A 48,400-nucleotide genomic window follows, 5' to 3' on the forward strand; every position below is an offset into this window, starting at 1 on the left:
TGATCTGCGGCCGGCAAACTGGACCATTTTTGGCTAGAGTTTCGCTGCGTAAATCCCCTCGGCTGGGAGGAGCGACGGACCATGAAGGCCTCGAAATTTTCGGACGCCCAGAAGGCGTTCATCCTGAAACAGGGCAACGACGGGGTTGCGGTGGCGGAGATCTGCCGTAAGGCCGGGATCAGCCAGGCGACCTACTTCAATTGGAAGAAGAAGTATGACGGGCTGCTGCCGACCGAGATGCGCCGGCTGAAGCAGCTCGAGGAGGAGAACGGCAAGCTGAAGAAGCTGGTCGCGGACCTGTCGCTCGACAAGGAGATGCTGCAGGACGTGATCCGCCGAAAGCTATGAAGCCTGGTCGGAAGCGCATGCTGGTCGACGCGGTTCGCAGCGAATGGCAGGTCTCGATCTGCAGGACCTGTGACGCTCTCGAATTTGACCGCTCGACCTACCACTACAAGTCCCGTCGCTCCGGCCAGGCTGCCCTTGAACAGAAGATCAAGGAGATCTGCCATGTGCGTATCCGCTACGGTTATCGTCGTGCTCACGTTCTGCTGCGTCGTGAAGGCTGGCGCCATGGCCAGAACAAGACGCGGCGGATCTATCGCGAATTGGGCCTGCAATTACGCAACAAAACGCCCAAGCGCCGGGTCAAGGCCAAGTTGCGCGACGACCGCAAGCCGGCAACGCGGTCGAACGAGACCTGGGCGATGGATTTTGTCCACGATCAGTTGGCGACGGGGCATAAGCTGCGCGTGCTCACGATCGTCGATATCTTCTCCCGCTTCTCACCGGCGCTGCANGGGCCGGACTCTAACTCCTTCTGGAGGAAATACGCAGTGGCAGGTCAAACCAAATCAACTGGATGACCCCAGTTGCATTATTGCGGATTGTAGACAGCAGATTCGAGCTTCCGAACTGGCTGGTTAGCGTGGATATTTTGGATGCTAAAGGATTGTCTGATTTACAACTACCCCATTTGGTCCGAGCTCAACCAAAAAATCTGGAGGCGGTAGTAGATGCTTTTCGTGGTCGCAGCCGTCCCCACTGCTAGCTCATGTCCAGTCCTTTCGACGCGCGACAAACCACAAGATTCCTTCTATCCCATGACTCAAGTTCGTCCACCGGATATAAGACGGCTTTGCCGATCTTGACATATGCGGGTCGCGATTCGCATCGCGCGCCAGTTCCGCAGCGTGCCCACGGTGACCTCGCCACGGTATCGTGCAGACACTTCCTCGGGAGTAAGGAATTTGGCGTCCGCCATTCGTCTTCTCCATCACTCTACCGCATGAGACGTCACTGTAGAGATGGCTGCGATGTTGACATCCAGAATGAGGGAAGAAAACGACAATCTCGACGACCCCGTGGCTCGCCTCAAACGCGGTCGGCTTGGAGCGTCGACAGTCGCAGGATGGCGTGAAGGTGCGTAGCAAAAATACTTGCGCCTCGCGGTCGTAGGTACACGAGGTTTCGATGGCTGCGGGCCGCGTGCGCAAGGAAAACTATCAAGTGATACACCGAGCCGGTCGCTCAAAGATGGCTGGTTTCAGGATCTTGCTCGGAGACAAACCACCACCGGGCAGCATGTCCGTTGCAGAAAGAAGCGTCCTCGTGCTTGAGGATCAGGAACGAGTCGATCGCATTTGAGATCAGTTCCTCAAAAACAAGATACCGGTTCGAGCTAATCTTCGTATTTTGATGCTGCCGATATCGAGCGTCGTTTGGTTTCATCGCTGACGTGGTGATCTCTGAAGGTTGTTCGGACGATGTGCGGGACATCAAGTCAAGCTGCCGTATGGAAATGTTGGAATACCCGCAAACCGGGACTAGTTTTCCGTTCGCCTCGTTTTCGGTGCACTAAACTTTTCGAGCAGATCCATCGGGTTACGCGACCTGTTGATCTGATGACATTCTGAACGCCGGGAGAAGACCCTTGAGGGAAAGCCTTCCCCTGCGCTCGAGCCTGTGGTCTCGGCCGACCCCTTCTGCGGGGAGAACCCCGCAACGCCCCGATCAGAGTGAGAGGGCGGACGGGCTTCGCCGTGACGGGTTGAAGAACGGAGGAGAAACCTCCGGCGCCTGTCGTGGAGATGACCCATGACCCAAGTCGAAGTTCTGAACGCCGCCCGCGACCACGTTGGCGGCTACAAGGTGGACGTGACCCGCGGCGAGCGCGTCGGCCGCGTATCGTCGGAGTGGTTCTCGAGGCCGGCGGACGAGCGCTATCTGTCCCTGTCGGACCTCTATGCCGCCGTGCGCGGACGGACAGAACGTAGCCGAACCCGAATTGTCGAAAGCGCGGCGATCCGGATTGAAGCCAGCCGCGACGATGCCGAGCGGCTGGCGCTGCTGATGCCCGGTTCCGACGCGCCGATCGCGCCGACTCACTGGAGCTTCGGCCAACTTGCCAGTCTGGTCGGAGCGCCGGCGGCATACCTCCGTCAGCTTCCAGCGCCGCTCGCCGGCATCAACCTGCAGTTCGGCTTCAGCTCTCATCGAGCCGAGCAGGTCAAGACGCTCGAGATAGAGGATGGTCGCGTCGAGCTTCGCGCCGCTACGGGTCCCGAATATGGGCGCATATTTGACCACGAACTCGTGGCGGCTGTTCAGCGCATCGCCGGCAATGGTACGGGCGACACGCGCTGGAAGATCCCTGGCTTAGGTCATTTTGCAACTGTATTCTTGAGCGCCGCCCCCTCCTGCGCAGGGAGGGCCTGATCATGGCGATTCAAGATCGGGCCGACGTGTACACCCGCGTCACGGCGGAGATCATCGCGGCAATCGAGCAAGGTGCAGGCGAGTGGCACGCGCCGTGGTTTCACAATGGCACGAGCGCCGCACGGCCAACCAACATATCATCCGGCAAGCGCTACCGCGGCATAAATACGGTGGCGCTTTGGGTTGCGGCCATGGCCGCCGGCTACGGCGATGGTCTATGGGGAACCTACAGGCAATGGCAGGCCGCAGGCGCGCAGGTCCGCAAGGGTGAGCGTTCGACCATCGTCGTTCTGTGGAAGCAGATCGCTTCCTCCGAGCCCGCTGATGACGATGACGACGATGATGAAGGTGGCCGCCGCCGGATTTTCGCTCGGGCATTTTCGGTGTTCAATGCCGCTCAGGTAGACGGATACGAGCGTCCGCCGGCGGACACACTGCCGGAGAACGAGCGTCTCGCGCATGCGAAGGCGTTCATCACCAACCTCGACATCAAGACCGAGTTCGGCGGATCGGATGCTTACTATCTTCCGTCTTCGGACACGGTGTTCATGCCGGACTTCGTTTCTTTCCGCGATGCCGCGTCGTTCTATGGGGTGTGGTTGCACGAGACCGGCCACGCCTCGGGGGCGAAGCACCGGCTTGACCGCGATCTCTCGGGCCGGTTCGGTTCGGCCGCCTATGCCGCCGAGGAATGCTGCGTCGAGATTCTCAGCGGGTTTATCCTTGCCGATCTCGGGATCGCTCACCATCCGCGCCCCGATCATGCGGCTTATATTGCCTCGTGGATCGAAGTGCTTAGGGCCGATCCTCGCGCAATCTTCACGGCCGCGAGCAAGGCGCAACAAGCGGCTGATTGGATGCACGCGCAGCAATCCGGTCGGCATGAACAGGCCGCTTGATTAGCGGTTGCGGGTGTTAGGCTTCGTCCCAAGCAGATGCACGGGAGACCGCAACGCCCGCAGTTCCGCATCAAGCTTCGCTGCCCGTTTTTCGGCGCGCGCAGTTGCCAGTTTGACTTTATGCACGCGCCTGAGCAACCTCGCATTCTCGGTTGCCAGCCCGCGAGCCTGCTCTCTGAACTCCGTTGCGACGGCGCGCCAATCGGTTGCCGGCGCTTCTTTCGATGCCACCGTAGCGTCGACCGGATGCGAAGCGGCCTGCAGCAACTCCGCAACGACATCACGATGATTGACGTAGATTGCATTGCGCCCGACGCCCGCTTCACGGCAAGGGCGGCGACCGACAGCTTCAGGCCTCCCTCCTGCGCCAACAACCGCGCCAGCGCCGCGCGCAGGCGCTGGCCGGTGGCATCACGGCGCTTCTGCTGGGGCGTGATGCACCGTTTTATCACCGGACACTATCGCTCTCCCCATCCAGTCCCCGGAGGATTCGGTCACATTCGACGATGCGATCTTGAGCGAGTTTTCGGCTTTTATCGTCGAGGGCAGGATGTTCAAGCAACTGAGCATTGCGCACCATCCGATCTTCCCAGACGGCTCTGTGGCGCTCGCTCACGGCGAAGTTGGCGCAGCGGGCGCATACGCTCTGCGTGCGAAGGACTGCATTCGGTCCATGATCATCACCCTGGCAGGCAGAATGCTCGCGACGATAGAGGCAATAACCCCAGTCGCACACTCCGAGCACCATCCCGCTGTCTTTCAGGATGAAGTCTATATATTCTCCGAGGTTGCTATCCTGTGTGCGGCCCCGGAACGGCGACCGTGACGCGATCATGCGCCCGGCATGGCCCGACAGATTTGATGCCGCCAGAAGGTCCTCCAGGGCTGCCCGCGTTTCCTTCAGGATTTCGTCGTTGATCAATTCGGCGAGCTCGAAGTCTGTGCCCACATAAGCGGTATCGGTCATCACTCGGCTCACATGTCCGAGATGCTCCTGGAGGGCATGAAGGCCTGTCCTGTCACGCTTGCCGATGAAGCGTGCGAACGTCTTCCGTCCTTGATGCGCGTTCAGGTGCCAAGGTCTTCCTTGATGAAGAGGAAGGTCGAGCATTGTTCGGAAGCTGCTGTTCAGCCGGACGCCGAAGGCCCGACAATGCGGGATGCCGATCGGCTGTCGCAGCAGCGTTGGATCTCGCGTCAGCATCTACAAATTGCTTGTCCCAAGCTTCTTGCGGATGGGTGCCGACAACCGCTCCAGAACGTCGATGACGAGGACCACCGGTTCGGGTGCGATCCAGCGATGGGGCTTGCCGCCGTCGCCCGTTGCCATCTTGTAAATCCGTCCATGCAGATAGGTGATCTCCTGGCCATCCGGACCAACATGTTGCTCTATGCATCCTGCCTCGAGCCCGAGGATTTCCGAGACGCGCGCGCCGACGAGCCAGGCGATCACGACGAAGCAGGCATCGTAGATGCGCTCGATCAAGGCGTGGATGTCTTTCAACTGCACGACCGGGGTATGCCAGGGACTGTCTTCGTCCGGCAAGGTCGAGAAGGTGAAGTCGTCGAGCATCCGGTGAGCCTGTCCTTCCCGCAGGCGTAGGCCTGCCGCCAAGCCGATAGGCATAGGCAACTGCCGCCAGATCGCGGAGCGTGATCACGTCGTCAGCTGGTGTGCCGATGAGGCGCAAGGCGCCGCCGATCAGCGCCGTTGCAACTGGGTCGGGTGTATGGGGGAAGCCCCGACTCTGCCGATCGAGGCGCGGAAGACGAGGGCCGTGTTCATCCAAGAGCCACTGAAGATCATCGGGGACGCCGTCGATTAGCTTCTCCCGTTGGGCATGGAGGCGCGCCAGGGTCGACAAATACCCAGCCCGAGTGCCCAGCGACAGGGCTTCGCCTTTTCGTCCCGGGCGTTCCCTCAGCGTGATCATGAAGCGGGCTGCAGCTTCGGCATCAAGCTGATTGAAGCTGTCATAACCTTCACCGACCATCCAGCAGACCAGAACGCGCATCTGGTTGAAGATCGAGATCAGGGAGCCGGGTCCGAGCCTGCGCTTGCCCGCCGGTGGATCGGTCCTGAGCGACCACAGGAAGCATTTGACGGCCTCACGCAGCGGCGTCCCTGTCGGGTCGGTAAACCGGCTCCCATCGGGAAGCTCGAACGACCAATCGATCGTCCGGCTACTGTCGGTTACGCCTGGCCGGGTGAGATCGAACCGCCATGTGTCATCATTCCAGGTCGAGGTCGAGGAGATTGCCTGAGGCAATGCGGGAGTACTTCTTTTGCTCGGTGCAGGCAGCGCCATCGTTTCACTCCAGCGCCGGTAAGACGGGCAACGAGGCCATCAGGGCGCGCGCTTCGCCGTGGAGCTCGACAGGGAAGTCCGGCAGAATATTCTCGACGAGAAGATCATGGCTGGACTTGTAGATCAGCGTCCACCGCTGCGGGTCGCGACGCGAGCGCGCCTTTTCCAGTTGTTCGATCGCCAGTAGAATGCGCGCCAGATGGATTGCATCGATCGGCACCACCAGGCCCGGACAGGCAGCCGCCGAAGTGCGGACAGAGCTTTTCGCCACCTGCGGTCGGATCGGTACAGCGATGGCCGAACGACTCCGCGGCATGTGCCGTCCCTGACGAACATTGCCCGGATTCGCCACGGGGTTCGACGATCCAGGCCACCATCATTGCCTGTAACGTGGCGATGGTCTCGTGCTGGAGCGCTCGGCTTTGATCTCCCCTGATATAGCGATCGGTCTGTCCCGGGCTGCCATGATTGAGCACGGCCTGCGCCGCCCGCACGTCCCCGCCCGATGCCCTATAGTGCTCGATGGCGACGCTGCCTCGGAACATCCTGGTGTGGAAGCGCGGCAAGGCGATGCGCGACTGATCGGGATTGTCGGCATTCCACGCGTCGATACGACGGTTCACCCGCTCGATGAATCGAGCCATGGCGGTTTCAAGGGTCGTACGCTGGATGACGCCAACGTCCCGGCCTGGCCTGCGCATCAGGAACAGTCGATCCTTTTCGCTCGCAGGTGCGCGCGCCGCCAGTGACGCGGTCATTTTAAGCACCTTGTCGATGAGATTGGGTGCCGCATAGCGCCGCCGGCGATCGAAGGACCGGCGCTGCGCCCGTTTGAACAGATGTCCGGCGCGGCCCTTCCGCCAATCGATCATCGTCCGATGTTCGATCAGCGGATGAGGCTCGATGCAATCGCGGTCGATGAGCCGAAGCGCCTCGGCGTTTCCCGCCGTCTGGATCGCAATGGCGATGAAGAAGGAAGCCAGGCAGTCTGGCGTTACGTGAAGATGGCGTTCGAACCAGTCGTGTCCACCATGAAGATATAACCTTCGACCGAGCCGGTCCGGCAAGGCACGACGCGATGGCATCACGCCGTGCCCGAGGCGATGTAATTCCCGCAGGATCGCTTCAAAGCCATCCGGATCGTCGCTTTTTGCCGGAGCCGCAAGCAGTCGCTGTCCTTCCTCGAAGAGTGCCCAGGCATCGTCGATCTCTTCATAGCAGGACCGCAGGATAGCCTTGAGCTGCGAGCCGGACAGCCGGCCGCCTTCCTTCAGCGCATGCCTGCCGGGAAACGGATTGAAGGGGAAGGATGGGCGGATCGGCAACAGATCCGGCCGCCGTCTCGCCATCCACTCGGTCAGAAGCTTGACCGGCTGATAGCGATTGTGACGCAGGCCCGGAGCACAGGGTTTACCGGTCCGGGAAGGCAAGGCGTCCAGCCATAAGATGTATCGGCCGAACAATTCGGTCGTTAAATCAGTAGGGGAATGAACACTGTGGCCATCGGCTAGGAACCGGGCGAAGAACTTCAGTGCGTTCCAGCATTGGTGACGCATGCCAGGTGACGACGCCGCATGATGCCCCCGGAACGCCTCGGCATAGGGAGCATCAAGTTCGGCTGGAAGATTGAGTTGCCCGAGGTCGAACCGCTGCGCCAGTTCGCCCCACGCATCCCGGAACAGCACGACCGGCCCACCTTCAATCGAGACCGTGGGCTGGACCTCATCCGATAGCCGGCGGTCGATGCGACGGCGGTCAGTACGCATCGTCGATCACGCGTCCGTAGAGATACTCGATCGTTTCGGCGATCTCATCTCCATGCAATTCGACACAGCGCAGATAGATCGCTGTCGTCTCGATCGAGGCGTGGCCAAGCAGGACCTGAAGGACCTTGAGGGGATTGATGTCGGGATTGCGTTGCGCTTCCGCCTGTAGCCGCACCAGCATGACCGTCGCGAAGGTGTGCCGCAGCCAGTGGGCCGAACCATCCAATCCCGCTGCGGCAAAGCCACGTGCGAATGCGGCCGACAGCCGGGCTTTGGTGACGGGCAGGCCACGCTTGTTGAGGAAGAGAGTGTTCGACGGCACGTAGTCCGGGTTTCGCCGTCGCAACCGCGTTATCTGCGCCGCACGGCCTTCTCCGATATACCAGTTGGTGCGGTCGATGAGCTTCAGCGGCGGATAGACCGTGCGCCTTCGGCTGCCCCGAGTGCGCCCGCAACTCACCCTGCTCAATCAGATAGGCGAAGGCAGGTTCGATAATCTGCATCTGATTGGAAAGGAGAAGCGGAAACTCGGCCGGGATTGGAGGATAGCCAGGCGCAGCACGAACGATCATGGCCATGGCACGCGCCTCCAAAGCGGTCCGGATCAGCGTTGCGCCGGGAAATCCGCTCCGGGCTTCGGCTACGCCTCCGCCCTGCGCGGATCTCCCGGCGCAACGCTGAAGGCACGCTGACGCTCACTCAAAGGCGTCTGCGCTACCGTCTCATACAAGACTATCAGGACAGTTCGGTGACGCGATCTATCCTGGCGTGCTCGACTGGTCGACTGGCGTCTACAATCCGAACGTCGATATCACCCGGGATACGACGACGCTCTACGCGTCCGATCGCGATGTCTTCCTGTTCCTGGTCGACGATCTCAATCCGATCGAGGCCGGCCGGCTGCGCGACGGTTCGCCCGACCTCTACTTCCGTGGCTTCTACTGCTGGAATTCCGAGGTGGGCGCGAAGACGCTCGGCATGACGAGCTTCTATCTCCGCGCCGTCTGCCAGAACCGGAATCTTTGGGGCGTCGAGGATTTCGAGGAGATCACCATCCGCCACTCCAAATACGCGGCCTCACGCTTTGCGCAGGAGGCAGCGCCGGCGCTGGCCGGCTTTGCCAATTCCTCACCGATGCCCTTCGTCAACGGCATCAAGGCGGCCCGGGAGAAGGTCGTCGCTCGCACCGACGAGGACCGCAACGAATTCCTGCGCAAGCGCGGGTTCTCCAATCCGAGACAGCGAGGATCATCGAACGGGTGTTGTCTGAGGAAGGGCGCAAGCCCGAAAGCGTGTTCGATTTCGTGCAAGGCATCATAGCGGTTGCGCGCGGCAAGACCCATCAGGACGCACGACTCGATCTGGAGGCCCGCGCGAAGAAGCCGCTCGACCGCGCAGCCTGATACCTGGAAAACCGGATATGCGGAACGGCTTGTCTCCGGCTTCGTGCCTTTGGCGCGGCCCTTGAGAGGAAGAGGGCCGCGTTGCGCCTCGTGACGGGTTGGAGGACCAAAGAGAGTCTTTGGGCCGCCCGTCGCGGAGTATCACCCATGGCTAACGCCATTCAGAAGATCACCCTGTCGTCTTCGCGCGACATTCCCTTCAACAAGCTGGTGCTCAGCCAGTCGAACGTCCGGCGCGTGAAGGCCGGCATCTCCATCGAGGAGCTGGCCGAGGACATCGCCCGGCGTACCCTGCTCCAAAGCCTCAATGTCCGGCCGGTCCTCGACGCGGAGGGCGCCGAGACCGGCATGTTCGAGATCCCGGCCGGCGGACGGCGCTACCGTGCGCTGGAGCTGCTCGTGAAGCAGAAGCGCCCGGCCAAGACCGCGTCGGTGCCCTGCGTAGTACGCGATCCAGCAACCGCCATTCTCGCCGAGGACGACTCGCTTGCCGAGAATATTCAGCGCGCGCCGCTACATCCGCTCGACCAATTCCGGGCATTCCTGGCCTTGCGCGAGAAGGGGCAGTCCGAGGAGGACATCGCCGCTGCCTTCTTCACGTCGGTTAATGTCGTGAAGCAGCGGCTGCGCCTCGCCGCGGTGTCGCCAGCGCTGCTCGAAATCTATGCCGACGATGGCATGTCGCTCGAGCAGTTGATGGCTTTCACCGTCGGCGCAGATCATGGGCGCCAAGAGCAGGTCTGGCAGGCCATCTCCGCCTCCAATGCGGCGGACCACTACACGGCACTAAATGGACACGATATGCTCAGGATGGACGGCTTGGTGCGAGCTTCACACGAAGAGTTGGCTTGAACTCCAGGCCGCGCTGGCCAAACTGAACATTTCACATTTCGATCACATTTCGATCATTCTCATCATCGGCGATGGCGACCGTCCACGTGCGTGCGAGGCGTGAAACGCCCGTTGGAGCGAAGGGCGTCAATGGCCGTCAGGCTTGCAAGGCTCCGACGTGGTCTGACACTACGTGATCTGGTAGCTGCTCAAGCCGCCTCGTCGGTGGTTGAGTAAGGCGATGATGGACGAAGTAGACAGAACCGAAACTGAACGACGACGTTGTGGTCACCTCGTGCAGATTAGGAGGATGCAGAACCGCCTGCTCAAGGCGATCTCCATCTGACCGAACGTCCTCAGGCTATCTGCAGGGGTAGGATGTTTACGCGTGGAGACGCACTGAATGACCGAGCGGGATATGCACTCATCCTTGGCCGGCTGCCGACGGCTTGGCAACTCCATCATCAGGCCGGGCATTCCGCACCAATGCGTACTCATCGGAGAGCGGGTCCGCCGTGCAGGCCGAAGTGCAGGTCCCTGCTGAGCGGCTATGCGTCTTGGATTCCCCAGCCGATCAGTCAGTGCCTCTGTGTCGATATTTGTTAGGATAAAGTCGAGAAGCAAAAATGTCTGGCGATGCGTTACCTCGCATGGCGAATGTCACGGTCATCAAGACCTTTGATATTGATTATGGATTGTTCGCGTTTGCGATGGTCGCGCTGACGATTCTGTACATCAGCGCGCGTCTGTATCAGCAGGCTTTTGGTTTCTCCATGGGGCTCGATGCGAACTCGCCGGAATTTGACCGATACTGGATGACGCTCTTCAGAATCGAGTTGCCGGTTCTATACGGCGCGGGCGTGCTCTGCTGGTCGTATCTCTTCCTGACGCGTGATAGGAGCATTGAGACCGTCACGCCCGAGACCGAGTTGCGCAGGTACTTCTATCTGACCATGTGGCTCGTCGTGTACAGCTTCTGCATCTTCTGGACGGGCAGCTTCTTCGCCGATGGAGATGGCGTCTGGCATCAGACGACCCTGAGGGACACGCCGCTCACCCCCAGTCACATCATTCTGTTCTATGCGACCATCCCGATCTATCTCTTCTTTGGGGTCGGCAGCTTTGTCTACGCGATGACCCGGATCCCGGCCTTCTGCAGGGGGGTCTCGCTTATGCATGCGATTGCTGTAGTGGGGCCTTTCCTCATATTGCCGAATCTCGGTTTCAACGAATGGGGACATGCTTACTGGCTGACTGAGGAAATCTTCTCGCATCCGCTGCATTGGGGTTTCGTCGTTCTTGGATGGTGTGCACTCGCGTTGGCGGGCGTTTTGATGCAGATCGTCGAACGGTTCAGAGAGCTCATACCACTCGTGTTCAAGCAGGATGCTGCGGGAAGCCCGACGGACGCGAACCCGTTTCGCGACGCGTCGGAAAAGGCGGTCCGGAAGCGCAGCGACAACGATACAAGCCAACGAGCGTTTCTGGACGGCGACCTATCTCCGGGAAGAGTAAGTGAACCCCAGCGGCGAGGGAAGAGTGACCTCAACGGCCGACATCGATGCAGCGGCGAGTCCGAGAGAGAATACCCGCTTCAAGGATAAGAAGGGTGAGACGGTCATTTCTGTCTCTGGTCTAACGCCCAGTGCAGCCAGATACTCTCGCCTGTTCGACGTCCTCGTCGTGGCGGCTGTGGTGACTATCTTTGCGGGAGCAATCCATCTGCATGTTATGCTCACGGTCGGCGATTGGGACATGTATGTCGACTGGAAAGACCGGCAGTATTGGCCCCTGGTCATGCCTGTCGCCATGATCATGTTTCCTGCTGCCCTGCAGGCGATCTTCTGGGTCAACTTTCGTTTGCCGATCGGTGCGACGGTTGGCGCAACGGCGTTGCTCATTGCCACCTGGATCGGTCGTTACGCGAATTGGTGGTTATGGACAGGTTTTCCCTTCACGGAAGGCGTGCCGTCACAGGCGCTCGCGGGGGCATTGTTGATGGATATGACTTTAATCGTCCTTCGCAATAGCCTGTTCACATCCATCATCGGCGGCTTTGCGTTCGGTTTCGTATTTTGGCCATCGAACTATTCCGCATTGGCTCCGTTCTATCTCCCTGTCGAGCACCAGGGAGTGGTCGCATCGTTAGCCGACATGATCGGTTATACATTTCCGCGTTCGAACATGCCAGAGTATCTGCGTATCATTGAGCGCGGCACCCTCCGCACTTTCGGTAGCTCGGTGAGTTGGGTATCGGCGGCATTCGCGGGCTTCATCTGCATATTCATGCACCAGCTTTGGTGGCGGCTTGGACTTTTTGCGTCCCAGGCAACGTTCCTCAAGAACAGCGATGTCGTCAAATCCTTCATGGGTATAAAAAGCAGCGTCGCGTCCTAAGAGCCTGACTCAAAAAGCGTAGACGCTTTCAGGGTCTGGCCAGACGGCGAGTTAGGAGCCTCAGATGGGCGACGTGGGGCTTTCTCGATCCCCAGCTCCGCCGGTTTCCATCACGCTGTCATCTACCCTCACACCTTAGAGCCTGACTCAAAAAGCGTAGACGCTTTCAGGGTCTGGCCAGACGGCGAGTTAGGAGCCTCAGATGGGCGACGTGCAGCCAGGCGAGCTCGGTGGCGGCAGAGCCTTCGAAGTCTTTGGACAGGCGCCGGCATCTGCCGAGCCATGCAAAGGTTCGCTCGACGACCCAGCGCCTTGGCAGGAGCTGGAAGCCTTTGACCCCATGCGGTCGCTCGACGATCTCGATCGTCCACGGCCCGCAGTCTGAGAGTGCGTTGACGAGCTGTTTGCCGCGGTAGATCCGGTCGGCAAAGACATGCTCAAGCCTTGGGAAGCGGCCTCGCAAGTCCTCCAACAGGGGAACGGCACCGTGGACATCCTGAATGTTGGCGGGATGAACATATGCAGCCAGCAAGAGACCGTTGGTGTCGGTCACGATATGGCGCTTGCGCCCATGGAGGCGCTTGCCGGCGTCGAACCCGCGTGCCCCGCCGGCCTCCGTGGTCGAGACGGTCTGGCTATCGATGACGGCAGCTGTCGGTTTGGGCTTTCGTCCCAGTTTCCGGCGCGCCTTCCGAACCAAGGCTTCGACGATCTCCTGCCATCTACCTGTGTCGCGCCAGGCGTAAAAATAGCCCTGCACCGTCGAATATGGCGGGAACTCCTTCGGCAAGGCTCGCCATTGGCAGCCGCTCGACAGAATATAGAAGATCGCCCGCACGATCTCGCGCAGATCAACCTCCCGCGGCCGGCCCAATCGTCGTCGCGGCGGCATCCTCCGGGCGATCAACGCCCACTCTGCATCGGTCAGATCACTTGTGTAACGCAGTCCACTGCGCTGATACTTGAGACGAGCGGCTTTGGTCCACGGCATGGTGTCCTCCCTCGAATCTTTGCAAATCCGAAGGAATCACAGCCCCGCTAAAGCCGCTCACCTTTTTCGGTCAGGCTCTTAGGGTGACCAAAAATCGCGGCAGCTCAGGCCGCGAGCTTAGGCCGATAGAACTCACCGGTCGTCATCATTGCCCAGATGATCCGAGCCCACTTGTTGGCGACAGCGACGGCAACAACCATGGGCCGACGCCGTTCAAGCAGAGCTTCGATCCAGCCACCTCCGACCGAAGGACATGAGCACGGGGACTGTAGGCATGCTGCTGAAGCTTATCAAATTCGCTGCCGTTTGCGTCGCATTCATCGCCGGCGTGTCTCATGCGGCGGCTCATGGCGAACGCGCTCAGGAGCCATACCTGAGGACCAGAACAGTGCAGTTCTACGATGTTCATTTCTCCAAAACTGACGTGAAGGTGAACGAACGTTTCGAACTGACGGGAAAATTCAGGTTGATGCAGGACTGGCCGGATGCAGTGACCCCGCCGGACATCGTTTTCGTATCAAGCATATCGCCGGGGCCGACCATTGCCAGGATCGAAACATACCTCAACGGGCAGCCAGCGAGGCAGTCTTTCGCGCGGCTGGAACTTGGCCGAGACTATGAGTTTCGAATGGTTCTTGGGGGCGCACACCGGGCAGTAGCCACATTCATCCCTCGATCTCAATCAAGGGCTCTGGTCCGTTGGTCGGACCGGGGCAATGGGTAAACATCTCGGGTGAGGCGCATTCGTTCGCATTTCCGATCAAGACGATGACCGGTCTGCAGATCGAGGACTTGCAGACGTTCGGGCTGGCTCATGCGGTCGGATGGCATTTGGCTTGGCTGGCTGTGGCTGCGGCTTGGTTGTCGTTCTGGCTGGCTCGACCGCTAATTCTGCCTCGATGGCTTGTCCTGCAGAAGGGGCGGGAGGATTTGTTGATTTCGTTGAGAGACACTGGCGCTGGGATCATTGTGTCGGCGATTGTTCTTGTCATGGTCTTCGGTGGCTATGTCCGGGCGAGCGCGGAATATCCATACAATGTGCCCCTCCAGAGCGGCTTGAACAGGGTCGCCCCGCTTCCGGCAAGCCCTGCTTACGCAGAAATCAAGGTCATATCGGCGACCTATGACGTGCCAGGCCGTTCGATGAGGTTGGCGACCCAGATAACCAACAAAGGATCAGAACCTCTCTCGATTGGCGAACTTACGACGGCAAACATTCGTTTCCTCAATCAGAGCCTCCCAGTGGTAATGGCCAATGTCGATCCGTCCTACCCAAGAGACCTCATCGCACGCACGGGCCTTAAGCTCAGCAGTGATACGCCGATCAATCCCGGTGAAACGAGAGAGGTGCGCGTTGAGGCAACGGACGCCGTGTGGGAATTGGAGCGACTTGTCAGCTTCCTCACCGACGTGGACTCCAAGTTCGGCGGGTTATTGCTCCTCTATGCCCCCAATGGGGAACGCGTCATAGCAGAGATGGGCGGACCAATCGTGCCCGTATTCACCGAACTCAAGTAGGGTTTGGGTGTGTGAATGTTGCGAAGACGTCAGGCGCGAACGGCTGCGAGCCGAAGAGGGGCGTTCCGGACCGCGCGGGTGATGGCACTAGTCGCTCACATTATTCCTGCCGCCGTCCGCGAAGGTCATGCGCACGGAGCGGTGTCCATGGAGGCTGACCAATGTAAGCTGAAAGTGGACGGCTATTTCATGCATTTTACTGGCTATCAGCCGCAGAGCTCGAGAGCCGAATTTTGTGAGGACATACCGGAGGTCGGGCGAACAATCATTGTTCTCGATTTCGTCGACCAGTCCCTTCGAGACATCCCGGTCAGCGTGAATCTGGCTCGACATGATGGCGCCCGAACGGGGGACACGATGAACACGCCATCCAGCATCCTCTACATTCCACCGAAGAAGTATCCGAACGGAACGATCAAGATCGACGTCAATTTCGAGCAAGCCGGCAGATATATCGGGATGGTGGCGATCGAGAATGGCGAGCGAAACGTGGCGAAATTTCCGTTCGACGTGGGACGAGGCTGGAGTCTGATACGCCTTTTGGCCTGGTGTCTGGTCCTCGTATCAGCCGCCATCGGGACGTTTCTATGGGCCTGGCGACGAAACGCGATAGCACAAAATCTACCTGCGGCGAGCGAGAAGTGAAGGCGAGTAGTTCAATGAAAAGGTTCGTGATTGTGCTGATGGCTGCGCTGATCGGAACGCCGAGTGCAGTCCTCCCTCATGCGCATCTCATGCGCTCGACGCCGCAAGATGGCAGTCGAGTTTCAGCGCCGATCAAGGCAATCGTCCTCTCCTTCACCGAAGCGCTTGAGCCGCTGCTCATCAATGTCACCCTCTTTCGCGATGATAAAGCCGTGTCAGGGCTTTCGCAGCCCTTGCTAGCCGACAATGGACGAACCGTGACTATTTCGCTGCCGCATCTTTCTGCCGGGCTCTATACCGTCAGTTGGAACGTTGTCTCCATTGATGGGCATCGCACGGAAGGCAAGTTTAAGTTCGTCTACTGGGGACCTTGATGGAAACGGTCCTCTCACTTGCGCGAGGGACTGCTTTTGCCTCCACGGCAGCTTTCGGCGGGGTTTGCTCGGGTCTGGCGCTGTGGCGCGATGGACTTGAAAGCCGCACCCAGTCGCTTTTCACGACGATCGCTTCCACCGCAGCATTCGCAGGATTCGCCCTTGGTGTCCTGTTCTTAACGGTTCGGACCATTGCGCTTCTTGGTAAGCCGCCCTCGGCTATCAACTTCAGCGACGTGCTCTTCATCATTCTTGGCACCCGGTTCGGGAGAGCTCAGCTTGCAGCGCTTGGATGTGTGCTCGTTGGTGCCGCGAGCTTGCGACTTCTGCACAAGCCAGGTCTTGCCGCGATTGTCAGCGTATTGTCGCTGCTGATGGGATTGTTCTCGAGTCACTCGGCGGCTGGCGGGACTATTGCAGACCTCGTGATCAATATAGCTCACGTTGTTGCAGCAGCGCTCTGGTTCGGAGGACTGTCAGCCCTCGTTGTCGCAATGGCTCACCAGTCAGCGGCGAGGCCTGAAGGGCCGTCGAGGCGGCTCAGCGGCTTTTCGAACATTGCGCTGCCACTGATGTCGCTCGTGGTCGCGACCGGCGTAACTCTAGCGATTGAAAACGTCGGGACTTGGCCGGGCTTGGTGGCGACTGAGTATGGCTGGCTCCTAATGGGGAAGCTCGCGTGTGTCGGCATGGCCCTGATCTGTGCGGCGTTTGTCCGGCTGAAGCTCTTGCCGTTGCTAAGGTCCGAGAAATCAGTTCCGCCGCTCGCGATGGTCTTGAAGACCGAGCTAGCCTTCGCATGTCTGGTCATACTACTTGCAGGGTGCCTGTCTCAGGCGATTCCATCGAGACATGTCGAGATAATCTGGCCGCTTTCGTTTCGTCTGGATCCAGCGGTTGCGTGGCGGACGGTTCCGGGAAGTCGCCTTCTGGCCATTGGCGGCTGCGTTGCCTTGTCTGTGGGGAGTATGGCCGCCTTTGTGCTCGGCCGCGCGGGAATGTGGCGATGGGCGACGATTGTTGCTGCCGCTGGAGTTGGCGTCGGAGGTGCTTTCGCGCTGCCTGCGTTGTCAGTCCCGGCCTATCCGTCGACCTACGCGTCGGTTCCAGTGCCGTATGACGCGGAAGCGATCGGCCAGGGATACGATGTATTCCGCGCAAATTGCGTAGCGTGCCACGGCCAAAGGGGCAGAGGCGATGGCCCGCTGGCAAATGATTTGAAGCCGCCTCCTGCCGATCTCACCGCGCCGCACACGACCGATCATACGATGGGAGACATGTACTGGTGGGTGAGCTATGGCTTCCCATCCTCGGCGATGCCGGGATTTGCCGACCGTCTCTCGGACATGGACCGTTGGCGGGTAGTCGAGTATGTGATGGCTCTATCACTTGGCTATGAAGCAAGAGTTCTGGGCCCCGAAATCGCGGCGGGGCAGCCGTGGCTGCACGCGATCGACTTTCCGACGTGCAGCGGCGTTGCTCCGACAGAGAACTCGAAAGGGGGGGGGGCGATGGGTCCGCAAAGCTTGTGTCGATCTTCCGGGATGGCGCTCGAATGCAGCACCTGGATCAGTTGATGCAACATGAGCGCGACATTGCGCGAGCAGGTGGAGTGATCGTCGCGGTGCTGCCGTCTCCTTCCGAAAAGATCGCGTCTGCCGGCGTTCTGAGAAATGTCTGTGTCGTGTTCGACGTGGATCATCGTATTGCCGCTGCATGGAATCTCTATCGGCGCACGATGAGTAACCCTGGCTTCCATGACGACGATTTGCCGCCATCGATCATCGAGTTTCTCATCGATAGATTCGGGTTCGTGCGCGCGCGCTGGCGTTCGGATGAGACGGAGGGGTTGGCCTCGCCCTCCCAATTGGTCGAAGCCATGACGCAACTCCGAGCCGAACCAGAGATAAACAAGAGAGGCGTTCATGATCATTAGTGTGCAGGTAGATTATCACTTCGCATGCCGTCTGGCTCGCTTTTTGCTTCGGTGACTGAAGATCGCGGTAAGCATGACACTCACTCGGGACACCCCGTCGTTCACTTGTGACGGGAGCGGTCTGCGGCCGGCAAGATCTCAGGGCATGACAGGCCATGACAAAGGACCCGACAATCAACCTCCGCGCAGTCTGTGGTCCTGTTGGCATTTGGGTGGCAGCAAGGCATTCGAACCATCAGCTGATGCGCACCACATCCGACGGGGCCGGCTGGCGTCATACGGTGGATTGCAGGGCGACCAATCTCGGCGGTCTTCAGGGAGCCCAATCTGTCTACAAATCAGAACCGCAGATGGACTTGCGCTGATGATTCGTGCGCCAGCGTGCTGTCTCCCCGACCGTGCTTACAGACGTCTCGTGGTTACTCCATCCGCAAGCGTCCATCGGCGATCCCTAAACGGTCATATGGTCTGACGACCGAGGCTTTGAGGCGAGTGACAATGGTCGGATACAGCGATCACCTCTGCTCAGTGATCTGTCGGTCCGCAAGCAGGCGGAGAATGCCCAATTCGCAGAGAGCAGCTCCTGCATCGATAACCGGCCCCTCGGCTGTTTTGGTGGGCCCGGACGGCGCCCGTTGCATAGGAAGACTTCTCATTTCGAACGTCAGAAGAACGAAGTCGTAAGATGGTGACGAAAGAGGACCCTCAACTCCGTTGCCGAAATGTCCCATGCAGCGACCCGAAAGATCCAAAAAGGACAATTGCGACACACGTTCCTGATCGCCTTCTCCGAACATGGGGTGGCAAGCGCAAACGCGAACAGAGGAGGCCCATGATGCGTTGGAAACCTGCGACGTTGATGGCAAGTGCAACGGCGTTGCTTCCGTTGATCCGTGTTGTTGCCATCCTGGCTTTGGTCAGCAGTGCCGCCGCCAGTCATGAGTTGGAGAGCGGAGCACTCCTGATCCCACATCCTTGGGTCGCGGCCAAGGATATGACCCACGCCGCAACGACAGCCTACGTGGTTGAAATCCAGAACAGAGGCGCGAAGCCAGATCGGTTGCTCGGGGCATCACTTTCCGGCAAGAAAGGAATCTTGCAGAAAGCCGTTGCAGGCGCTCGGCCAGCGAGGTTTGCCGCGCAAGATCAGGGCTTCCCAATCGAGCCCGGTGGTTTCGTTCGTCTTCAGCCCAATGGGGCGCGGATCCTGTTTGAGGGACTACACGGCGCACTTACAGAAGGAAAGATGGTCAAAGGGACGCTGGAATTCGAGAAGGCCGGTACGATAGCGATCGACTTCATGATAGAGCCGGCGAGTCTGGCTGAAGAAGATGATAGGCCAATCCATCACCATCACGACTAAGGCGCCAGGAAAGGGGGGGAGCACCGCCGACAGCAAACGAGACAGGATGAGACTCCGCCGATTTGGTTGGCAATCGCGTCATCACACCTTGATCCTCGAGGTAGGCGATGAACAGCTTGGCGCACTCGACTCGACCGCGTCCTTGTTGAGGTCGCCGCGGAAGCGCGGCCGATGTCCCGCTTCGATCAAGGCGACCGAGGCCGCGTGCGCCTCACGGATCGCAGGAAGCGTGTAACCTTCCCCGCGCGCCCAGTGCGTCCAACTTGCAAGCAGCCGCATCCTCTCGACGATGGTAAGTGGCGTATATCGGCGCCCACGGAGCCATTGAGCAAAGTCGGCCGCGTGGTCTGCGGCCATTCCCGCCTTCAATCGGTCCCAGACCGCGTTCTTACGGACATAAACACCTGTTGGCATGTCGCCCCCTTCTGCATGTGGATGGTCGAGGTGGTTGCTGTTCTGAACCTCAGTCAGCGGTTGTGCCGGGCGCATTCGTGTCATGCGTGTCCGACTGGAGCCGGTCGGTTCTCCGGGCGTGCCGTTTGGCCCGCGTCCATACCGGCCTTTTTCTGGCGGATCACGCGCCACAATACGCTCGCTGCGCTTGCCGACCTTTACCCGCAATGGCTTGTTCGCGATCTTCTTCCCCCTGCCGCTAAGCGGCGGCATTCCTCGCGAGGCAACAAGATCGCTCAGCCCGCCATCCTCCGCTGACGCTGGGGGCCAAGAGGCTGCGGGTCAGTCGTTGCGGCGCTCAGAGATCGCCATCAAGGCGGCGATGGTCGCGGGCTTGAACACAGCACAGGAGATCCACCATGTCCCAGATCGGTTCGTTCACCCGCACCAACGATGGCACCTATACCGGCACCATCAAGACGCTCGCGATCGATGCCAAGGCGCGCCTCGTTGCTAGTATGTTTATGAACAACTACTGAATGGCGGCGGGCAACATGGTAAGTTCATCCTGTCCTACAGCCACGATCTTATCAACCGAAAACCCGTTGAATCGCGCCATATCCGTATAGGCGCCCACATTCTGGAATTCAATCCAATCGCCTTCGCTCAAATCGCGTGGCAGTGAATACGAGAATCCAAGCCTGTCCATGCTGTCGCAAGTTGGGCCAAAGATGATGAAGTCCTGCCACTCCTCAGTCTGGATCGGCTGTCCCCCACGCCAAGCGCGGGCGGGGAGCAGAAAACATTGTCGGGCAGGTGAGAGCCCGCTGTAGATGCCCGCGCCGCAGTAGAGCGCCTCACCTTTTCTTAAGATCACGCGGCAAAACAAAGAGATGCTATCGTGAACCAGTGCTCGTCCGGGCTCACACAACAGTTCAACACGCTTTAGTGCATCCGTTCCGCGCACCAGTTTCGTGATCTCGGAGAGCATGCGCAAGGGAGAGTGATAGGGGAAGTTCAGATAATGGCCGGGAAAGCCGCCACCGATATCGAGCGCTGTGGGGGCCGGAGAAACAGCTTCTATAATGTCGACGGCCGCCCGAATGCCATGCAGATGGGATCGACAACGATCGTTTGGGAGCCTGGGTGAAAGGACAACCCCGTGGTCCAGCGCGATTGCGCGTTGACGAGATCCAGCAGACGGCTCGCTTCGGCGGGCGAGGCACCAAACTTGCCGTTTAAGTCTATGATGGCGCACGTCGCGCTACACTTGAACCGGACGTAGATTCGTATTTCCGGATCATGCAACGGCAAGGCTTCGAGGAGCTTCCGCAGCTCGGCTTCGCAATCGATGACATAGTCGCGAACTCCCAGATCGCGAAACGTCCGTTCGATATCGCGACGAGATTTCACGGGATTCATGAACCATGAACGGGCCCCGGGAATAGTGGAATGGACAAGGTGGGCTTCGGCCAGCGACGCTACGTCGAATCCAGCCACTCCGGCGCGAGAGACCGCGTGAAGAATTTTGGGCAACGGATTCGCCTTCACCGCATACAGCACGCGTCCCGAGAAATGCTCAGTAAATTCGCGCGTGACGGATGCAAGACGCCCCTCATTGAGCGTATAGAAGGCGTCAACTTCCGCCCTTTCCAATGACCTTACCAAGCTCATATTGGACCATTCCTCTCGCGCCAGACGCGGAGTAGCCAGCGCCGTTGTTGCCTGCAGCGAGAGCAATGACCATGCCAGCGTTCCTCGCGCATTAAACCGCCTGGTTACGCTTTGAAACAGTTCGCCATGCGCCACGGCGCGCGATGTCTTGGATCTTACAGCTTTTGTACACGGCTGTGAAAAACCAGACAAAGATCGCAGGGCCGACGCATCCGGATCGTGCATCACGGCCTTAATCTCTGGTTGAAATTCGCTCTGGCCTAAGACAAGGACCAGGCTATAAACCGGGGCGGCGGCCGTCAGTTTGAAGGCCAACTAGACCAGGGTCGGACTCAATCCACCCACCAAGTGAGGGCGGCTGCCGGTGGGGAGAGCCGAATGGATACCCACAAGAATGTGCCACTGACGCCGAAAGGTCGAGAGGCAATGGTGCGGAGCGTGAGCGAAGGCCGCTCTTGCCCTTGGTGCGGACTCGATATGGCGCGCAGGGCCCGCGGACATCATCTCGGGTCGAAAGACAACACTGATTCACGAGCTCGAGCGCTCGATGTGCTGCCGGCATTCCCTGAGCTACAACGCTATCCTTTCAAGCGCAGCCATCTGGTTGCGCTGCGCGCCAACGAAATACCGATCACCCCGACCCGATCCATGACGCCGAGCGCGATCGCTGGCGCTGTCCGCGGGGCTTCATGGACACGACAAAGATTGTAATGGGTCCACGTACAGGACGCAGTCTACGACGCGTCATGATCCTACTCAAATCAGCTGCACAAAAGGCTCTTGAATCGGCGTGCTTCTCGCGCCAAAAACGAAAAACCCCGGCATGAAGGCCGGGGCTCCCGTGATGCCACGGCGTACATCCGGCCGCGACAACCAGGCGACAGTTAGCACGCGGTTTTCGAAGAAAATGTGACCTTCGCGTCGTCGTTCTTGAATGCCGGCCGATTTCAAAGTGCTTGTACGACCATCACGTCGGGCATTTTATTTCCTCTGTCCAAGAACCTGCGACCGGGCGAGACAACGGATCCCTTCAAGCTAATATTCGCGCGGAGACTTGCGACCGGATCGTTGATTGATTTAGATATGAACGTGTTCTTTCTTTTTGGAGCAAATGACGTGGCGTTAGGGACTGTTAAGTGGTTCAACCCGACGAAAGGCTATGGATTCATTGCGCCGGATGACGGTGGCAAAGATGTTTTCGTGCACATCTCTGCGGTAGAGAAGGCCGGCTATACCTCGCTCGTTGAAGGCACGAAGGTCAGCTACGAGCTGGTGACGAACCGCAGCGGCAAACAAGCCGCAGAAAATCTCCGCCTAGGATGAGGCGGAGCTCGGCGTCCTGGCATACTTTGAGCTAGCCTGAATCTCGTGGTTTTGAGACCTTTGGAAGATATCTCAGTTGGCGCTCGAGGGCGGCCAAAGTCGAGCGGGCTGAATCCAAACGTGCGGTCGCCTCAGTTAGGTTGGCCCACGCTTCGTTCTGCCGCGAGACAGCTGCCGAGCCGATCTTAATGCTATTCTTAAGACACCGCGTGTTTTGGCTGCGTAAGGCGCGCCCCAATTCAGGCAGTATCCTGGTCAGCGCTCGATGCGCGGAACGTTCTTTTCGCTCCAGGCCGTCGACCACGGCGAGGGCCTCGCGATAGTGCCGTATCGCTTCGATGGTTCTGTGTTCGAGGTTGCTATTGTCGCTCATCCGATTCTCTTCTCCCTCAAGCTCTTAACGGGTACCGTCCTGCACGAGATCCTCCCTGGGCTGCACGGCTAATATGTCGTGACCTCTGCGCCGTCCAGGGAAAGGCCTGGCGACGGCCGATAGCGTCACATTGAAGGGGCGGATCAGGCATCCAGCGCGCTCGCGAATCTTGTCTTTGAACTAGACTCAGAACGGCCCAAGCGTCGAGACTCGACCGATCATCGCAGAGTGGCAGTTTCGTGGCAGTCCTTGGGCGGCACCGACCAAACGGCGACGGATCACAGATACGGCCAGCCGCTCTCGTGAATGTGGTGTGCTGTCGACGCGCTATCGTGAAAGCGGAGATCCGTCCACCTGCAATAAAGAGAGCTTATCACCACTGGATTCGGTTGTGCCAACTCTTTCAGTGGACTCGCAGATCGCCACGCTCTCCTTGATGTCAGCTCTGTTCGGACCGAGCGCACCAACGGCCTCTTCGATGGATTGATCTGGCCGAAGGACGGCTGACGCCTCGACCGCCTATGGCGCAACGGCGCCGATCGACTTTCTTCCCCTGCCGGCTGCGCCGTCATTCCTCGCGAAACAAGAAAGTCGCCTGGCTGCCATCCTCCGCTGACGCTTCGGCCCCTTCGGGGTGCGCCGTCGATCGCCTCCGGCCTGTCGATCACCATCGAGGCCGCAAGGTGCGGGCTCGGAAAACTTCAGATCAAGGAGAACTACCATGGCGACCATCGGCACCTTCAAGAAGACCGGCAACAACGAGTTCAACGGGCAAATCGTCACCCTCTCGCTGCAGGCGAGAAACGTCCGCATCGTCCCCGAAACCAGCCGCTCGGGCGACAACGCCCCCAGCCACCGGATCTATGTCGGCCGCGTGGAGATCGGGGCCGCTTGGTCAAAGCGCTCCAACGAGGGCCGCGACTATCTGGGCCTCAAGCTCGACGATCCGAGCTTCACTGCTCCGATCTTCGCCAACCTCTTCGCCGATGAAGAGGGCGAGGGCTTCAGCGTGATCTGGTCTCGTCCTAACCGTCGGAACGGCGACTGATCCGACCCGCAATGCCTCGCCCGGCTCGCCCGGGCGGGGCATCGCTAAGCTCTAGAGCTGGCCGCGCAGAGCTTGGCGAGCCGGTGCACGTGCCGGATCGATCCCGATCAACGAGCGCGAGCCTGCCCGGCCTTGATCGGCCGTCTCTGATTGGCCTCCAATACGGTTTCGACGATGTCTCCCCAGTCGGGGCAAATTGCGACGAGACGATCCAGCACCGTAGGATCGCGCTCGATCTGGCCGAGCGCCTGAGCGCGCCATTGGTCGTTGAAGCTGATGCTCATCAACCCCAAACATTCGACGACCGAACTGTCAGGCGGCAAGTGTTCCAAGATTGCCGTCACTATGCCGGTCCATTGTTGAAGTAGACGCCAATGCTCAGCGGCGGGTCCGCCCTCCAACTTCTCTTGAAGGAGATCAATCAGCAAGAGTAAGCGAATCCGCCAAGGTTGGGGCCTGAGGTCCCGGACGTAAGCGTCCACGACTTCGCGGATGTCGGCTGGCAAGTGCTCGTACAGGGTCATAAAGCCCACTCCATCTCACTCATCACGCCCTTCCATCCCTGGACAGGTATGCGTCTTTGGAGACAGACCAGATTTTCGTAAAGTCGCCTATCAACTTATGCGTGACGCAATGCCGAGTTGATTCATAACGTGCCAAGGCTGCGATGTGGCATAAATTCGTTGCGTCATCGACCACGATGAGGATGAACCGCCGTTCGTTTGATCAGATCGGTTGCTTCGACCCCAAGGGCCTCCGCGATGCGGCCGAGCACCGTCACGCTGGCCGACACATCGGCGCGTTCAATTGCGCCGATGTAACGGACACTTAGCCCGGCACCATCGGCCAATTCTTCCTGCGTCATCTCCTTCTTATGGCGGATCCGACGCAAATTGATCGCCATGACCTCCTTGAGATCCATGGCGACAAGGGAACTCACATCGGAACGATCGTTCCAGGAACGATCGTTCCGATTCGTACCGGGCCGTGTTATTCATATCGTCTGGCTTGGGCCTGGTTTGCCACTTCCGGGGAGCACCGCGATGCGATTTGCGCATCACGGCACAAATCGCGTACGACGGTTTCCCGGCTTGCAAAGTTCCGGAGCTTAGATGAGTTCTAATCGCTGCATCCTTGCTGAGGGGCAATAGCAATGAACGAGGCGCCATTCCAGGACAGCCCGCCAATAACTGATCGCGTCAATGCCTACGACGAGAAACATCTCGCAATCTACGTTAGGTTGTTAATAGCCGAGGAGGAGGGCGCCGACTGGCGTGAGGTGGTCAACGTGCTCTTCGGCCTCGACCCGGCACGCGAACCGGATCGTGCCAAAATCGTCCACGACAGCCATCTCGCCCGTGCGCGATGGATGTCGGAAGCCGGATATCGGGACCTTTTGGAGCCGCGGATGCAGTGAATTTGCGTCCGATCACACAAATTGTGACATCGCGTGATGCAACCTAAGGGGCTAGTTTCTTGTAGCGTCTTTCTGGATTCGTGGTGCGGGGCACAGAACGAAAGACGAGAAGACCATGCCGACCCAGTATTGGCGGGCGCCGGAGACCATTGAACGCCTGAATCGCCTTGAGCGTCCGGGTTTTGCCCTTGAGTTTCTGCGGCGCAATGCCGAGTATCGCCGCGATTTCGTCCGTGCTGAACGCCAGATCGCGCGAGACGGCGCTGATCCCGAAACCATCCGAACCAGTTTCGCACGTCGATGGAGGTTGCGGTGTCGCCCATGACCCCGCCTCTCCGGTTGGGCCCGAACCAGCCATTTGGCTTCCCGAGGCATCACCGGGCACATTGATCCTGACGCCCGCGCCGCCGGACTTCGAGACCGTTCGTTCGATTGATCGCAACGCTTTCGGACTGCCGATCGTCGAGCGGACGGATGCTTATGGTCGCGAGCTGGTTGTCACAGACGGCTCGGGTGAGCTCCATGTCCGTTTGGGCGACGAGCGAGCCGCGCGCTGCCCTGCGGTGCTTGTGCCGCTCGACAGTATGGGCGAACTGCGCGCCGACGTGGCGCTACACTTCGCCCGCCACCTTGCTGGCGAACGCACCGGCCTTCTGCCGGCGGCGCTGCGGCTGACGTCGTTTCAGAAACGGCGACTGACACAGCTTCTTCACGCCTTCGACGTTCACGATCTGGGTGGCGGCCCGCGCGACGTGGCAGCGAAGGTGCTCGCGTCCGACCACGCTCACCGTCGTTCGGTCGAGTGGAAGGATTCGCATGCTCGCCGTAAGGCGAACCGCCTCATTCATGATTCGATCGCCCTGGTCGAGCGCGGTTATCTGAAACTTCTACGCGGCCTGTGAGCGGCCATCGATCCCTTAAAGCCATCCGCCTCGATGAGTTAATCCGCGCCTCGTGGCAACGCCTGGCTTCGCCCGGTTGCGACTGTGGGGGGACACAAACGTAAGTCAATTTTCGTCCACCCCCAACGCCTGAACTCTCCGCCACTCTGGCCCCGACATGCCGCGATTTGGCCGCGGCGCTTCGAGGCAAGACGGAGATCTCCCATGCTCGATAGGCCCGCACAGCTCGCCACCCGCTACGTGCGCACCCCAGAGGCCGCGTGCCTCCTCGGCATCTCGCCGCGCACGCTGGAGAAATACCGCTGCCATGGCAATGGCCCGACCTTTCGCAAGCTCGGCGGCCGCGTCGTCTACGCCATCGGCGATCTCGAAGAATGGGCCGATCAGGCCGCCTGCAATTCAACGTCGGATCCTCGCTATCTCAAGGCCCGTGCCGCCGCCAACGCGCATCGCTGAGGCATCCCGCCCATGTCGTCGCGCCGCCTCATCACGCCCAGCGAACGAAGCAAGCTCGATCCGTTCGTTGTCGCCACTGGCGACGCCAGTCCGCGCGATCAGCGCGACCTGATGGAGCGGCCGTTCTTTTCTCTCGCCAAGACCAAGCGGACGAGGCCGATCCACTACCAGGCTGGCGACGTGTGTGTCGAAGTCTATGCAGTTCCTGAGCACGGTATGGCGACCATTTGGGATGCCGACGTGCTGATTTGGGCGGCGAGCCAGATTGTCGAGGCCGAGAATCTTGGTCTGAAGACCTCGCGCTTCCTGCGTTTCACACCTTACCAGCTTCTGACCGCAGTCGGCCGACAAACTGGTGCCCGCGAATACAAGCTCTTGAAGCGCGCACTGACCCGTCTGCAAGCGACTGTGATCCGCACCAGCATCCGGCAGGGCGAGCATTGGCGGCGCCACCAATTCTCCTGGATCAACGAATGGGAGGAATGCGCCCGGCGCGATGGCCGCGTGGAAGGCATGGAATTCGTCCTACCCGACTGGTTCTATCGCGGCGTCATCGATCGGTCGCTCGTTCTTACCATAGATCCGGCGTACTTCGGGCTGACTGGCGGGATTGAGCGCTGGCTCTACCGCGTCGCACGCAAGCATGCCGGCCGCCAGCCGAAGGGTTGGCTGTTCGAGTTCGCACACCTCCATGAGAAATCCGGCAGCCTCGCCAAGCCCGCTGACTTCGCCTTTGATCTCCGCCGGGTCGCTGCCCGTCAACCGCTGCCAGGCTATCGCCTGAGCGTCGAACGCAGGGAATGCCGAGAACTGCTGCGCATCCTGCCGGCTAAGTCATTCACAGCACCTGTGGATGGCGCTGTGAATCAGCTCGGGACTTCGGGCGTGCGCACTATCGGGACTCCGGGCGTGCCCGTATCGGGATTTCGGGAGTGCAGACCGCAGCTAACGTTTTGGCCGGAAACCGCGATTCCCGGCCTTAACTTAGAGTCTAACTTAGAATCTAACTGTTGTAGTGGGGCCGCGCGTCTTGCGGACAACGCCGAGGTCGACTGTCGCTGGCCCCAGAAGCCGAGAACGGGGGCCTAAATGAGTAGAATGGCCCTCAATCATGCGACTGTGGTCCTTCTTCATGCGACTGGTGGTCCTTCTTCATGCGACTGGCGCGCCGCTTCACACATACACTGGCGCAAGTGTGAGTCGCCTCTTGGCGAGCACTTTGCGCCGACGCCACGGACCGTACTTGCGCAGGAATCGTCCCGCGATGTGCAAGCTGATCTCGACTCCGAACCGCCGTCGCGCTTCATTCTGCACACGATTAGCGCGCCAGCGTGGTCCGTCTGGCGACGCCGTGGCGATCCATTCGGCGAGCTCCATCACCTGCGGCTCGCTGAGTTGGTGCCACCGGGGCCGCTCGAGCGCGGCGTCGAGGCCGCCCTTCGCTCCACGTCTAATCCAGCGATACAGAGTTCGTGGTATAACATCGGCGACCTCGACCGGCAGGCCATCGCGCACGTCGGCGATTGCGAGGAGGCGAACTCGCCGATGCGGCAGCCGCTCGCGGGCCGCTTGTGCGCGCAAATCTTCGCCCGTTTCCGGCAAGGTGTCGATCCAAGCTCGCCACCATGCGCGTTCGGGCGGGTGGCTCTCGTCGGGCCATGCGGCGAACAGCAGTTGCTCCACTGGTCCGCGGATCGCCGCATCGAGGTTCGGCCAGCGCCGCAACTGACGTCGGGGCCGCGCGGCGCGCAGGATCGCGAGCGCGGCCTGCGCCCGCATCGGCCACGCCTCGAACATCCAGGCGAGGATGGCAAGGCCCCGATAGGCGTCAGCGACCTCGCCGAGCGGTTCGGTGTTCAAATCACGTGCGATCCGCGCGAAGAGCTGATCGCGGGCTGCCGGCTTGGTGTCGATCCACACCGTCCCGAGCAGGACGTCGAACAAAGCAACTGCAACTGGCCAGCTGAGCGTGCCGACCTCGGGCAGATCGATGATCCCGGCTGGCCGTCCTTCGAGCACGCGCTGTTGCAATCGAAGCACTGGCTCCGGTGCGAGCCGGCTCGGAGCGCGTGCGAGCCGGAAGGCGCAGCGCGGACAGCGATCCGGCGCAAAGTGGTCGCGAGACGACAATGCTGGCAACCGCAGTTTTGCTCCGCATTCTGGACATGTCCGAACAAACGGTACGCGATGCATCGGACAAGCGGCCAGCCAGCTGAGCGTCCACGTACGCCTGATGTAACTGGTCTCATCTTCGGAGAAGCATTCCGGGCAAACACCGATGCGGCGCGTTTGCCGCGACGGTTGCTCGACCGTAAAGCGCTGCCGACTGAACCGCTCCGGCAATGCATCGTCTCGTCCATCATCTGGCCAATCGGCAAACGTCAGCGCACGGACAGTGTCGGTCGACTGGCCGGTTCCGCGTGCAAGCGCGGCAATGAGAAGCGGATCAGGTTTGCGCCACCACTCGCAATGTGTCGCGAGATCGCGCTCGCCGTCGCCGAGCAGCAAGTGTTCCGGCGGGACAGCAAACGGTTCGGCGAACCGCAGCAACCACGATGCCAATACCTCGTCAGGCAATGGCGCTACTCGCGCTGGCAGCCGCGGAGGCGCGATTGCCTCGGTCTCGAAGAACTCAACCTCGTAAGTCTCAGCCGGCAGCATGTCGGCGCTCCGTGGGAGGGATGAAGCCCATGTTTTCGATCCGTTCGATGCGGATGCGCTCCTCACCAGCGATGATCGCGGCCACCGCCGCCATTGTAACCAAGTTGACCACCTCGCCGAGAATGCCCTCGGCTGTAGCCAAGATCTTCTGCGCGACCGCAGGCTCCTCCAAGCCAGATGGCTCGCGCAACGGAAGCATAGCTTCCAACGTATTGAGCATCCGCCGATACTCGGCGTCAAAAGACCAGGGCGGCAGCCTAAACGGCGTGAACCGGTTGGCGAGCTGGTCATCGCTCTGGATCTGGTCATCGCTCTGGATGGCGCGTAGCGCTTCGGATGTACCGACCGCGACGAGCGGAATCTGCAATTCGTTGCCGAGCCAGCGCAGCAAGTTCAGAAAGCGGCGTTGTTGGTCGCGCGAGCCTGACAAAATGTTGTGGACCTCGTCTATGGCGAGCAGCCTCACGTCGGTCGCGCGTAACATCCGCATCGCCATATCCTGCTTAGCGGCCAACAGGTCGTTGCTGCGATCGGGTGCGCCGAGCGCTTCCAGCACTGCCGAGAAGAACCGACGTTCGTCCGGCGCCGGTGGCGTCTGGACCTTGAGGACCGGCACGGCAATTGCGCCTTCGCGGACGTCGGCCTCGGCGCCTCGCATGTGCTCACGCCTGAACTTTTCAACGATCATGGTCTTGCCGTTGTTGCTCGGACCGACCAGCAACAGGTTTGGCATCCGTGTCCGCTTCGGGAACGTCAGTAAGTCCTCCATGGCCGACAGGGCGGCTTCCGCCCGTGCGTAACCGATCCATCGATCCATACGGATACGCCGGATGCGTAGCTCGGCTGGTTCGTCGGCCAGCGAGCGTATCTGCGGGAGTAAATGCGGGTAGGATCGATCGCTCACATCCACTCCTCCACATTCTTGAACACCCGCTGATCAGCGGGCAGCGGTTCAATCGGTGTCGTAGATTCTGCGGCCGTGCCGGTCGCTCGTTCAGCTGTTGTTTGAACAAGCTGCAGTCGCCGTTCTCGCTGGCGACGCGCCAGCTTGCTGTCGGCGCTGGCGCGCTCGGCTATCCCGCGCATGACCTCGATTGCCCTAAAGATCGTATCTTCGTTGACCTCGGCGCGACCTTCCTCGCGCAGTCGCTTCAGCGCCAGGCGGTGCTCCCACAGGCTGATCGGCGGCCGGCGCAAGTCGCAATAGCTGAGGTCGTAGTAGCGCCCATCGGGCGCCAGCAAGTAGATGCGGCTGAGATCGCGCGGATCATAGCGAACGATCATGCGCTCGCGTTCGCCGATCCACGCGCGCAACACATCCGACCAGTATCCGATCGAGTTCAGGAACACGCCTTCGCGACGGACGAGGCGGCGCTCGAGCGGCAGGAAGTCGATCAGGAAGCGCCGTGGATCCGCGACTGCGCTCGGCGCACCGCGTCCCGGCGTCTCGCCATCGCCCAAAATTCCGCGCTTCCACGCCGCAAGCGGCGTCGTGCCGATCCCACGATGCAGCTCCTGGTGATAGATGCCGACGATCGCATGGGCAAGCCAGCGCTCGACCTCTTCGAGCGTCATGACGGCGCTCTTCGATGGGTCGAGGTCACCCTTAGCACGGACATTCGAGAAGGTCGTGCCGGGCAGCAGGTGGACTTTGCCCATCATTGTGCCGATCAGCCGCTCGATATGACCGCCGTAGTGGGGCGTGCGTACTGGCCGATAATCGACCGCTATTCCATACTGGTCACAGCCGCGCTTCAGCGCCTCGGAGTGGAACTCCTTAGCGTTGTCGAGGTGCAGCCGATCGGGCACGCCATCGATCGGCCACTCGCCGTCAACGTTGCGCGCCATCAGCCAGCCGACCTTTGGCAACGCTGCATGCGCGATGCACAACGCAGCGCTGGTCGCCGACGGCGCATCGAGCGCCAGATGGAAGCCAGCGACGCAGCGCGAGTGGACGTCGATCGCCAGTGTGAGCCATGGCCGTTGGATCGGTGCGCGCGTGACGCTATCAACTACGATCACATCAATCAGCGTGTGGTCGATCTGTACCAGCGACAGCGGCCACGGTGCATCAAGCGAGCCGGCTGCTGCCCCGAACTGGTCGTGGGCAGCCTTCCTGCCGTGACGCCGAGCAGTCATCTTGGCTACTGGTCGCTGCGCCAGGCGCAGACGCACCGCCTTGCGACCTGGTGCATAATAGCCCAACGCACGACAGCGGCGGCGGACTTCGACCAGCAGATCACTCACCCTCGGTCGCTGCCGGGAGAGATAATAGTCATCGATTGTCGTGTTGATGACCTCATCGACCTCGGGCGGCAGCCTGATCGCTCCAGCTCTTGGTCCGTGGCGATCCGGCAGCAGACTGGTCAGGCGCGGATCGGCCTCATAGCGGCCGAGCAGCCGATAGAGCTGCGACAGGCTCATGTCCAACTCGGCCGCTGCCGCCTCAGCGTCCGCGCGCGTGCGGTCGGTCAGCTCCGCCAGATCACGGATCACGGCAAGCCGGCGGCGCGCCTTTTGCCACTCCTTTGCGGGTACGTCGGTGAGATCTGGCGTAGTCGTTGCCTCGGTCATGGCGCTGTCACTGGCGTATCGAGCCGGATCGGCGCGTTCAAATCGACGCTCAGGCTCCCTCGCGCGATCAGCCGCCACATCGTGGCCAAGGCGATGGCACGATCACAGTCCATTGCCTCGACGATTCGTCCGAAGGTCGGCGCTGATAACGCGCGAGCGACGCGCAACATCCGGTCTGCTGCGACCGGATCGAGTGCTGCTCGCCTCAGCGGGATCAGCCGCTTTGCATTCTCCAGCCGCGGCACGCGGATGCCGCGCTCGGTCGCGATGTGGAAACTCGTTTTGTGCTCACGCGTCCAGGCCCGCGCTGCTGCGAAGCCGGGCCTCAGTTGCGCCCAGAATGCGCGCAGATCCGCCCGGTACTTCACTTCAACTAAGTCGGAACGCCCATCGCTCCAGCGCACCAGGAAATCCGGCGTGTACCGGCGCAGCTTGCCGCCGTCGTCAAACCTGATCGTCACGGGTTGCGAGGTGATCGTCGCGGCTGGGTCAGCGAACGCAGTCAGCGTGACGAAATCCCGTTCCAGCGCGCTCTCATGCTCAGCCGTCCCCGTCGGGACTGGCTGGAAGCCGGTTACGTGCGAACGTCGGCTCAGCGGGATGCGCCGCATGGGGCCACCCGAATCAAATTTGGCGAATGAGGTGACGGTAAACCCAAATCCGCCGGTCAGTCCACCGAACAAGGGCCAAGTCTATGATGAAAGGACCATCAGCCGATGTTCAACTGCCTGCAAAGACTCAGCATTCCACTTGCGCACAGACTCGTCTTTTGCGGCCAACGACACCGACGCTGACCCGCCAACCACGCACCCAAGTCAGCCATCTCTGTCGCTCCCGGATCGCAAGGCGGGAGGCAAGCGATGATCGTCGCCGTGCTCAACCAGAAGGGCGGTGTCGGCAAGACGACGCTTGCCCTACACCTCGCCGGTGAATGGGCGCTGCGCGGAAAGCGCGTGATGCTGATCGATGCTGACCGCCAGGGCTGGGCGTTGGATTGGTCGCAGCAGCGCGCGAGGGAGAACGTCACACGGTTGTTCGGCGTCGTTGGCCTCGCGCGCGATACCCTCCACCGCGAGGCGCCGGAGATCGCACGCACCGCCGATCATGTCGTCATCGACGGACCGCCGCGCGTCGCTGGATTGATGCGTTCGGCGCTGCTGGCGGCCCATCTGGTACTGATCCCCGTGCAACCCTCGCCCCTCGACGGCTGGGCGTCTGCCGAGATGCTCGCTCTGCTGCGAGAGGCCCGCATCTACCGGTCCCAGCTCGCCGCTCGCTTTGTGCTCAACCGCTGCGGCGCACGCACGATCATCGCCCGCGAGACCGCTGAAACTCTGGCCGATCACGATCCGCCGGTGCTCGCCAGTACCCTCGGCCAACGCGTCGTCTTCGCTGATGCCGCGCAGTCCGGTCGGCTCGTCTTCGAGTTCGTGGAGCAGGGCGCCGCCGCCCGCGAGATCGCAGCTCTCGCTGCTGAAGTCGCGAGGTTCGCGCCATGAGCGAGCGTTCCACCAACCGAGGCTTCGCCTTACGTCCCGGCGACGCCGAAAGCTGGATCAGGACGAGCGACGCACCGCCACGCAGCGTGAATGAAGCAGCGGCATTCACCGCGCGTTTGACCATCGACATCACGCCGGCGCTGCGCGGCCGCATCAAGGTCGCCGCGTTCCAGCGCGGCGCGACCGTTGCCGACATGCTCCGCGAATTGCTCGCGCGAGAATTCCCCGCTGACGCCGGAGAGCCGTCATGAACGACAACGAGGCCTTGCCGCCGCGCGCCGTACCTCCGTCGCATCGACGTGCTGTTGCGCTCACCCATGTCGAGCTGACCTGGATCGAGAAGCGGATCGAGCACTGGCTGCGCTTCGGCCGTCGCGCGGAGGAGAAGATTCTCGACCGCCGCCGCAGCGTCTCAAGTTTTGCGCCCGGCAGCATCTTTGGCTTCGTCCGCTGGGCATCGAACGACTATGGCACCGTGGTGTCGCGCATGGATATCGTGCGTGCCGTTGAGGCCGGCCAGCGCTATCAGACGCTGCCATTCGTCCGTCCCGGCGGCGAAATTCTGCTGCGCGTCGACAGCTGGCCGAAGGTTGAGCGCGCGTTGCAGGCGATCGACGCCATCGAGGCGCTCTCCATCGATCCGGCTGATGCTGCGCCCGAATACTGGCGGCATCTCCACAACCGTCTCGCTGCCGACCATGTGCCGCGCGCCTACACGCGCGAGCAACATATCGCCTGGCTCAAGCGCCGGAGCGTCACGCCATGACTCCCTTCGGCTATCTCATGTTGACCTACCTTGCGGCGCTGGTCGCTGGCGCCCTGGCCCTCATTCATCCTGCGCCGCGGCTGATCTGGAACGCTACCGCGAGCACGCCGATAGGACTCTACGTGCTGCATCCCGTTGGAGAACTGCACGCCCTCGAACTGGTCGCGGTACGGCTGCCGGAGCCGATCGCGAGCTTCCTTGCCGATGGCGGCTTTCTTCCCAGAGGTGTGCCGCTGCTGAAGCGTGTGATGGCGCTGCCCGGGCAGACTGTTTGCCGGTCAGGCGACACCGTTTCCGTCGATCATGTCGATGTCGGCGCCGCACACGACCACGATCATCGCGGCGGTCCGCTGCCGCGTTGGAGCGGTTGCCATACCCTCGAGCCCGGCGAGGTCTTTCTCATGAACCCAACCGTCCCGGACAGCCTGGACGGCCGCTATTTCGGCTCGCTTCCCATCACTTCGATCATCGCGCGCGCAGCCCCGCTTTGGACCAATGAGGCCGGCGACGGCCGCTTCGTCTGGCGTGTAGCCACCCATTGACCCGCTTTCAACCCAGCAACCCAGGAGCTTTCCCATGACACAAATCGGCCAGTTCACCAGCGACAAGTCCGGCTTCACCGGACGCGTTGAGACGCTATTCTTCGAGCGGATTCTCACTCTCGTTCCGGCCGAATCCTCGGATGCCGAGAACGCGCCGGACTACCGCATCCGCCTCGGCGATGCCGACGGCCCGGAGATCGGGGCAGGCTGGAAGCGTACCGGCGAGAAGGCCGGCGAATACGTTTCGTTGATCATCGACGACCCGGCGCTGCCGCGGCCGATCCGCGCCAACCTCTTCCAGTCGGGCGACGACAAAGCGGCCTGGACCCTGAACTGGAATCGTCAGCCCCAACGCGCCGAGCGGGACTGATTGCATGCAGGATCCCGTCACGCGTGCTACCGACAAGGCGGATCTAATCTCCATCCCTCTGCTCGCGGCAACGCCGTCTCCTCCCTCCGGTCCGCGCAACCGTCGGCCGGCAGCCGCGCACACTGGTTGTCAAATCGGCGGTCCCTGCGCACCGCCGGTAGGCAGCAAGACGCCTCGCCATGATGGCGAAGCCACGGCGGGCTTTGCCGTTCTCCTCCTTACGGGCCTGCTGGTAATTGGCGGGCCAACGGCAGCAGAATCCGCGCAGAGAGCGCCGGCGCAAAGTCAACGGGCGAGCGATCACTACGCAGCTCATGTGGCAGAAGCCGCGCAGCGTTTTGGCATTCCCGCTGCATGGATAGGCGCCGTCATGCGGGTCGAGAGCAACGGCGATCGGCGTGCCGTCTCACCGAAAGGTGCACTCGGCCTGATGCAACTCATGCCCAAGACCTGGACGGACATGCGAGTTCGCTACGGTCTCGGACGCGATCCCCTCGATCCCCGTGACAACATCCTCGCCGGCGCCGCCTTCCTTCGCGAACTGCACGACCGCTACGGCTCGCCAGGCTTTCTCGCGGCCTATAATGCAGGTCCCGGCCGCTATGAGGAGTTTCGCGATAGACACCGTCCACTGCCGGCGGAGACCAAAGCCTACGTCGCGGCCATCGTCCCTTTTGTCGATGCGGAGAGAGCGCCAGAGCCTCTCCTCGTCGCGGCCTCCTCTCGTTCATCCTGGACGCGGGCGCCGCTGTTTTCGGGTCACGCTGACGGTCCGTCTCCTGGCGCGCGAGCGGCGCTCGATCACGTGCATGCCGGCTTAGCTGCCACTCCGGTGCACGATGTTTCGGCGATTGCGCCGCAGTCGGAGGGCCTGTTCGTCGCGCTCTCGGCCACGGGGCGATCGCAATGACTGCACGGCATCTTCAACGTCCATGCGCGGATCGCGGTACGTCTGCACGCACCCTTGTTGCGGCGGCTGCACATCGGGCAGCTCGTGATATCAGCCGTCAGTTTCCAGGTTCGCTGGCGCCCCGTGACGGACATTCGGTTTGCATTCGAAACGCTGCAATACAGTCATACGGGCGATGCCTTCGGCCCGCGCTCTACTCGTCGCTTCGCTCCTCACCGAGCCACCCTGCGGGTGTCTCGGCCCTTCGGGTAACGATCGCTATCGCAAACGCTCGCAAACAGTGGGGGCTTCGCAAGTCAACTGCCAAGTCGCGGCGGCTCTTTTGCAATGAATCGGCCACCAGCCAACGTGTTCGGGCAGGCGCTATTGAAGGATCCACCGCAATGACCCGAACTTGTCGCAAATCGCCGCAAGTACCTACCGGACGATGGCGAGATAAAAGGCCGCAATGTGCGGCTCGGTCGGTCGGTTGTTGTTGCTTTGTTTTGTTGCTGATCCGGCAATGTGTTGCGTCGGCACGCAACGTGCGCCCCACTGTCAACTCATTGCACGGATTCTGCATTTCGCACATTGCCGAGGCTGGCAATGGCTGAAGAGAACGAATTTCAGCCCCGGCCAGGCCGCATCCGCTCCTCGCGGAGTCAGCGGGCCAAGCCCTTCATCGCCCAGGCGCTTGCCGCTGCTCAGCGCGCCGGCGGCGGCATTTCGCGCGCCGGCCATCTCGTGAGCCACCGTCATTCGCGCTTCGGCCGGGGGCGCGTCGTCAGCGTGCGGGCAAACCGTCTGCTCACCGGCCGCTCACGGCTGGTGACGATCAAGACCCGCGTTGTCCGGCATAGAGCGAGATCGGCGCCGCTTGCCGCCCATCTCGGCTACCTCCGGCGTGAGGGCGTCACCCGGGACGGGGAGAAGGCCCGCTTGTTCGGCCCCGACACCGAGGATGCCGATCCCAAGGCCTTTGCCGAGCGCTGTCCGAATGACCGTCATCATTTCCGCTTCATCGTGTCGCCCGAAGACGCGCCCGATATGGCCGACCTCAAGGGCTTCACCCGCGAGCTGGTCGGGCAGATGGAAGTGGACCTCGGCACCAAGCTCGACTGGGTGGGTGTCGATCACTGGAACACCCAGCACCCGCACGTCCACATCATCGTGCGTGGCGTCGCCGAGGACGGCCAGGACCTCGTCATCTCCCGCGACTACATCAAGGAGGGGATGCGCGCCCGCGCCCAGGACCTGGTTACACAAGAGCTCGGACTGCGCTCCGATCTCGACATCCGACGATCGCTCGAGCGCCAGGTCGAAGCCGAGCGCTGGACACAGCTTGATCGCCAGCTTGTTCGGGATGCAGACCGGCACGGTGTCATCGACCTTGCGCCCAATCCGGTGCAGCAGCCCTATCAGTTCCATGCATTGAAGGTGGGCCGGCTGCGACGCTTGGAGAGCCTCGGCCTCGCTCATCAGCTTGGGCCAGGCCAATGGGTCATGGACGAGGCCGCCGAGACGACGTTACGCGAGCTCAGCGAGCGCGGCGACATCATCAAGCGGATCCATCGCAGCCTGACCGAACGCGGCATCGAGCGCGGGACCGCGAGCTACGTGCTGGCAGGCGAAAGTCTCGACGTTCCCGTCATCGGACGTCTCGTCGATCGCGGTCTCGACGATGAACTCAAGGGGACCGCCTATGCCGTGGTCGATGGCGTCGACGGCCGCACCCACCACATCAGACTGTCCGATCTCGACGCCGCTGGCGACAGCGCGCCGGGCTCGATCGTCGAGCTCCGCAAATTCGATGACGCGAGAGGGCAGCGTCGCGTTGCGCTCGCCGTCCGCTCCGATTTCTCGATCGAAGCGCAGGTGACGGCGAGCGGCGCAACATGGCTCGACCGCCAGGCCGTCGCCCGCGATCCGTTAGCACTTGGCCAGGCCGGCTTCGGCGCCGAGGTCCGCGACGCTATGGAACGGCGGGCCGAGCAGCTTGTCGAGCAGGGGCTCGCCGAACGCCAGGCGCGCGGGCTGGTGTTCGCGAAGAACCTCATCGGCACGCTGCGGCGTCGGGAATTGGAGGATCTCGGCAAGCAGCTCGCCGCCGAGTCCGGCCAGCCGTTCAACCCGTCGGCTGGCGGCGAGTATGTGGCCGGCACCTATCGGCAGCGCTTCGCGCTTGCTTCCGGCCGCTTCGCCATGATCGACGATGGTCTCGGCTTCCAGCTTGTGCCCTGGGCGCCCTCGCTGGAAAAGCAGCTCGGCCGGCATGTCTCTGGCGTTGCCCGCGCCGATGGCGGCATCGATTGGGGTTTTGGGCGCAACCGGGGGCTCGGCTTGTGAGTGATCCTTCCAATCACCGACCTCAGGAGAGGGCGGCCGCCATGTCGGCGACCAGCATCCTCTGGGGACAGGTCATCACGGTCTTCGCGATCGTGCTGCTGACGATCTGGGCCGCGACGGAATGGACCGCCTGGCGGCTCGGCTTCCAGCCGCAGCTCGGGCAGCCCTGGTTCGAGCTGCTCCACTTTCCGTTCTACCTTCCGCCGGCCTTCTTCTGGTGGTGGTACGCCTACGATGCCTATGCGCCCTCAATCTTCACCGAGGGCGCCTACATCGCGGCATCCGGCGGCATCATCGCCGCAGCCGTTGCGATCGGCATGTCTGTCTGGCGCGCCCGCGAGGCAGAGAATGCCGAGACCTATGGCTCCGCGCGATGGGCGGAGGCAAAGGAGATCGAGCAGGCCGGATTGCTGGGGCGTGACGGCGTCGTGCTCGGCAGGTTCCAGCGCGCCTATCTTCGTCATGATGGGCCGGAGCATGTCCTGTGCTTCGCTCCCACAAGATCGGGCAAGGGGGTCGGCCTCGTCATCCCGTCCCTCCTGACCTGGCCGGGCTCGGCGATCGTCCATGACATCAAGGGGGAGAACTGGCAGCTCACCGCCGGCTTCCGCAGCCATCACGGCCGCGTTCTTCTGTTCGACCCGACCAACGCGAAATCGTCAGCCTATAACCCGTTGCTCGAGGTCCGCCGCGGCGAGTGGGAGGTGCGCGACGTCCAAAATATCGCCGACATCCTCGTCGACCCCGAGGGTAGCCTCGAGAAGCGGAACCACTGGGAGAAAACCAGCCACGCACTGCTCGTCGGCGCGATTCTCCACGTCCTCTACGCCGAGGAGGACAAGACGCTCGCCGGCGTCGCAGCCTTCCTGTCCGATCCGAAGCGGCCGATCGAGTCGACGCTTGCCTCGATGATGCGGACGGCGCATCTCGGTGAGGCGGGTGTCCATCCCGTGGTAGCGTCCGCTGCGCGAGAGTTGCTGAACAAATCGGGCAACGAGCGCTCCGGTGTTCTGAGCACCGCCATGTCGTTCCTGGGCCTCTATCGAGACCCCGTAGTGGCGGAGGTGACACGGCGCTGTGACTGGCGAATCACCGACATCGTCGGTGGAGAGCGAGCGACCACGCTCTATCTTGTCGTGCCGCCGTCGGACATCAATCGCACCAAGCCGCTGATCCGTTTGATCCTGAACCAGATAGGCCGCCGATTGACAGAGGACCTGCAGGCCAAGGCCGGCCGCCGCCGCCTCCTCCTGATGCTCGACGAATTCCCGGCGCTCGGCCGGCTCGACTTCTTCGAGTCCGCGCTGGCATTCATGGCCGGTTACGGCATCAAGAGCTTCCTGATCGCTCAGTCGTTGAATCAGATCGAGAAGGCATATGGACCCAACAACTCAATCCTCGACAATTGTCACGTCCGGGTCAGCTTCGCGACCAACGACGAAAGGACGGCAAAGCGGGTATCCGACGCATTAGGCATGGCGACTGAGATGAAGGCGATGAAGAACTATGCTGGCAGTCGGCTGGCACCTTGGCTCGGTCACTTGATGGTGTCGCGGTCGGAGACCGCCCGTCCGCTGCTGACGCCCGGCGAGATGATGCAGCTCCCGCCATCCGATCAGATCGTGATGATGTCGGGCCTCCATCCGATCCGGGCCAAAAAAGCGCGCTACTACGAGGATGGAGGGTTCCAGGAGCGCATCCTGGCGCCTCCGACCCTGACCAAGGCCAACGACGGGAGGCTGGACGACTGGAGTTCACGGCCGCTGCCGCCGCGCCGAACGGCATTGCAGGCGCCGACCGACGACCCGACGGATGACCAAGACCCCAAGACCGCGGATCGGCGGCGGCATCCGGAATTGGATCGCGATACCGCGGAAAAGAAGGAACCGCTCGATAACGAGTTCGCGGCCGACCTCACCGACGAGTTCGATGAAGATGCCCCGCGTATGAGGCGCATGAACGACATGATGCAGGGCGTCGCGCGCCAGGCCTCGCTCGATCCCGGCGATGATCTCGGACTGTGAGGCTCGCATGACCGGGACAAAGAAGAAGGCCCAGATGTCGGTCTATCTTGATCCGGCCGTCATGAAGGCCTTGTCGGCCTATGCCGCCCGGCGCGAGCAATCGTTGTCGCTCATCGCCGAAGCCGCGATCGCGTCCTTCCTATCGCCGGACGCCGAGGAGCGGCGGGAGGCCGCTACTGCCAAAAGACTCGATCAGATCGACCGCCGGATCGCGCGTCTTGAGCGGGATGTCGGGATTTCGGTCGAGACCATTGCACTCTTCATCCGCTTCTGGCTCACGACGACACCGCCACTCCCCGAACCGGCCGCCAAGGCCGCGCGGGCACAGGCCGGAGCGCGCTATGATAACTTTGTCGCTGCACTGGGCCGCCGACTCAATCAGGGGCCGAAATTGCGGCAGGAGCTACCGGAAGATGTTCAGCAGACTGGCTCGTTTCAAGGCGACTAGATCAGCGTTTTCTTGGTTCGAATCATATCGGGCAGCGTCGGCGAGCTTGTACGACCAGGTCTGGATGACCGGATGGCGGTTGACGTCGTCGAGACCAGCCATGATGCTCTGTTTGAGTTCGTGTTTTGAGGCCACCCGGTATGGCGGAGGACTGAACGGGCGAACTTGGAGAAGAACCCCTCCATGAGATTGAGCCACGAGCCGTGCTTGAGGGTGAAGGTGAGTTCGAAGCGTCCGACCGGTCGAGTGGCGAGCCAGGCTCTGGTTTAATGTGCGCCGAATGATGGTCGAGAATCAACTTGATCGCAGTGTTCGGAGCTTGGGGCTCGGCGCTGTTGATTGTGCTCAATGACGCGGGCGAACAATGGGACAAGACTGGCGCGAGCGCCAAGCAAAGGAGATAGGCGACGGGTGAGGCCCTGCGAAGTGCACACCGCAGTTTTCATTATTCGCGCGGGGGGCCACTGGCGTGGAGCGTCGGTCGAGATAGCCACCAGGGAAGGCAGTCAGGGGAGGGATTGGCGTATATGGATGCCATAACGCGAGCCCAACCAGCCGCGCGTCAAGCCGTACGATCAGCTTGCGGGCGATCAGGTCAGCTATCGCCGCCTCAATCTCGCCCTGCATTACATTCGCCGCGCCCGGCCGTTCGTGCAGGCGGGTTTCAGGCGAGCCTTCGTCCGCGGCCAGAAGAATTTCTCGCTCAAGGCCTCTGACGCGGTGTTCGCGCTCGACCGCTATGGCTCGCGTGTCCTCGACTATGATTTCGTCGCCGTTGTCCTGCATCGACAGCATAGAGAAAGTCGGCCCGCACCAGGCTTTCAGCCAGGCATCGATACCCTTGGCGACGGCATTTAGCCCCGGGCGGCGGTTAGCGTCGCGCGCTGTGAAATGGCCGGCGAAATCGTTGTCTTCGCTGTCTTCGAAGTAGTATACCTGATCCGAGAGATCGCGCTCCGACAGCGGATAGACGTAGCGATAGGGGGCAGGGGGGAGCAGCTTCAGTCCATGTTTCTCGGCTGTGTAATGATAAGGGCTGTAGCGCTGATATCGCAAGCGTACCGCCGGTCCCGGCTGCAGATGATGCAGCAACGGCAACCAAGAGGCCATTTCCGCATACCATGCATCACTCTCGCCGGGAAAGCCCCACAATAAACTCCAACTGACGCGCAAGCCGTACTGACGGCACCACTTCAAGAGCTGAACATTGTGCGCTGAGGTCGTCCCTTTGCGCATCAGCTTCAAAACACGAGTATCCAGGCTCTCAATACCCGGTTGAATCCAGCGGACGCCGGCGGCAGCCAGCTTCTCCACTTCGTGGCGTTTCAGGTTGGCTTTGACCTCAAAGAAGATCGCGAGCTTCTCGGGTAGCGCGGTGAGGTGAGGCAGCGCCTTTTCTCAATCATCTCCGCTGCGGCCTTCTCCGCCGGCTTCTGGCGGTAGGTCATCGATCCGCCGTTTAGCCCGCAAAACATGCAATGACTGCGCTTGCCCACCAGCAGCCGCGAGAGAACTCCATCGGCAGCCCGGCATGGATGCGATCGGCGTAGAGCGATGCCTCGACCTCCGCAAAATAGTCCGAGAAATCCGGCAGCGGCAGGTCACGCATGTTCTCGATCACTGCGCGGGGCACTAAGTCGCGCGTCGACGCCGCGGGATAGCCGGCCTCGCGATGCGTCGGACCGAAAACGCCAAATGGCAGGTCAGCAGGCGGAATGTTTCTGCCGCGATTGAGGATGTCCCAACACAGCGGGCCGATCAGTGTGTCGGCCTCGCCCGACACGACATAGTCGACCCATGGGAAACGCGCGTGAGTGCTCCGCCCCATTACCGACTCGCAGTTTGCTCCACCCACGAGGGTGACAAGATCAGGCGAGCGCTCGCTCAGCCGGCGCAGCAACGCGAGCGAGGGGACATGCTGGGTGAAGGTCGAGCTGCACCCGACCATAGCCGGCCGCTTCTCTAGTATCTTGTCAGCCGTCCAGTCGATAAACCCGCCGATAAGCGAGCGCAGCCTGAGGAAATTCGCGCGACGCTCGGCCATACCTTTGCCTGCGCGTATCGGGTTGCGCTCGAAATAGAGGTCGAGAAAGGCGTTTTGTTCGGGTTCGAAGCCGGGAAAAGCAATGCCCGCGAATAGCCAATCAACCAGTGCCTCCTCTGGCGGGCAATTCTCAAGAGGTCCATAGTCGGCGATGCCTATGTATTCTAAAAACCAGATGTTGGCATATGCTATGGTGGATTGCAGTCCAGCCTGGGTCAGCGCTGATTTCAGCAGACCAAGCGCCAGCGACGGCCTTTCGACTGCCGACACAGGCATGTTGACTAGGACGATTGGCACATCGATACTCATAATCATACCACGTTATTCATGATGTGCGCACAGGTGCATTCGCCGTGCCATAGTCTCATGCGCCGGACGGCAAAGTGAACTCTTGCGCGATTCTGGCTGGAGCCGTGAACATGAAGTCGGTTCGGGCAGTGGGCAGCCCGCTTCGAGCCACGATTTCCGCGTCACGTTCGTTGCCCGCGACTGGACGGCATGAACAAGCAGAGAGTGCTGGAGCCGAGCGGTGAATGATTGCCTACACGCGGCTCCGCTCTTGATATTGAGCGGCGGCACGCTTGAGTGCGACTCGCTGCTTTTCATCATCGATGAGCGGATTGACGTCGTCATTCACATGGACCTATCAAAGTTTCAGGTGCGTCGTCGTCGGCTACCAGGGATCACCGCTAGTCCAAGCTGCAGTGGCTCGCCACGAAAAGCCACGACCTCTCCGGAACCAGCGGCACTGTCGTCTGGCAGAACCATTTGATTGACGACTTGGCGGGGCAAGCCATTCTTGACTTAACAGCGTGCGTCCCAGTCGTGCACCGCTGATGCACGCAAATGAGGGCTTGGCTCGAAGCCGCAAGCGCGGAAGTCCGCGGCTTCTGTGGTCACGTCGGTTGTGCACGCCACGAAGCCACGGACCGTGGATGCGGAGCTTGTCACCGCGTTCAGCACTGTTGGATGGTGGGATGCTGCCGTTGCTTGAGGCTAAGTAGTACCTCAATGCGAATCGGCACAATCTGCACCGGTGCGGGAGCCCGCGTGTTTGACTCCTTCGATGCGGCTCGTCGTCCAGTCACCGGTCTGCCAGATGAAGCGATCGTCGAGGTCTTCTTCGATCAGCCCGGCCATGTACAACTGATCGAGCAAGTAGGCGACCGCAAGGAGGGTTTTTCCGTCAGCTGCGACCCGAATAACCAGCTCCGACATTGTGCAGTTGCCGTCCGCGATCAAACGGCCAACGGAAATTGGGGCGATATCGTCGAGCACGCGGTGTTCCATGTTGCGTGAGCGAAGATGAAAGTACCGGCTCCCTGCCTTGTATTGCAGGTCCCTGCGGAAGCGGATTGGCAGATCATGGGCCGGGCTATCGAGCATATGCTGTTCGATCATGCTCTGCAGCCCGCCCCGGAATCCGTCAGGCGTGCTGAAGAAGCGTTCGCCCAGGATGCGGTATCCGAGAGGCCAGCGCTCGCTACCCGGCACCGGCGTCACCAGTCGTAAACGCCCCTGCCGCATATTTATGAGGAAGCCGGAAACACAGGCGATCGTCGTGTGATTGCTTTCCAGAAAAGCGATTGCACCGTCCTTGTTAGCGCCCCTGAGCTTCTCCTTCCGCTCGCGCGCGCGCCCGGCCGTAGCCTTTGCCGTCAGCGCCTCGTTGCCCTGCAGGATGAGTTCGACTCCTAGCAACTCCTCAGGCGAAAACGCCCTGTGAATCTGATTAAGATGTGCCGTGCTCAGCACGGAGAAACGATTTGTCGTCGTGCGATATCGATTGAAGAGCCCGAGCACGCGCCTGGTGAGGGCCTGATCCTTGAGTGGGGCTGCCGTTGTTGTTTGCGGTAACGCGCCCGTAATCTGATAATAGTCGAACAGAAAGCGATCGTAGTGCGGGCTGTCCATAGGATCTGTGGCCCAGTAGCAGAAGCCCGTGCGGACTGCCGAACCAAACATTTCGCTCGCGACACCAACCACGCCCCGCCAAAGCGCTGCATGCTCTTTGCTATAGTCCTAATAGCCTTTGAAGCGATCGGCCGAGAGGCCACAGAACCAACAACCGACGGTGCAGCCTTCGCTTAGCTCGAAAGCGATTATGGGGTGCGTGAGCGACGCCGCCGACACGCCCAACTGGTCATTGCAGCGCTGGATTTGCCGCTCGCGCCAAGCATGAAAGCGAGGATTGATCGTTGACATCTCGCCTTCGTCGCGCAAGAGGTCGCGATGACGCATCATCTCGCGGAGATACTCATCCCACATCACAGCTTGCGGCCACGGCGTAGACTCCGGCTTGAAGCGGTATTGTTGGTAGCCGCGCCAGAGCGGCAGCACCTCCATTGGATCCACTCTGATGCCGTACCGTTCTGTTACCGCTCGAGGCGTGGCGATTGCCTCCGCAAGCGCCCTGCGGAACTCCGCGTCACCGACTAACCGCTCCATGAAGCGTTTGAGATGCGACAGCGTGCGCAGTTGCTCCGGGGGGCGCCGGTCAAAAATCTGTCGGTAGTGCTCGGCGGCAGCATGTGTCATTTGACGAAGCTTACTTCATGTTCTCATCGCACTTCATCGCCTCCTTGAGCAACCAGCCGATGCGGTCAGAGCGAAGGCATGTCAGACTTCGGCCACGACCGCAACAATAACAACCACAACAACTGCGCGGGCTCAACTGCCGTGGCGTGGTCAGAGGCCGCTTCCGCGGCTTGCGCGCCGCTCGTGGCCACCTCCGCAACGGCCTGCACAGCGCCGGTCGAGATCGGATCACTCGAATAAAAAGTGCCACCGGCGAGCCGTTTAGTCGTCAACTTCTGTCGAGCTCGAATGCAACTTTTAGCTTCATCAAGTGTGAAGCTGTAGCCGAGGCTCTTTCCGATCGCGACAATCGATGCAAGGCCGGTAGCAGTTGGTTTTACGCGTTCAAGCAGACCATCCTCGTTCCCCAGATCGTTGACGAATCGCTCTATGTCAGTTCGCGACACAGCCAGTCTCCGTGCGTTTGCTCAAAGTCGCCAACCATCTCGGGCCCACAAGCGATCGGTACCGACGCCGTGAACAAGGCAAGAGGCGTGCCGAATTGAAGATTGCTGATTTTTCGCTTTTTCTGACCCTACGTATCGTCCGCTTGGTGACATTTTGTTGCCGAACTGATAACCGGCCCGCTAGGCGGGACCAGGTTTTCGTTGTCGATGTCCAAACGCAGCGGCTTGGGGCAATATCAAAGGGGGGGAATCGACGACTTCGGACGTTGCCGATCGTTGGTGCGGCCTTGATCATCAAGTTGCTTGACGAGGCTTGAATGCCCGCTCCGGATTCGGACTGCAAAGACGACCGATCATGGTCGCATCCGTGGCACTCGCGAACAAGATTGCGCGCATCATCTAGGCCTTGGTTTGCGAAGTACAGCATGCAACGATGGGGTGCGTTCTTTCAGGCGTCCTACAAGTTTGATTGAACAGATCACACCTCAAGCCAAGCGCCGGGCGTCTTCGACACTAAGAAATGGCGCGCATCGAGCAAGGATCATTTAGCCATGGCCTTGCCGGTCGCGGGCCTTATGCAGTCCGAGCATTCGATCTTGAGCGCATGGTCTCGGTAAAACGAGACATTGGGCGCTTCGGTCCATGACATCGCGCCCGCGCTGCGACATGACGATAGTACGCGCGCCACTGTGTCAGGTAGACGTTTCGATGGGGTCCGGCCGCATACAGAGCCGGCTTCGACCCCGCCGGCGCCACGCCGCCGGAGTTTGCGTGCCAGCAGCCGAGCATTGTAGAAGTTGCCGAAGCTACCATCGGCGTAAACCCGAACATGCGAGGTTGTGGAGTCCACGATCCGCTCGTCAACGAGTTGACTCCATGACGCCTCTTTGGCGTCGCGGTAGCCGAGAGAGAAGGCGATCGACAGGTCTGATGCCCATAGACCTTTGAACCTGCGCATTGACGATTGCAGCAGAGAGCCCATCATGCGCCTCCACGAGGAAGGCGAGTTCTGTGCTGAAGCAGAGTTCAGAAAGGGAGGAATGAGCAGTTGATCAGGGCCGCTGGCGAGGATGGACCGGGACTGGTATTGCATGCTGAGGGCCTGGGGGCCTACTGACCGAGTGACGTTCGTCGCTGCGAGGTGACATGTTTCTGTTATCTCGGTAAATGACGAGGACTGGTATTCGGGCCGCACACTTGTTGCGTCTCGCTATCGATGATCTTACAGCCGTTGGAGGTGCGCATTGCCTCACCCAGAATGTTACTGGACAACTTCTTGCCGATGATTGGGTCGGTGCCATCGAATTGTTCGGTGGCGTCTATGGCGGGAAAGATCAGCATGGGCGCGCGGCGCGAGGTGGTGTCGGTGGTAACGGAGCGTTACCGGTCGGCCAAACGAGGGGAGAAGGGACGGATCCTCGACGAGCTGTGCGCGACGACTGGCTGGCATCGCAAGCATGCGGTGCGCGCGCTCCGGCGACGCGAGGCGGTTGGACCGGGCGGGGTCGAGGCGACAAGAAAGCGAGGACGCCGATATGGCGCGACGATTAAGGACGCGCTGACTGCACTGTGGGAGGCGTCGGATCGGGTGTGCGGCAAGCGGCTCAAGGTGATGATCCCGACCTTGCTGCCTGCCCTTGAGCAACATGGCCGATTGCAGCTTGGCCAGTCGGACCGTGATCGTGTTCTGGTTATCAGCGCCGCCACCATCGATCGCCTGCTAGTCGATGTGAAGATCGCGGCGAGTGGCGGCAGGCGGCGCCGTGCCGGGTTCTATTCGGCAATCCGGCGCGAGGTCCCGATTCGCACGTTCAATGACTGGAACAGCCCGGTGCCCGGCTTCTGCGAGGTCGACATGGTCGCTCATGGCGGCACGTCGGTGGCTGGCTCGTTCATCCAAACCCTCACAATGGTCGATGTCGCCACCGGCTGGACGGAGTGCCTGCCGTTGCTGACGCGGGAAGGTTCGCTCGTCGTCGAGGCGATCAACCGTGCACAGAACCTTTTCCCATGGCTGTTGCGCGGCGTGGACTTCGACAACGATAGCGCCTTCATGAACGATGTCGTCGTGCCATGGTGTCGCGAATAGAAGCTCGAAGTCAGTCGCTCGCGCGCCTATAAGAAGAACGATCAGGCGTTTGTCGAGCAGAAGAATGGTGCCGTCGTCCGCCGCCTCATGGGCTATGGCCGCTTCGATGGCGTCGAGACAGCGCGTATGATGGGCCGCCTCTATGCGGTGGCACGGCTCTACGTCAACTTCTTCCAGCCGTCGTTCAAGCTAAAGGAGAAGCGCCGCGAAGGGGCTAAGGTGATCAAGCGCTATCATCTCCCGTCGACGCCCTATGAGCGTGCCTTGGCGCATCCCAAGGTGACCGCGGCTGTGAAGAAACGGCTACGCGATCAGTATCGTTCGCTCGATCCGGTCGCCCTGTTGGCGGAGAATCGCGCGACCCAAGAGGAATTAGGTAATCGCGTCGATCGTCGTGCCGGACAGGCGCGCGGCCCGCAACCCGCTCA

45 protein-coding genes and 9 pseudogenes are annotated in these 48,400 nt (G+C 61.0%); 32 read left to right on the forward strand and 22 right to left on the reverse strand.

The window, feature by feature from the left end; translation table 11 throughout:
- Nucleotides 1-81: 81 nt before the first annotated feature.
- Nucleotides 82-797 (forward strand): annotated as a pseudogene (locus XH79_RS03780) (transposase); the annotation flags it as partial.
- Nucleotides 798-1,047: 250 nt separating this feature from the next.
- Here the strand turns inward: XH79_RS03780 and XH79_RS03785 are convergent.
- Nucleotides 1,048-1,264 (reverse strand): annotated as a pseudogene (locus tag XH79_RS03785) (DNA-binding protein).
- Nucleotides 1,265-2,097: 833 nt separating this feature from the next.
- Between XH79_RS03785 and XH79_RS03790 the strand changes: the two are divergent.
- Nucleotides 2,098-2,676, forward strand: a pseudogene (locus tag XH79_RS03790) (DUF932 domain-containing protein); the annotation flags it as partial.
- 44 nt (nucleotides 2,677-2,720) lie between these two features.
- Entirely contained in the window at nucleotides 2,721-3,617 is an 897-nt protein-coding gene (locus tag XH79_RS03795) for an ArdC family protein (RefSeq protein ID WP_271580743.1), read from the forward strand.
- Nucleotides 3,618-4,065: 448 nt separating this feature from the next.
- Here the strand turns inward: XH79_RS03795 and XH79_RS03800 are convergent, their stop codons facing one another.
- From XH79_RS03800 to XH79_RS03815, 4 genes are all read right to left on the reverse strand, one after another.
- Nucleotides 4,066-4,821, reverse strand: a complete 756-nt coding sequence (locus XH79_RS03800) for a hypothetical protein (protein ID WP_271580744.1) — start codon at nucleotides 4,819-4,821, stop codon at nucleotides 4,066-4,068.
- The gene (locus XH79_RS03805; protein WP_271580745.1) at nucleotides 4,822-5,190 is read right to left on the reverse strand and encodes a hypothetical protein; all 369 of its coding nucleotides are present in this window, start codon (nucleotides 5,188-5,190) and stop codon (nucleotides 4,822-4,824) included.
- A gap of 840 nt (nucleotides 5,191-6,030) precedes the next feature.
- On the reverse strand, nucleotides 6,031-7,692 hold the full coding sequence (locus tag XH79_RS03810) for a hypothetical protein (RefSeq protein ID WP_271580746.1): 1,662 nt from the start codon (nucleotides 7,690-7,692) through the stop codon (nucleotides 6,031-6,033).
- Entirely contained in the window at nucleotides 7,682-8,152 is a 471-nt protein-coding gene (locus tag XH79_RS03815) for a tyrosine-type recombinase/integrase (protein ID WP_271580785.1), read from the reverse strand. The genes XH79_RS03810 and XH79_RS03815 overlap by 11 nt, the downstream gene beginning before the upstream one ends.
- Nucleotides 8,153-8,454: 302 nt before the next feature.
- On the opposite strand from XH79_RS03815, the pseudogene XH79_RS03820 reads away from it, so the two are divergent.
- From XH79_RS03820 to XH79_RS03835, 4 genes and pseudogenes are all read left to right on the forward strand, one after another.
- Nucleotides 8,455-9,095 (forward strand): annotated as a pseudogene (locus XH79_RS03820) (DUF932 domain-containing protein); the annotation flags it as partial.
- Nucleotides 9,096-9,242: 147 nt separating this feature from the next.
- Nucleotides 9,243-9,875: pseudogene (locus XH79_RS03825) on the forward strand (ParB/RepB/Spo0J family partition protein); the annotation flags it as partial.
- Between the two features lie 677 nt (nucleotides 9,876-10,552).
- A complete protein-coding gene (gene amoC / locus XH79_RS03830) occupies nucleotides 10,553-11,530 on the forward strand; it encodes a bacterial ammonia monooxygenase, subunit AmoC (protein ID WP_271580747.1) in 978 nt (325 codons plus the stop codon).
- Nucleotides 11,466-12,323: a methane monooxygenase/ammonia monooxygenase subunit A gene (locus tag XH79_RS03835; protein ID WP_271580748.1), complete on the forward strand. Its 858-nt coding sequence runs from the start codon at nucleotides 11,466-11,468 to the stop codon at nucleotides 12,321-12,323. Before amoC ends, XH79_RS03835 begins: the two co-directional genes overlap by 65 nt.
- Before the next feature lie 166 nt (nucleotides 12,324-12,489).
- Here the strand turns inward: XH79_RS03835 and XH79_RS03840 are convergent, their stop codons facing one another.
- Nucleotides 12,490-13,314, reverse strand: coding sequence for an IS5 family transposase (locus XH79_RS03840; RefSeq protein ID WP_271580749.1), 825 nt, complete (start codon nucleotides 13,312-13,314; stop codon nucleotides 12,490-12,492).
- A 104-nt stretch (nucleotides 13,315-13,418) separates the two neighbouring features.
- Nucleotides 13,419-13,559, reverse strand: a pseudogene (locus XH79_RS03845) (IS110 family transposase); the annotation flags it as partial.
- 29 nt (nucleotides 13,560-13,588) lie between these two features.
- Between XH79_RS03845 and amoB the strand changes: the two are divergent.
- From amoB to XH79_RS03875, 6 genes and pseudogenes are all read left to right on the forward strand, one after another.
- Nucleotides 13,589-14,832: pseudogene (gene amoB, locus XH79_RS03850) on the forward strand (bacterial ammonia monooxygenase, subunit AmoB).
- A 147-nt stretch (nucleotides 14,833-14,979) separates the two neighbouring features.
- Entirely contained in the window at nucleotides 14,980-15,477 is a 498-nt protein-coding gene (locus XH79_RS03855; protein WP_271580750.1) for a hypothetical protein, read from the forward strand.
- A 14-nt stretch (nucleotides 15,478-15,491) separates the two neighbouring features.
- A complete protein-coding gene (locus XH79_RS03860) occupies nucleotides 15,492-15,851 on the forward strand; it encodes a copper resistance CopC family protein (protein WP_271580751.1) in 360 nt (119 codons plus the stop codon).
- The gene (locus XH79_RS03865; protein WP_271580752.1) at nucleotides 15,851-17,428 is read left to right on the forward strand and encodes a CopD family protein; all 1,578 of its coding nucleotides are present in this window, start codon (nucleotides 15,851-15,853) and stop codon (nucleotides 17,426-17,428) included. Before XH79_RS03860 ends, XH79_RS03865 begins: the two co-directional genes overlap by 1 nt.
- Nucleotides 17,407-17,787 carry a hypothetical protein gene (locus tag XH79_RS03870; protein WP_271580753.1) on the forward strand — a complete coding sequence of 127 codons (381 nt, stop codon included), beginning with the start codon at nucleotides 17,407-17,409 and terminating at the stop codon, nucleotides 17,785-17,787. Before XH79_RS03865 ends, XH79_RS03870 begins: the two co-directional genes overlap by 22 nt.
- Before the next feature lie 832 nt (nucleotides 17,788-18,619).
- Nucleotides 18,620-19,150 (forward strand): copper chaperone PCu(A)C, encoded by a 531-nt coding sequence (locus XH79_RS03875; protein WP_271580754.1) that lies wholly within the window; start codon nucleotides 18,620-18,622, stop codon nucleotides 19,148-19,150.
- An 81-nt stretch (nucleotides 19,151-19,231) separates the two neighbouring features.
- Here XH79_RS03875 and XH79_RS03880 read toward each other — a convergent pair whose 3' ends face one another.
- On the reverse strand, nucleotides 19,232-19,816 hold the full coding sequence (locus tag XH79_RS03880; protein ID WP_271580755.1) for a hypothetical protein: 585 nt from the start codon (nucleotides 19,814-19,816) through the stop codon (nucleotides 19,232-19,234).
- A 146-nt stretch (nucleotides 19,817-19,962) separates the two neighbouring features.
- Here XH79_RS03880 and XH79_RS03885 point away from each other — a divergent pair, with 146 nt between their 5' ends.
- Nucleotides 19,963-20,082 carry a DUF736 family protein gene (locus XH79_RS03885; RefSeq protein WP_271580756.1) on the forward strand — a complete coding sequence of 40 codons (120 nt, stop codon included), beginning with the start codon at nucleotides 19,963-19,965 and terminating at the stop codon, nucleotides 20,080-20,082.
- Here XH79_RS03885 and XH79_RS03890 read toward each other — a convergent pair.
- Together XH79_RS03890 and XH79_RS03895 are read right to left on the reverse strand one after the other, a co-directional pair.
- Nucleotides 20,076-20,534 (reverse strand): hypothetical protein, encoded by a 459-nt coding sequence (locus XH79_RS03890; protein ID WP_271580786.1) that lies wholly within the window; start codon nucleotides 20,532-20,534, stop codon nucleotides 20,076-20,078. The genes XH79_RS03885 and XH79_RS03890 overlap by 7 nt on opposite strands.
- Nucleotides 20,535-20,623: 89 nt before the next feature.
- Nucleotides 20,624-21,532, reverse strand: a complete 909-nt coding sequence (locus XH79_RS03895) for an alanine racemase (protein ID WP_271580757.1) — start codon at nucleotides 21,530-21,532, stop codon at nucleotides 20,624-20,626.
- 768 nt (nucleotides 21,533-22,300) lie between these two features.
- Between XH79_RS03895 and XH79_RS03900 the strand changes: the two genes are divergently transcribed.
- Nucleotides 22,301-22,540 carry a cold-shock protein gene (locus XH79_RS03900; RefSeq protein WP_271580787.1) on the forward strand — a complete coding sequence of 80 codons (240 nt, stop codon included), beginning with the start codon at nucleotides 22,301-22,303 and terminating at the stop codon, nucleotides 22,538-22,540.
- Between the two features lie 31 nt (nucleotides 22,541-22,571).
- Here the strand turns inward: XH79_RS03900 and XH79_RS03905 are convergent, their stop codons facing one another.
- Nucleotides 22,572-22,913: a hypothetical protein gene (locus XH79_RS03905; RefSeq protein WP_271580758.1), complete on the reverse strand. Its 342-nt coding sequence runs from the start codon at nucleotides 22,911-22,913 to the stop codon at nucleotides 22,572-22,574.
- A gap of 721 nt (nucleotides 22,914-23,634) precedes the next feature.
- On the opposite strand from XH79_RS03905, the gene XH79_RS03910 reads away from it, so the two are divergent.
- Nucleotides 23,635-23,961, forward strand: coding sequence for a DUF736 domain-containing protein (locus XH79_RS03910; RefSeq protein WP_271580759.1), 327 nt, complete (start codon nucleotides 23,635-23,637; stop codon nucleotides 23,959-23,961).
- 107 nt (nucleotides 23,962-24,068) lie between these two features.
- Here the strand turns inward: XH79_RS03910 and XH79_RS03915 are convergent, their stop codons facing one another.
- Both XH79_RS03915 and XH79_RS03920 read right to left on the reverse strand, forming a co-directional pair.
- Complete coding sequence (locus tag XH79_RS03915; RefSeq protein ID WP_271580760.1) at nucleotides 24,069-24,485, reverse strand: hypothetical protein; 417 nt, start codon at nucleotides 24,483-24,485, stop codon at nucleotides 24,069-24,071.
- Nucleotides 24,486-24,649: 164 nt separating this feature from the next.
- Nucleotides 24,650-24,883 carry a helix-turn-helix domain-containing protein gene (locus XH79_RS03920; RefSeq protein WP_271580761.1) on the reverse strand — a complete coding sequence of 78 codons (234 nt, stop codon included), beginning with the start codon at nucleotides 24,881-24,883 and terminating at the stop codon, nucleotides 24,650-24,652.
- A 231-nt stretch (nucleotides 24,884-25,114) separates the two neighbouring features.
- Here XH79_RS03920 and XH79_RS03925 point away from each other — a divergent pair, with 231 nt between their 5' ends.
- From XH79_RS03925 to XH79_RS03945, 5 genes are all read left to right on the forward strand, one after another.
- Nucleotides 25,115-25,378: a DUF2285 domain-containing protein gene (locus XH79_RS03925; protein ID WP_271580762.1), complete on the forward strand. Its 264-nt coding sequence runs from the start codon at nucleotides 25,115-25,117 to the stop codon at nucleotides 25,376-25,378.
- 115 nt (nucleotides 25,379-25,493) lie between these two features.
- Complete coding sequence (locus XH79_RS03930; RefSeq protein ID WP_271580763.1) at nucleotides 25,494-25,703, forward strand: transcriptional regulator domain-containing protein; 210 nt, start codon at nucleotides 25,494-25,496, stop codon at nucleotides 25,701-25,703.
- Nucleotides 25,612-26,280: a DUF2285 domain-containing protein gene (locus XH79_RS03935; RefSeq protein ID WP_271580764.1), complete on the forward strand. Its 669-nt coding sequence runs from the start codon at nucleotides 25,612-25,614 to the stop codon at nucleotides 26,278-26,280. Before XH79_RS03930 ends, XH79_RS03935 begins: the two co-directional genes overlap by 92 nt.
- A 204-nt stretch (nucleotides 26,281-26,484) precedes the next feature.
- Complete coding sequence (locus tag XH79_RS03940) at nucleotides 26,485-26,736, forward strand: helix-turn-helix transcriptional regulator (RefSeq protein ID WP_271580765.1); 252 nt, start codon at nucleotides 26,485-26,487, stop codon at nucleotides 26,734-26,736.
- A gap of 12 nt (nucleotides 26,737-26,748) precedes the next feature.
- The gene (locus XH79_RS03945; protein ID WP_271580766.1) at nucleotides 26,749-27,825 is read left to right on the forward strand and encodes a replication initiator protein A; all 1,077 of its coding nucleotides are present in this window, start codon (nucleotides 26,749-26,751) and stop codon (nucleotides 27,823-27,825) included.
- An 84-nt stretch (nucleotides 27,826-27,909) separates the two neighbouring features.
- Here the strand turns inward: XH79_RS03945 and XH79_RS03950 are convergent, their stop codons facing one another.
- From XH79_RS03950 to XH79_RS03965, 4 genes are read right to left on the reverse strand one after another with little or no spacing between them, the layout of a single operon-like run.
- Nucleotides 27,910-29,397, reverse strand: a complete 1,488-nt coding sequence (locus XH79_RS03950) for a TniQ family protein (protein ID WP_271580767.1) — start codon at nucleotides 29,395-29,397, stop codon at nucleotides 27,910-27,912.
- Complete coding sequence (locus XH79_RS03955; protein WP_271580768.1) at nucleotides 29,384-30,301, reverse strand: TniB family NTP-binding protein; 918 nt, start codon at nucleotides 30,299-30,301, stop codon at nucleotides 29,384-29,386. Before XH79_RS03955 ends, XH79_RS03950 begins: the two co-directional genes overlap by 14 nt.
- Nucleotides 30,298-31,971 carry a Mu transposase C-terminal domain-containing protein gene (locus XH79_RS03960; RefSeq protein WP_271580769.1) on the reverse strand — a complete coding sequence of 558 codons (1,674 nt, stop codon included), beginning with the start codon at nucleotides 31,969-31,971 and terminating at the stop codon, nucleotides 30,298-30,300. Before XH79_RS03960 ends, XH79_RS03955 begins: the two co-directional genes overlap by 4 nt.
- Entirely contained in the window at nucleotides 31,968-32,654 is a 687-nt protein-coding gene (locus XH79_RS03965) for a TnsA endonuclease N-terminal domain-containing protein (RefSeq protein ID WP_271580770.1), read from the reverse strand. The genes XH79_RS03960 and XH79_RS03965 overlap by 4 nt, the downstream gene beginning before the upstream one ends.
- Before the next feature lie 177 nt (nucleotides 32,655-32,831).
- Here XH79_RS03965 and parA point away from each other — a divergent pair, with 177 nt between their 5' ends.
- The 9 genes from parA to XH79_RS04010 all read left to right on the forward strand — a co-directional run bounded on the left by parA (nucleotide 32,832) and on the right by XH79_RS04010 (nucleotide 40,855).
- Nucleotides 32,832-33,470 (forward strand): ParA family partition ATPase, encoded by a 639-nt coding sequence (gene parA, locus XH79_RS03970; protein ID WP_271580771.1) that lies wholly within the window; start codon nucleotides 32,832-32,834, stop codon nucleotides 33,468-33,470.
- Nucleotides 33,467-33,721 carry a ribbon-helix-helix protein gene (locus XH79_RS03975; RefSeq protein ID WP_271580772.1) on the forward strand — a complete coding sequence of 85 codons (255 nt, stop codon included), beginning with the start codon at nucleotides 33,467-33,469 and terminating at the stop codon, nucleotides 33,719-33,721. The genes parA and XH79_RS03975 overlap by 4 nt, the downstream gene beginning before the upstream one ends.
- Nucleotides 33,718-34,236, forward strand: a complete 519-nt coding sequence (locus XH79_RS03980) for a DUF2840 domain-containing protein (RefSeq protein WP_271580773.1) — start codon at nucleotides 33,718-33,720, stop codon at nucleotides 34,234-34,236. The genes XH79_RS03975 and XH79_RS03980 overlap by 4 nt, the downstream gene beginning before the upstream one ends.
- Nucleotides 34,233-34,778, forward strand: coding sequence for a S26 family signal peptidase (locus XH79_RS03985; RefSeq protein WP_271580774.1), 546 nt, complete (start codon nucleotides 34,233-34,235; stop codon nucleotides 34,776-34,778). The genes XH79_RS03980 and XH79_RS03985 overlap by 4 nt, the downstream gene beginning before the upstream one ends.
- Nucleotides 34,779-34,812: 34 nt before the next feature.
- Complete coding sequence (locus XH79_RS03990) at nucleotides 34,813-35,148, forward strand: DUF736 domain-containing protein (RefSeq protein ID WP_271580775.1); 336 nt, start codon at nucleotides 34,813-34,815, stop codon at nucleotides 35,146-35,148.
- Nucleotides 35,149-35,152: 4 nt separating this feature from the next.
- Nucleotides 35,153-36,058, forward strand: a complete 906-nt coding sequence (locus tag XH79_RS03995; RefSeq protein ID WP_271580776.1) for a lytic transglycosylase domain-containing protein — start codon at nucleotides 35,153-35,155, stop codon at nucleotides 36,056-36,058.
- Between the two features lie 585 nt (nucleotides 36,059-36,643).
- Nucleotides 36,644-38,383 carry a relaxase/mobilization nuclease domain-containing protein gene (locus XH79_RS04000; protein ID WP_271580777.1) on the forward strand — a complete coding sequence of 580 codons (1,740 nt, stop codon included), beginning with the start codon at nucleotides 36,644-36,646 and terminating at the stop codon, nucleotides 38,381-38,383.
- 41 nt (nucleotides 38,384-38,424) lie between these two features.
- Nucleotides 38,425-40,407, forward strand: a complete 1,983-nt coding sequence (locus XH79_RS04005) for a conjugal transfer protein TraG (RefSeq protein WP_271580778.1) — start codon at nucleotides 38,425-38,427, stop codon at nucleotides 40,405-40,407.
- 7 nt (nucleotides 40,408-40,414) lie between these two features.
- Nucleotides 40,415-40,855, forward strand: coding sequence for a CopG family transcriptional regulator (locus XH79_RS04010; RefSeq protein WP_271580779.1), 441 nt, complete (start codon nucleotides 40,415-40,417; stop codon nucleotides 40,853-40,855).
- Nucleotides 40,856-41,200: 345 nt separating this feature from the next.
- On the opposite strand, the gene XH79_RS04020 is transcribed toward XH79_RS04010, so the two are convergent.
- The 5 genes and pseudogenes from XH79_RS04020 to XH79_RS43070 form a co-directional block, all read right to left on the reverse strand.
- On the reverse strand, nucleotides 41,201-42,244 hold the full coding sequence (locus XH79_RS04020) for a RiPP maturation radical SAM C-methyltransferase (protein WP_333938779.1): 1,044 nt from the start codon (nucleotides 42,242-42,244) through the stop codon (nucleotides 41,201-41,203).
- 70 nt (nucleotides 42,245-42,314) lie between these two features.
- Entirely contained in the window at nucleotides 42,315-43,214 is a 900-nt protein-coding gene (locus XH79_RS04025; RefSeq protein WP_271580780.1) for a RiPP maturation radical SAM C-methyltransferase, read from the reverse strand.
- A gap of 693 nt (nucleotides 43,215-43,907) precedes the next feature.
- Nucleotides 43,908-45,437, reverse strand: a pseudogene (locus tag XH79_RS43200) (radical SAM family RiPP maturation amino acid epimerase).
- 65 nt (nucleotides 45,438-45,502) lie between these two features.
- A complete protein-coding gene (locus tag XH79_RS04040; protein ID WP_271580783.1) occupies nucleotides 45,503-45,883 on the reverse strand; it encodes a Nif11-like leader peptide family natural product precursor in 381 nt (126 codons plus the stop codon).
- Nucleotides 45,884-46,424: 541 nt separating this feature from the next.
- A complete protein-coding gene (locus XH79_RS43070) occupies nucleotides 46,425-46,868 on the reverse strand; it encodes a hypothetical protein (protein ID WP_333938778.1) in 444 nt (147 codons plus the stop codon).
- Between the two features lie 336 nt (nucleotides 46,869-47,204).
- Here XH79_RS43070 and XH79_RS04050 point away from each other — a divergent pair, with 336 nt between their 5' ends.
- Nucleotides 47,205-47,972 carry a hypothetical protein gene (locus XH79_RS04050; RefSeq protein WP_271580784.1) on the forward strand — a complete coding sequence of 256 codons (768 nt, stop codon included), beginning with the start codon at nucleotides 47,205-47,207 and terminating at the stop codon, nucleotides 47,970-47,972.
- Between the two features lie 126 nt (nucleotides 47,973-48,098).
- Nucleotides 48,099-48,400 (forward strand): annotated as a pseudogene (locus XH79_RS04055) (transposase); the annotation flags it as partial.

Source organism: Bradyrhizobium sp. CCBAU 45389 (assembly GCF_028128625.1).
Taxonomy (GTDB): Bacteria; Pseudomonadota; Alphaproteobacteria; order Rhizobiales; family Xanthobacteraceae; genus Bradyrhizobium; species Bradyrhizobium liaoningense_B.

Excerpts from the sequence above, each read along its gene's own strand:
- XH79_RS03810 (WP_271580746.1), bottom strand. The coding sequence starts at position 7,692 with ATGCGTACTGACCGCCGTCGCATCGACCGCCGGCTATCGGATGAGGTC.
- XH79_RS03980 (WP_271580773.1), top strand. The coding sequence starts at position 33,718 with ATGAACGACAACGAGGCCTTGCCGCCGCGCGCCGTACCTCCGTCGCAT.
- XH79_RS03925 (WP_271580762.1), top strand. The coding sequence starts at position 25,115 with ATGAACGAGGCGCCATTCCAGGACAGCCCGCCAATAACTGATCGCGTC.
- XH79_RS03960 (WP_271580769.1), bottom strand. The coding sequence starts at position 31,971 with ATGACCGAGGCAACGACTACGCCAGATCTCACCGACGTACCCGCAAAG.
- XH79_RS03915 (WP_271580760.1), bottom strand. The coding sequence starts at position 24,485 with ATGACCCTGTACGAGCACTTGCCAGCCGACATCCGCGAAGTCGTGGAC.
- parA (WP_271580771.1), top strand. The coding sequence starts at position 32,832 with ATGATCGTCGCCGTGCTCAACCAGAAGGGCGGTGTCGGCAAGACGACG.
- XH79_RS03840 (WP_271580749.1), bottom strand. The coding sequence starts at position 13,314 with ATGCCGTGGACCAAAGCCGCTCGTCTCAAGTATCAGCGCAGTGGACTG.
- XH79_RS03800 (WP_271580744.1), bottom strand. The coding sequence starts at position 4,821 with ATGCTGACGCGAGATCCAACGCTGCTGCGACAGCCGATCGGCATCCCG.
- XH79_RS03805 (WP_271580745.1), bottom strand. The coding sequence starts at position 5,190 with ATGCTCGACGACTTCACCTTCTCGACCTTGCCGGACGAAGACAGTCCC.
- XH79_RS03975 (WP_271580772.1), top strand. The coding sequence starts at position 33,467 with ATGAGCGAGCGTTCCACCAACCGAGGCTTCGCCTTACGTCCCGGCGAC.
- XH79_RS03875 (WP_271580754.1), top strand. The coding sequence starts at position 18,620 with ATGATGCGTTGGAAACCTGCGACGTTGATGGCAAGTGCAACGGCGTTG.
- XH79_RS04050 (WP_271580784.1), top strand. The coding sequence starts at position 47,205 with ATGGCGGGAAAGATCAGCATGGGCGCGCGGCGCGAGGTGGTGTCGGTG.
- XH79_RS03890 (WP_271580786.1), bottom strand. The coding sequence starts at position 20,534 with ATGCTCTCCGAGATCACGAAACTGGTGCGCGGAACGGATGCACTAAAG.
- XH79_RS04010 (WP_271580779.1), top strand. The coding sequence starts at position 40,415 with ATGACCGGGACAAAGAAGAAGGCCCAGATGTCGGTCTATCTTGATCCG.
- XH79_RS03795 (WP_271580743.1), top strand. The coding sequence starts at position 2,721 with ATGGCGATTCAAGATCGGGCCGACGTGTACACCCGCGTCACGGCGGAG.
- XH79_RS03950 (WP_271580767.1), bottom strand. The coding sequence starts at position 29,397 with ATGCTGCCGGCTGAGACTTACGAGGTTGAGTTCTTCGAGACCGAGGCA.
- XH79_RS03985 (WP_271580774.1), top strand. The coding sequence starts at position 34,233 with ATGACTCCCTTCGGCTATCTCATGTTGACCTACCTTGCGGCGCTGGTC.
- XH79_RS03930 (WP_271580763.1), top strand. The coding sequence starts at position 25,494 with ATGCCGACCCAGTATTGGCGGGCGCCGGAGACCATTGAACGCCTGAAT.
- XH79_RS03865 (WP_271580752.1), top strand. The coding sequence starts at position 15,851 with ATGGAAACGGTCCTCTCACTTGCGCGAGGGACTGCTTTTGCCTCCACG.
- XH79_RS03880 (WP_271580755.1), bottom strand. The coding sequence starts at position 19,816 with ATGCCGCCGCTTAGCGGCAGGGGGAAGAAGATCGCGAACAAGCCATTG.
- XH79_RS03995 (WP_271580776.1), top strand. The coding sequence starts at position 35,153 with ATGCAGGATCCCGTCACGCGTGCTACCGACAAGGCGGATCTAATCTCC.
- XH79_RS03990 (WP_271580775.1), top strand. The coding sequence starts at position 34,813 with ATGACACAAATCGGCCAGTTCACCAGCGACAAGTCCGGCTTCACCGGA.
- XH79_RS03900 (WP_271580787.1), top strand. The coding sequence starts at position 22,301 with ATGAACGTGTTCTTTCTTTTTGGAGCAAATGACGTGGCGTTAGGGACT.
- XH79_RS03855 (WP_271580750.1), top strand. The coding sequence starts at position 14,980 with ATGGAGGCTGACCAATGTAAGCTGAAAGTGGACGGCTATTTCATGCAT.
- XH79_RS03870 (WP_271580753.1), top strand. The coding sequence starts at position 17,407 with ATGCAGCACCTGGATCAGTTGATGCAACATGAGCGCGACATTGCGCGA.
- XH79_RS03905 (WP_271580758.1), bottom strand. The coding sequence starts at position 22,913 with ATGAGCGACAATAGCAACCTCGAACACAGAACCATCGAAGCGATACGG.
- XH79_RS03920 (WP_271580761.1), bottom strand. The coding sequence starts at position 24,883 with ATGGATCTCAAGGAGGTCATGGCGATCAATTTGCGTCGGATCCGCCAT.
- XH79_RS04000 (WP_271580777.1), top strand. The coding sequence starts at position 36,644 with ATGGCTGAAGAGAACGAATTTCAGCCCCGGCCAGGCCGCATCCGCTCC.
- amoC (WP_271580747.1), top strand. The coding sequence starts at position 10,553 with ATGTCTGGCGATGCGTTACCTCGCATGGCGAATGTCACGGTCATCAAG.
- XH79_RS03860 (WP_271580751.1), top strand. The coding sequence starts at position 15,492 with ATGAAAAGGTTCGTGATTGTGCTGATGGCTGCGCTGATCGGAACGCCG.
- XH79_RS03885 (WP_271580756.1), top strand. The coding sequence starts at position 19,963 with ATGTCCCAGATCGGTTCGTTCACCCGCACCAACGATGGCACCTATACC.
- XH79_RS03910 (WP_271580759.1), top strand. The coding sequence starts at position 23,635 with ATGGCGACCATCGGCACCTTCAAGAAGACCGGCAACAACGAGTTCAAC.
- XH79_RS03940 (WP_271580765.1), top strand. The coding sequence starts at position 26,485 with ATGCTCGATAGGCCCGCACAGCTCGCCACCCGCTACGTGCGCACCCCA.
- XH79_RS03945 (WP_271580766.1), top strand. The coding sequence starts at position 26,749 with ATGTCGTCGCGCCGCCTCATCACGCCCAGCGAACGAAGCAAGCTCGAT.
- XH79_RS43070 (WP_333938778.1), bottom strand. The coding sequence starts at position 46,868 with ATGATGGGCTCTCTGCTGCAATCGTCAATGCGCAGGTTCAAAGGTCTA.
- XH79_RS04025 (WP_271580780.1), bottom strand. The coding sequence starts at position 43,214 with ATGATTATGAGTATCGATGTGCCAATCGTCCTAGTCAACATGCCTGTG.
- XH79_RS04005 (WP_271580778.1), top strand. The coding sequence starts at position 38,425 with ATGTCGGCGACCAGCATCCTCTGGGGACAGGTCATCACGGTCTTCGCG.